The sequence below is a fragment of the Achromobacter sp. ACM03 genome, assembly GCF_014851665.1.
GTDB lineage: Bacteria > Pseudomonadota > Gammaproteobacteria > Burkholderiales > Burkholderiaceae_B > Achromobacter > Achromobacter aegrifaciens.
In genome coordinates, this window is record NZ_JACVAD010000001.1 from 1,243,277 (window position 1) to 1,300,819 (window position 57,543).

General features: G+C 67.3%; 50 protein-coding genes (2 of these 50 only partly in view). 22 read left to right on the forward strand and 28 right to left on the reverse strand.

Translation table 11 applies throughout. From position 1 onward, the window contains the following. Positions 1–2,993, forward strand: the final stretch of a protein-coding gene (locus IB257_RS05665; protein ID WP_192491987.1) for an autotransporter-associated beta strand repeat-containing protein. The gene continues 4,555 nt to the left of window position 1, outside the view; 2,993 of the gene's 7,548 nt are visible here — the last part of the coding sequence; its start codon lies off the left edge, out of view; it ends in the stop codon at positions 2,991–2,993. 84 nt (positions 2,994–3,077) lie between these two features. Here the strand turns inward: IB257_RS05665 and IB257_RS05670 are convergent, their stop codons facing one another. Next, the gene (locus IB257_RS05670; protein WP_192491988.1) at positions 3,078–6,155 is read right to left on the reverse strand and encodes an autotransporter outer membrane beta-barrel domain-containing protein; all 3,078 of its coding nucleotides are present in this window, start codon (positions 6,153–6,155) and stop codon (positions 3,078–3,080) included. Between the two features lie 302 nt (positions 6,156–6,457). Next, positions 6,458–7,054: a short chain dehydrogenase gene (locus IB257_RS05675; RefSeq protein WP_175213537.1), complete on the reverse strand. Its 597-nt coding sequence runs from the start codon at positions 7,052–7,054 to the stop codon at positions 6,458–6,460. Positions 7,055–7,184: 130 nt separating this feature from the next. Between IB257_RS05675 and IB257_RS05680 the strand changes: the two genes are divergently transcribed. After that, a complete protein-coding gene (locus IB257_RS05680; RefSeq protein ID WP_119451399.1) occupies positions 7,185–8,075 on the forward strand; it encodes a LysR family transcriptional regulator in 891 nt (296 codons plus the stop codon). Between the two features lie 43 nt (positions 8,076–8,118). Here the strand turns inward: IB257_RS05680 and gcvA are convergent, their stop codons facing one another. Beyond that, positions 8,119–9,036: a transcriptional regulator GcvA gene (gene gcvA, locus IB257_RS05685; RefSeq protein ID WP_119451398.1), complete on the reverse strand. Its 918-nt coding sequence runs from the start codon at positions 9,034–9,036 to the stop codon at positions 8,119–8,121. Between the two features lie 156 nt (positions 9,037–9,192). On the opposite strand from gcvA, the gene IB257_RS05690 reads away from it, so the two are divergent. Genes IB257_RS05690 through IB257_RS05705 form a run of 4 tightly spaced genes read left to right on the forward strand, consistent with a single transcriptional unit; the run spans position 9,193 to position 13,292 of the window. Continuing rightward, entirely contained in the window at positions 9,193–9,867 is a 675-nt protein-coding gene (locus tag IB257_RS05690) for a cupin domain-containing protein (RefSeq protein WP_192492153.1), read from the forward strand. After that, positions 9,864–10,976: an FAD-dependent oxidoreductase gene (locus IB257_RS05695; protein WP_192491989.1), complete on the forward strand. Its 1,113-nt coding sequence runs from the start codon at positions 9,864–9,866 to the stop codon at positions 10,974–10,976. Before IB257_RS05690 ends, IB257_RS05695 begins: the two co-directional genes overlap by 4 nt. Before the next feature lie 5 nt (positions 10,977–10,981). Beyond that, positions 10,982–12,043 carry an alcohol dehydrogenase catalytic domain-containing protein gene (locus IB257_RS05700; RefSeq protein ID WP_192492154.1) on the forward strand — a complete coding sequence of 354 codons (1,062 nt, stop codon included), beginning with the start codon at positions 10,982–10,984 and terminating at the stop codon, positions 12,041–12,043. 25 nt (positions 12,044–12,068) lie between these two features. Further along, positions 12,069–13,292 (forward strand): MFS transporter, encoded by a 1,224-nt coding sequence (locus tag IB257_RS05705; protein ID WP_192328200.1) that lies wholly within the window; start codon positions 12,069–12,071, stop codon positions 13,290–13,292. A 15-nt stretch (positions 13,293–13,307) separates the two neighbouring features. Here IB257_RS05705 and IB257_RS05710 read toward each other — a convergent pair whose 3' ends face one another. Then, complete coding sequence (locus IB257_RS05710) at positions 13,308–13,769, reverse strand: GNAT family N-acetyltransferase (protein ID WP_125472167.1); 462 nt, start codon at positions 13,767–13,769, stop codon at positions 13,308–13,310. Positions 13,770–13,945: 176 nt separating this feature from the next. Between IB257_RS05710 and IB257_RS05715 the strand changes: the two genes are divergently transcribed. Both IB257_RS05715 and IB257_RS05720 read left to right on the forward strand, forming a co-directional pair. Then, positions 13,946–14,974 (forward strand): MerR family transcriptional regulator, encoded by a 1,029-nt coding sequence (locus IB257_RS05715; protein ID WP_192328204.1) that lies wholly within the window; start codon positions 13,946–13,948, stop codon positions 14,972–14,974. Between the two features lie 90 nt (positions 14,975–15,064). Next, complete coding sequence (locus IB257_RS05720) at positions 15,065–15,751, forward strand: GntR family transcriptional regulator (RefSeq protein WP_054456386.1); 687 nt, start codon at positions 15,065–15,067, stop codon at positions 15,749–15,751. A 14-nt stretch (positions 15,752–15,765) separates the two neighbouring features. Here the strand turns inward: IB257_RS05720 and IB257_RS05725 are convergent, their stop codons facing one another. Then, positions 15,766–16,650 carry a LysR family transcriptional regulator gene (locus IB257_RS05725; RefSeq protein ID WP_192491990.1) on the reverse strand — a complete coding sequence of 295 codons (885 nt, stop codon included), beginning with the start codon at positions 16,648–16,650 and terminating at the stop codon, positions 15,766–15,768. A 154-nt stretch (positions 16,651–16,804) separates the two neighbouring features. Here IB257_RS05725 and IB257_RS05730 point away from each other — a divergent pair, with 154 nt between their 5' ends. Then, positions 16,805–18,316: an MFS transporter gene (locus tag IB257_RS05730; RefSeq protein WP_054456384.1), complete on the forward strand. Its 1,512-nt coding sequence runs from the start codon at positions 16,805–16,807 to the stop codon at positions 18,314–18,316. Between the two features lie 26 nt (positions 18,317–18,342). Here the strand turns inward: IB257_RS05730 and IB257_RS05735 are convergent, their stop codons facing one another. From IB257_RS05735 to IB257_RS05775, 9 genes are all read right to left on the reverse strand, one after another. Further along, positions 18,343–19,626 carry a cystathionine gamma-synthase family protein gene (locus IB257_RS05735; protein WP_192491991.1) on the reverse strand — a complete coding sequence of 428 codons (1,284 nt, stop codon included), beginning with the start codon at positions 19,624–19,626 and terminating at the stop codon, positions 18,343–18,345. A gap of 287 nt (positions 19,627–19,913) precedes the next feature. Continuing rightward, the gene (locus tag IB257_RS05740; protein ID WP_054456382.1) at positions 19,914–20,927 is read right to left on the reverse strand and encodes a PleD family two-component system response regulator; all 1,014 of its coding nucleotides are present in this window, start codon (positions 20,925–20,927) and stop codon (positions 19,914–19,916) included. A gap of 34 nt (positions 20,928–20,961) precedes the next feature. Continuing rightward, a complete protein-coding gene (locus IB257_RS05745; protein ID WP_054456381.1) occupies positions 20,962–21,972 on the reverse strand; it encodes a chemotaxis response regulator protein-glutamate methylesterase in 1,011 nt (336 codons plus the stop codon). Continuing rightward, positions 21,969–24,224 carry a hybrid sensor histidine kinase/response regulator gene (locus tag IB257_RS05750; protein WP_192491992.1) on the reverse strand — a complete coding sequence of 752 codons (2,256 nt, stop codon included), beginning with the start codon at positions 24,222–24,224 and terminating at the stop codon, positions 21,969–21,971. Before IB257_RS05750 ends, IB257_RS05745 begins: the two co-directional genes overlap by 4 nt. After that, on the reverse strand, positions 24,221–24,871 hold the full coding sequence (locus IB257_RS05755) for a chemotaxis protein CheW (protein ID WP_175181489.1): 651 nt from the start codon (positions 24,869–24,871) through the stop codon (positions 24,221–24,223). The genes IB257_RS05750 and IB257_RS05755 overlap by 4 nt, the downstream gene beginning before the upstream one ends. 4 nt (positions 24,872–24,875) lie before the next feature. Continuing rightward, complete coding sequence (locus IB257_RS05760) at positions 24,876–26,159, reverse strand: protein-glutamate O-methyltransferase CheR (RefSeq protein WP_082401157.1); 1,284 nt, start codon at positions 26,157–26,159, stop codon at positions 24,876–24,878. Further along, on the reverse strand, positions 26,156–26,686 hold the full coding sequence (locus IB257_RS05765; RefSeq protein WP_082401156.1) for a chemotaxis protein CheW: 531 nt from the start codon (positions 26,684–26,686) through the stop codon (positions 26,156–26,158). Before IB257_RS05765 ends, IB257_RS05760 begins: the two co-directional genes overlap by 4 nt. Then, on the reverse strand, positions 26,686–28,305 hold the full coding sequence (locus tag IB257_RS05770; RefSeq protein ID WP_054456378.1) for a methyl-accepting chemotaxis protein: 1,620 nt from the start codon (positions 28,303–28,305) through the stop codon (positions 26,686–26,688). Before IB257_RS05770 ends, IB257_RS05765 begins: the two co-directional genes overlap by 1 nt. A 248-nt stretch (positions 28,306–28,553) precedes the next feature. Next, positions 28,554–30,035, reverse strand: a complete 1,482-nt coding sequence (locus IB257_RS05775) for an amidase (protein ID WP_175181301.1) — start codon at positions 30,033–30,035, stop codon at positions 28,554–28,556. A 217-nt stretch (positions 30,036–30,252) separates the two neighbouring features. Between IB257_RS05775 and IB257_RS05780 the strand changes: the two genes are divergently transcribed. Beyond that, complete coding sequence (locus tag IB257_RS05780; protein WP_119451386.1) at positions 30,253–30,660, forward strand: group III truncated hemoglobin; 408 nt, start codon at positions 30,253–30,255, stop codon at positions 30,658–30,660. Here IB257_RS05780 and IB257_RS05785 read toward each other — a convergent pair whose 3' ends face one another. The 7 genes from IB257_RS05785 to IB257_RS05815 all read right to left on the reverse strand — a co-directional run bounded on the left by IB257_RS05785 (position 30,661) and on the right by IB257_RS05815 (position 39,243). Next, positions 30,661–32,931, reverse strand: coding sequence for an ATP-dependent DNA helicase (locus tag IB257_RS05785; protein WP_192491993.1), 2,271 nt, complete (start codon positions 32,929–32,931; stop codon positions 30,661–30,663). Then, positions 32,928–34,571 carry a VRR-NUC domain-containing protein gene (locus tag IB257_RS05790; RefSeq protein ID WP_192491994.1) on the reverse strand — a complete coding sequence of 548 codons (1,644 nt, stop codon included), beginning with the start codon at positions 34,569–34,571 and terminating at the stop codon, positions 32,928–32,930. The genes IB257_RS05785 and IB257_RS05790 overlap by 4 nt, the downstream gene beginning before the upstream one ends. A 69-nt stretch (positions 34,572–34,640) precedes the next feature. Beyond that, positions 34,641–35,153, reverse strand: a complete 513-nt coding sequence (locus tag IB257_RS05795; protein WP_192328230.1) for an ATP-binding protein — start codon at positions 35,151–35,153, stop codon at positions 34,641–34,643. Positions 35,154–35,243: 90 nt separating this feature from the next. Next, on the reverse strand, positions 35,244–35,399 hold the full coding sequence (locus tag IB257_RS05800) for a hypothetical protein (protein ID WP_192491995.1): 156 nt from the start codon (positions 35,397–35,399) through the stop codon (positions 35,244–35,246). A 25-nt stretch (positions 35,400–35,424) separates the two neighbouring features. After that, entirely contained in the window at positions 35,425–36,738 is a 1,314-nt protein-coding gene (locus tag IB257_RS05805) for a cytochrome c (RefSeq protein WP_125473720.1), read from the reverse strand. Positions 36,739–36,750: 12 nt separating this feature from the next. Next, positions 36,751–38,526: a GMC family oxidoreductase gene (locus tag IB257_RS05810; protein ID WP_192491996.1), complete on the reverse strand. Its 1,776-nt coding sequence runs from the start codon at positions 38,524–38,526 to the stop codon at positions 36,751–36,753. A gap of 3 nt (positions 38,527–38,529) precedes the next feature. Then, positions 38,530–39,243 carry a gluconate 2-dehydrogenase subunit 3 family protein gene (locus tag IB257_RS05815; RefSeq protein ID WP_054456371.1) on the reverse strand — a complete coding sequence of 238 codons (714 nt, stop codon included), beginning with the start codon at positions 39,241–39,243 and terminating at the stop codon, positions 38,530–38,532. Positions 39,244–39,522: 279 nt separating this feature from the next. Here IB257_RS05815 and IB257_RS05820 point away from each other — a divergent pair, with 279 nt between their 5' ends. The 4 genes from IB257_RS05820 to IB257_RS05835 all read left to right on the forward strand — a co-directional run bounded on the left by IB257_RS05820 (position 39,523) and on the right by IB257_RS05835 (position 41,996). After that, complete coding sequence (locus tag IB257_RS05820) at positions 39,523–40,089, forward strand: hypothetical protein (protein ID WP_192491997.1); 567 nt, start codon at positions 39,523–39,525, stop codon at positions 40,087–40,089. A gap of 169 nt (positions 40,090–40,258) precedes the next feature. Next, entirely contained in the window at positions 40,259–40,855 is a 597-nt protein-coding gene (locus tag IB257_RS05825; RefSeq protein WP_192491998.1) for a hypothetical protein, read from the forward strand. Next, positions 40,852–41,433, forward strand: a complete 582-nt coding sequence (locus tag IB257_RS05830; RefSeq protein ID WP_175181309.1) for a hypothetical protein — start codon at positions 40,852–40,854, stop codon at positions 41,431–41,433. Before IB257_RS05825 ends, IB257_RS05830 begins: the two co-directional genes overlap by 4 nt. After that, positions 41,430–41,996: a hypothetical protein gene (locus tag IB257_RS05835; RefSeq protein WP_054456364.1), complete on the forward strand. Its 567-nt coding sequence runs from the start codon at positions 41,430–41,432 to the stop codon at positions 41,994–41,996. The genes IB257_RS05830 and IB257_RS05835 overlap by 4 nt, the downstream gene beginning before the upstream one ends. 1 nt (position 41,997) lies before the next feature. On the opposite strand, the gene IB257_RS05840 is transcribed toward IB257_RS05835, so the two are convergent. Next, a complete protein-coding gene (locus IB257_RS05840; RefSeq protein WP_119451379.1) occupies positions 41,998–43,272 on the reverse strand; it encodes a hypothetical protein in 1,275 nt (424 codons plus the stop codon). Between the two features lie 107 nt (positions 43,273–43,379). Between IB257_RS05840 and IB257_RS05845 the strand changes: the two genes are divergently transcribed. Next, on the forward strand, positions 43,380–43,835 hold the full coding sequence (locus IB257_RS05845; RefSeq protein WP_192491999.1) for a GNAT family N-acetyltransferase: 456 nt from the start codon (positions 43,380–43,382) through the stop codon (positions 43,833–43,835). On the opposite strand, the gene IB257_RS05850 is transcribed toward IB257_RS05845, so the two are convergent. Then, a complete protein-coding gene (locus IB257_RS05850) occupies positions 43,828–45,441 on the reverse strand; it encodes an ATP-binding cassette domain-containing protein (protein WP_192492000.1) in 1,614 nt (537 codons plus the stop codon). The genes IB257_RS05845 and IB257_RS05850 overlap by 8 nt on opposite strands. Before the next feature lie 137 nt (positions 45,442–45,578). Further along, positions 45,579–46,469, reverse strand: a complete 891-nt coding sequence (locus IB257_RS05855) for a LysR family transcriptional regulator (protein ID WP_054456360.1) — start codon at positions 46,467–46,469, stop codon at positions 45,579–45,581. Between the two features lie 184 nt (positions 46,470–46,653). Between IB257_RS05855 and IB257_RS05860 the strand changes: the two genes are divergently transcribed. Genes IB257_RS05860 through IB257_RS05890 form a run of 7 tightly spaced genes read left to right on the forward strand, consistent with a single transcriptional unit; the run spans position 46,654 to position 55,079 of the window. Next, positions 46,654–47,598, forward strand: a complete 945-nt coding sequence (locus tag IB257_RS05860; protein ID WP_054456359.1) for an ABC transporter permease — start codon at positions 46,654–46,656, stop codon at positions 47,596–47,598. Positions 47,599–47,604: 6 nt separating this feature from the next. Next, a complete protein-coding gene (locus IB257_RS05865) occupies positions 47,605–48,462 on the forward strand; it encodes an ABC transporter permease (RefSeq protein ID WP_192492001.1) in 858 nt (285 codons plus the stop codon). Between the two features lies 1 nt (position 48,463). Continuing rightward, complete coding sequence (locus IB257_RS05870; protein ID WP_119451375.1) at positions 48,464–50,119, forward strand: ABC transporter ATP-binding protein; 1,656 nt, start codon at positions 48,464–48,466, stop codon at positions 50,117–50,119. Positions 50,120–50,150: 31 nt separating this feature from the next. After that, positions 50,151–51,281, forward strand: coding sequence for a C45 family peptidase (locus IB257_RS05875; protein ID WP_192492002.1), 1,131 nt, complete (start codon positions 50,151–50,153; stop codon positions 51,279–51,281). Between the two features lie 40 nt (positions 51,282–51,321). Next, a complete protein-coding gene (locus tag IB257_RS05880; RefSeq protein WP_192492003.1) occupies positions 51,322–52,875 on the forward strand; it encodes an ABC transporter substrate-binding protein in 1,554 nt (517 codons plus the stop codon). A gap of 10 nt (positions 52,876–52,885) precedes the next feature. Beyond that, positions 52,886–53,926: a CapA family protein gene (locus tag IB257_RS05885; protein WP_192492004.1), complete on the forward strand. Its 1,041-nt coding sequence runs from the start codon at positions 52,886–52,888 to the stop codon at positions 53,924–53,926. Between the two features lie 28 nt (positions 53,927–53,954). Continuing rightward, the gene (locus tag IB257_RS05890; protein ID WP_192352409.1) at positions 53,955–55,079 is read left to right on the forward strand and encodes a C45 family peptidase; all 1,125 of its coding nucleotides are present in this window, start codon (positions 53,955–53,957) and stop codon (positions 55,077–55,079) included. Between the two features lie 134 nt (positions 55,080–55,213). On the opposite strand, the gene IB257_RS05895 is transcribed toward IB257_RS05890, so the two are convergent. The 4 genes from IB257_RS05895 to IB257_RS05905 form a co-directional block, all read right to left on the reverse strand. Next, entirely contained in the window at positions 55,214–55,738 is a 525-nt protein-coding gene (locus IB257_RS05895; RefSeq protein ID WP_192328258.1) for an AlpA family transcriptional regulator, read from the reverse strand. A gap of 4 nt (positions 55,739–55,742) precedes the next feature. Further along, positions 55,743–56,018 carry a hypothetical protein gene (locus IB257_RS31495; RefSeq protein ID WP_082401177.1) on the reverse strand — a complete coding sequence of 92 codons (276 nt, stop codon included), beginning with the start codon at positions 56,016–56,018 and terminating at the stop codon, positions 55,743–55,745. Between the two features lie 255 nt (positions 56,019–56,273). Further along, positions 56,274–56,687: a PaaI family thioesterase gene (locus IB257_RS05900; protein ID WP_054456351.1), complete on the reverse strand. Its 414-nt coding sequence runs from the start codon at positions 56,685–56,687 to the stop codon at positions 56,274–56,276. A 42-nt stretch (positions 56,688–56,729) separates the two neighbouring features. Further along, positions 56,730–57,543, reverse strand: the 3' portion of a protein-coding gene (locus tag IB257_RS05905; protein ID WP_119451366.1) for a multidrug effflux MFS transporter. It continues 401 nt past the right edge of the window; only the last 814 of its 1,215 coding nucleotides appear in the window; the start codon falls outside the window, past its right edge — the gene reads right to left on this strand; its stop codon occupies positions 56,730–56,732.

Genomic DNA, 57,543 nt, shown 5'->3' on the forward strand with positions numbered 1-57,543 from the left:
CGGTGCGCGTCGATCCCGGCGTGACCGCGACCATCAACGCCCCGCTCGTTGGCAGCGGCACGCTGGCCAAGCTCGACGCCGGCACCCTGGTGCTCAACGCGTCCAACGGCTACACCGGCGGCACGGCGCTCAACGGCGGCACGCTGGTGCTGGGCAACGACAAGGCTTTGGGCAACGGCCTGCTGACCGCTGCCAACGGCACCACGCTGGACAGCAACACGGCAGTCACCGTGCGCAACAAGGTCGCGCTGAACGGCGCGCTGACGATCGCCGGTTCCAACGCCATGGACCTGAACGGCACCGTCGGCGGCGCTGGCGGCCTGATCAAGAACGGCGCGGCCAACCTGACCCTCAGCGGCGTCAACAGCTACGTCGGCGGCACCCTCCTGAACGCGGGCGGCCTGATCGTCGGCAACGGCGCCGCGCTCGGTTCCGGCACGCTGACGGTAGGCGGCGCGGCCACGCTGGACAACACTCAGGCGCTGGCGCTGGCGAACAACATTGCCCTGAACGCCGGCCTTGCCGTGCAAGGCAGCCACGACCTGACGCTCGACGGCAACATCTCGGGCACGGGCAGCCTGACCAAGAACGGCGCCAGCACGCTGACGCTCAACGGCACCAACAGCTACACCGGCGGCACCTACGTCAACAGCGGCACGGTAGCGTTGGGCGCGGGCAGCAGCCTCGCCGCCACCGGCATCGTGACCGTCGCCAACGGCGCGACCTTCGACCTGTCGGCAGGCCAAGGCGCCCAAGTGTTCGGCACCCTGGCGGGCGCCGGCAACATCAAGATGGGAACCAACACCCTGCTGGCGGGCGGTTCTGCCGACGGCATCTTCAGCGGCTCGGTCATCGGCACGGGCACCCTGGTCAAGCAGGGCTCGGGCACGCAGACCCTGACCGGCGCCAACAGCTATACCGGCGGCACGCTGGTCGCGGACGGCACGCTGCGCGCGGGTTCCACCACGGCGCTGGTCCAAGGCACCGGCTATCAGGTGCTGTCGGGCGCCACGCTGGACATCAATGGCAACGTGCTCCAAGCCAGCAGCCTGACCGGCGCCGGCACCGTGGCGCTGGGCGCGGGAACCCTGACCGTCAATTCCGCGGCTGGCAGTGCGTCCTACTACTCGGGCATCGTCGTGGGCAGCGGCGGCCTGGTCAAGACCGGCGCCGGCGCGCTGACGCTGACCGGCGGCAGCGCCTTCTCGGGCGGTGTGCAGCTCAAGCAGGGCAGCATCGGCCTGGGCCATTCCCTGGGCCTGGGCACTGGCATGCTGTCCATGGACGACGGCACTGTCATCAACCTGATTGCCAACGGCCTGACCATCGTCAACAACCTGCACATGACGGGCACCAACGACCCGGTCATCGACACCGGCGCCAACACGGCGACCTGGGCCGGTGCCATCACGGGCGGCGGCTTCCTTACCAAGCAAGGTAGCGGCGTCCTGACCCTGACCAGCGCAGGCAACAGCTACACCGGCGCGACCGATGTCGCTCAGGGCACGCTCAAGGCCGGCGCCACCAATACATTCAGCAGCGCCTCGGCCCACACCGTGGCCAGCGGCGCCGTGCTGGACCTGGCGGGCTACAGCCAGACCGTGGCCAGCCTGAACAACAGCGGCGCGGTCAATCTCGGCGGCAGCACGCCGGGCACCGTGCTCAAGGTCACCGGCCCCTACGTCGGCAACAACGGCAAGCTGGGCGTTTCCACCGTGCTGGGCGCGGATGGCAGCGCCACCGACAAGCTGTTGTTGAGCGGCCCCAGCGCCATCGCCAGCGGCAGCACCAGCGTGCAGATCGCCAATGCCGGCGGCCTGGGCGCCCAGACGGGCAGCCAGGGCATCCAGGTCATCTCCACCGAGAACGGCGCCAGCCTGCAACCCGGCAGCTTCACGCTGGCGGGCGGCCATGTCGATGCCGGCGCCTACGAGTACCGTCTGACCCAGACGGCACAGGGCGCCGCGCTGCACTCGACCAACACGCAGGTCAACCCGGGCCCAGGCACCGATCCTGTCACCCCCGCTCCCGCCTACCGTGAAGAAGTGCCGCTGCTGTCCTCGCTGCCCGCGCAACTGCGCCAGGCGGATATGGCAATGCTCGGCGACATGCGCAAGCGCATGGGCGACGACGTCGCTCAAGGCGCCATCGACCAGGACCCGAACCACCGCGCCTGGGCCCGTGTGCTGCGCACGGCTCCGACCATCACGCAGCAAGGCACGGTTAACCCCGAGAGCAGCGGCCACCTGACCGGCTTCCAGGCCGGCGTGGACGTGTACGCCGACCGCAACCTCAAGGCCGGCCTGTACGTGGGCCAGCTGGACGGTGACATGGGCGTGCGCGGCTTCTCCAGCGGCATGGAGCGCAAGTACGCGGGCTACAACAACCTGCGTGGTCGCTACGTGGGCCTGTATGGCACCTGGCAGCACGACTCCGGCCTGTACGCCGACGCCGTGATCCAGGGCGCCGACTACCGCAGCAGCCTGCGCACGGCCGACACCGGCGCCGGCGCCACCACCAAGGGCCACGGCTGGCTGGCCTCGCTGGAAGTGGGCAAGCCCTTCGACCTGGGCAGCAGCTGGCAGTTGGAGCCGCAGGCGCAAATCATCTACCGCAAGCTCAATCTGGACGACACCACGCTGAGCCTGGCCAAGGTGAAGAACGATGCGGACGATGACTGGACCCTGCGTCTGGGCGCCCGCGTCAAGGGCAGCTACAGCATCGGCGGCACCGTGCTGCAGCCCTTCGCCCGCGTCAATCTGTACAAGGCCAGCAATACCACCGACGTGGCAAGCTTCAGCGCCCCGGCCGGCACCACCGACATCCGCGCCAAGGGCGGCTACACGTCGACCGAGTTCGCGGTGGGCGCCATGCTGCAGCTGACCAAGAACACCAGCCTCTACGGCGACATTGGCAAGCTGTGGGCCAACAGCGGCGACAGCCGCGTCAAGACCGGCGCACAGGGCTCTGTCGGGTTGAAGGTGCTCTGGTAAGCCTTATGAGCTGGGCCGGGTAGCCGGCCCCTGGCATGCATGACCAAAGCCCGCAGCGGTCTAGCCGCCGCGGGCTTTTCACATCTACCAGGTGTACTTCACACCTATCCTTGCCGCGTACTGGTGGTAGTCCTGCGCTCCCCATGACCCGGCGACATTGGTCCAGCCCGTCCAGCCCTTGTTGAAGTCGGCATGCACGCCGAGCTTCAACTCATAGCGGTCTTTCGGATAGAGGTCGCCCACCGGCAATTGATTGAACGACACGGAGCTGCCAGTGCTGCTGTGCCACCAGTTCAGCGTCGCGAACGGCTGCGCCTTGCGGCCATTGCCCAGGTCGAAGGTGGTGTGCGTGCGCACGCCCAGGCGCGTGATGGTGCCGTGGGAATCCGCGCTGCCCACGCGGGTGCCGTTGGATTCCGTCAGGCTGTCCGTGTCCGAGCTGACGTAGATGATCTGGGCCTGGGGTTCCAGTATCCAGTCGCCGCGCAGCTTGAAGGCGTAGCCGGTCTCGGCCGACACGGCCCATGCGCGGGAATCGTAGTCCACGCGCGGCAGCTCCTCGCCCGTCACCCGGTTGTTGTACCAACCGTACTGGAACCAGGTATCCACATAGGCGCCGAGCTTACTCTCGTCGTTCTGGAACCAGGTGCCATACACGCCGGCGCTATAGCCTTGCACCCTGCCCTTGGCCTTGTAGGGGTTGCCCTCGGCCCGGGCCGTGCTGTCGGCGCTGCCATAGCCCAGCATCAACCCCAGGTGCAGCCGGTCGGTCTCCGAGAACAGCTTCCATTGCGCCACGTCGCCGCCGCCTTGCAGCAAGAACATGTCGGTGCTGACGTCGAAGTTGCCGTCGCGGCTATGCGAGCCCTCCCACCTGCCCACGGCGCGCAGCCAGAGCGCCCGGCGCTTGCTGTCCTCGGTTTGAAACTGCTGGCCCTCGATGAATTGCGGCTCGCCCAGGCGGTCGTGCATGCTCTGCACGAACATCTGCCCAACCAGTCGCTGATTCGCGAGATAGGCGGCGACTTCAGGACGGTACAGCGGCTCCGGATCGGGAGTGGGCGGCGTTGGCGGCGCCGGTGGGACAGGCGGCACCGGAGGCTCGGGAGGCGGCGGCGGAGGAGGCGGAGGAGGAGGCGGCGGATCCGGCTCCTTCTCGGATCGCAGATACCAGCTCTGATCGGCCGGTGCGCTTGCCGAACCTTGGTACAGCCGATACTCGTAGGGACCGGCCACCACCCGGCCCGAAAGCGCAAATGCGCCCGCTCCGGAGATACCGCCATTGACGACCTCGACCACCTGTATCCCGCTGGCCGTCGTCAAGGCGCCCGGCCCGCCCGTGTTCTTGATGCGCAATTGCGAAGCGCCGCTGGCGCTGCCGCCGTTGATGACCAGCTTGTCCGAGGGCGAGCTGTCGTCGCCCAGATAGGTGTTCAGCGCGATGGTGCCGTCGCCGCTGTAGTTACGCACCGTCAGCGTCTTGTACGCGCCCGCCTGCGGCGGCGTGAAGTCGATCAGGCTGGGATCGTTGACTAGGTTGGTGATGGTCGAGTTGCCGGTCAGCGTCCAGGTCGAATCCACCAAGGTCACGTTCGAGATGCTGCCGGCCTCGGTGACCGCCGCTCCCGTCAAGGTAGAATTGCGCGCCGTCACGTTGGCCGTGGCCGGAGAGCCCGCCTGCGCGCCGGCAACGTTGATGCCGCCCGGATTGCCGGCATCCGGCGCCAGGCTCGGGTCTATGCCATGCAACGTACGGGTCCTGCTTCCAAGCAAGGTTCCAGAGCTGGCGACATGCAGCCAGTTGGTCGCGCCCTGGACCGTGGTGCCGTCGAGCTGGATGTTCGCCGTGCCCCCGTCGACGCCTATGGCAGTCCCGGTCGCGCTCGCGATGCTGCCGCCATTGATGGTCGCAGCTTGCGTGCCCGTGTCGCTGGTCAGCAGGAGACCGATCGAGCGTGCGCCGCTGACGCCGATGGCGCTGCCCGTCGCCGCGACGCTCGACGCGCCCGCCACCACCACGCCATGGGCCTCGGTCCCGGACGTCTGCACCGAGCCGTCATCGAACACCACGCTGCTGGCCGCGCCTTGCGCCAGGATGCCGAAACCGCCCTGCCCGCTGGTCACGACCGTGTTGCGCGCTGCCTGGAAGACGGTCGCCGGCTGCCCGCTGACCGTATACGCATACAGGCCCACCGCGTCCGTGCCGCGGGTCTCGGTCCTCAGGTCGGACAGTTCCGCGCGTGAGCCGTCTATGCCTATCACCCCGTAGGCGTCCGCGCCCTCGGTAAGGATGTTCGCCGTGGAGCCGCCCTGCGGGGCTACCACCAGATGGTTGGTCGGGCTGACGTAGCGGCGCAGGAACATGCCGCTGCTGTCCCGGCCCGTGGTGTGGATGTCGGTGGTGCCCTGCATCACCGCCTCGCCCACGCCCAGCATGTAGAAGCCGTCGGCGGTCTGCCCGGTGGTGCTGACGCGCAGCGTCGAGCCTGGCGCTGACGTGTAGCGGCGTACGACCGAGTCCGGATAGGTCAGGCTGTAGCCCAGTTCAACCCCACGCCCATATGTCCCGCCCGTGGTCTGCACATCCAGAACGCCGCCGGCATCCAGCGTAATGGCGGTGTTGTTGCTCGTCATCACGCCCTTGGGCCAGGGATTGCCGCCGGCCGGCGCGGTCTCGATCTTCAGCGTCGCGCCATTGCCGATCTGAAGCTGGCTCATGGTGCCGAATGGCGTATGGCCCAGATTCACACCCTGAAAGCCGCGTATCGTCACGTTGGAACTCGGCGCCAGCGAGAACGTCGCCTGCGAATTCGTGGTGGACTGCAATCCCAGGCCGGTGGTGGTCACTGTCGTGATGGTGACGTTGGTGCCGGTCTGGAAATTGATGTTGGTCGCCGCGCCATTGGTGGCGAAAACGCCCAGATCGACATTGCCGATGGCGATGTTGCCAGGGCCGAAGTTCAACGTGGCGTTGCCGACCCGAATGGCCGAACTCGATCCCGTACCTGTCACGCTGTCGCCGCCATTCAGGGTGAACGTCGTGCCTGAGGGTACGATGAATGGCGCGTAATTGACGCTCCAGGCGCTGCTGGCGGCCAGCGACATGGCCACGCCCAGCGAGCGGGCGAACAGGGGTATGGAGGGACTTGCGTGGTGTGCCATCTGATTCGTCTCCGTGTAGCCGTCCGGGCGGTGGGCCGGGACGCGCTCAAACCAGACCCCGGAGTGCCGGGGGTAACGACGATAGACTTCGGTACCTACGCCAAACGCCCTAATCCGGGCGTGCAATGCGTGTAAATATTCGCATCAAATTCACGGATAATCACTTTGTTCTGCATAATTCGCAGACAGGTGTGCCATTTTGGCAACGCGCTGAGGGCGCTCCGCGACCAGATCGGAGAGCGCCACATCCAGGCAACAACAGGACGCACAAGGCCGTGCCGGCCTTTGCCCGCCGCGGGAAATCACCACACCCGGAACACCTGCCCCGTCTGCGCGCCTTCCACGCTGCGGCTGTAGGCCAGCGCGACGCGGCTGGCGGGCGCCGATTCAAAGCCCTGGAAGTACGGACCATAGGCATCCAGCGATTCCGTCAGGACCGTGGGGCTGACCGAGTTGATGCGCACGCCGCGCAGCTCCACCGCCGCGCCGCGCACGAAGCCATCGATGGCCGAGTTCACCGCCGACGCGTTGGCGCCGTAGCGGATCGGTTCATCGGTCAGGATGCCGCTGGTGAGCGTGATGGAACCGCCTTCGTTGACGTAATGCTGGCCGATCAGCGCCAGATCCACCTGCCCCAGCAGCTTGTCGTGCAGACCGATCTTGAACTGCTCCGCCGTCATTTCGGCCAGAGGGCCGAAATGCAAGCTGCCCGTGGTGGAGACGATGGCATCCACCTTGCCCACGCGCTCGAACAAGGCGCGGATGCTGCCGCTCTGGGTCACGTCGACCTGATGCTCGCCGCGCGTCTTGCCCACTGCAATGACGTCGTGGCGCTGGCCCAGTTCTTGGGCGACCGCGCGGCCGATGGTGCCGGTGGCGCCGATCAGGATGATTTTCATGGAAACTCCGATTCGTATGTTGTGGGATGCGCCCGCGATATCGCCAGCGCTTGTGCCCATTCTGGCCAAGGGCGCGTCCCGGAAAAATCCTAAAATGGTGGGTTCACTTCACACTCAGGGTGCGTAATCCATGGACCGCCTGCTCAGCATGGAAGTCTTCGTGGCGGTCGTCGAACTGGGCAGCCTGACCGCGGCGGCGGCTCGCCACGAGATGTCGCCCGCCATGGCGGCCAAGCACATCAAGGGCCTGGAGGCGCGGCTGGGCCTGAGGCTCATGAACCGCACCACGCGCCGCCAAAGCCTGACGGAAGCCGGCCAGGCCTATTTCGCGCGCTGCAAGGTGATCCTGTCGGACATCCGCGATGCCGAGCAAGGCGCCGAAGCCATGCGCGCCGCGCCGCGAGGCCATCTGCGCATCACCTCGACCGTGACCTTCGGCTCGTTCGCGCTGGCCCCCGCCATCGCCGACTACCTGTCCGAGTACCCGGACGTCAGCGTGGACCTGACCTTGAGCGACGCCGTCGAGGACGTGGTGGCCTCGCGCTACGACCTGGCGGTGCGCATCGGCGAACCCGCCGATTCCAGCCTGGTCGCGCGCAAGATCGGGCGCTATCAGATGATCATCTGCGCGGCGCCGGCCTATCTGCAACGCCATGGCACGCCCGAAACCGCGAGCGACCTGGCGCGCCATCAATGCCTGGATTTTTCCTACTGGAACCGCCGCACCGGCTGGCGCCTGAACTCGGAGGATGGCGGCGCGGCCTACCCCGCCGGCCGCTTCGTGTCCAACAACGGCCAGGCGCTCAGGCAGGCGGCGCTGGCCGGATTCGGCATCGTGCTGCAGCCGGAACTGTTGCTGGCCGAAGATGTGCGGGCCGGCCGGCTGGTCCCGATCCTGGAGTCCGCCTGGCCCGTGGCCCGGCCGATCACGCTGCTGTATCCCAAGGACCGCAAGGCCTTGCCCAAGCTCACGACCTTCGTGGAATTCATGGTGCAGAGATTCACCCGCGCCGCAAGGTAAGCGCGGCGGGCGTCGCGCAAGGTCCGCCGGGCTCCGAACCCGGCTACCGACAGGCAGCGGCCTCGTCGAACAGCCAGTCTCGGAAGGCGGCCAATCGGGGCAACTCGCGCGCCTGGGGCCGATAAACAACGTAGTAGGCCAACGCGGAGGGAACCGCCAGCTGCGGAAACAGGCGCACCAGGCGGCCGGCAACCAGATCATCATGCGCCATCACGCTGCGGGCCAGCGCCACGCCATGGCCATCGATAGCCGCCTGCAGCACCGCGGCGGAATTGTTGATCTTCATGCCGCGGGCGGTGGATACGCCTTGTACGCCGACTTTCTCCAGCCACATGGCCCAGGTCGGAAATCCCGTCTGCGCGTCCATCGAAAGATCATGGATCAAGGTCTCGCCCGCCAGCTCGGCCGGACGCTTCGCCGCCTTGCGCCGTCGCAGCAGTTCCGGGGAACAGACCGGGTAGACCTCTTCGTCCATCAGCTTTTCCGCCGCCAGGCCGGGCCAGACGCCAGCGCCATAGCGCACGCCGATATCGATCTGCTGGGCCGCGAAATCCACGGGCTTGAGGTTGGTGTCCAGACGCACGTCGGTATCGGGCCAGGCATGCTGGAAGCGCTCGATCCGAGGCAACAGCCACTTGGCGGCGAAAGCCGGACTCACGGCCACGGTGAGCATGCCGCTCAAGGAACCTTCCTTCAAGCGCTCCAGGCCCAGCGCCAGCTTGCCGAGCCCCGCCTGTATCTCCGGCAACGCGCGTTCAGCTGCTGCCGTGGGGACCAGCCGCGCCTTGCCGCTGGCGCCGCGATGGAACAGCGGCGCGCCCAGCCATTGCTCCAGCGCGCGCACGAGCTGGCCCACCGCAGCAGGAGTCACGTGCAGCTCGGCCGCAGCTGCCGAAAAGCTTTGATGGCGCGCACTGGCCTCGAAGGCGCGCAGCGCGTTGAGATGCGCAAGAGACTTCATCTTCATGGCGATAAAGTTTTTCTTTCAATTAAAGGTAGTTTATCTGGTTTGTCCGCGGCTGCCGATTGGCGAAGAATACGCCTTATCAGCAGCCAATTTCAGCATATGGCAGCCAAGGGCCGGACATCACCTTGGAATAGCTTTTCTACCAACATCATGCTTATCAACGCCGATTTCTCACGCAACGCCATCGTGACGCCGGAGCAATACCAATGGGTGCCGTCGCCGCAGCACGGCGTGGAACGCATGATGCTGGACCGCATGGGCGGCGAACAGGCCCGCGCCACCAGCATCGTGCGCTATGCGCCGGACAGCCGCTTTCCGCCGCACGCGCATCCCGGCGGCGAAGAAATACTGGTGTTGTCCGGCACCTTCTCCGACGCCAGCGGCCACTATCCGGCAGGCTGGTATCTGCGCAATCCGCCGGGCTCCGCCCATGCCCCTTCCAGCAGGAGCGGCGCCACCATCCTCGTCAAATTGCGGCAGATGCCTGCGGATGAACAATCCGTCGTACGCATCGACACGCGCGATCCCGCCGCCTGGACGCGCGAGCGCGGCGGCGAAATCTGCCCGCTTTACTCCGCGTCCTATGAGCAGACCTGTCTGCGGCGCCTGCCCGCCCATGCACCGCTGCCGCGGACCGCAGCCGCGCATGCGGAAATACTGGTTCTGGCCGGATCGATTGCCGACGGACAAGCTTCTTATCCGCAAGGCAGCTGGCTGCGGCTTGCCCGTGGCGCGCAAGCCGCACTCGACGCCGCCGCCGAGGGTGCCACCGTCTATCTGAAGACCAACCATCTGCCGGACCCGAACGGCGGGAGCCAGCCATGACGACGTCAGTGGACACCGTCATCATCGGAGGAGGACTCGCGGGCCTGTACGCCTCCCTGCTGCTGCAGCGGCATGGCGCCGGCAGCCATATGCTGCTGGAAGCACGCGACAGGCTGGGCGGCCGCATCCTGGGCGCCGGCTCCTACGATCTGGGCCCCACGTGGTTCTGGCCAGCGATCCAGCCCAGGCTTGGCGCCATCGTCCGCGAGTTCGGCTTGTCTATCATCCCGCAACACGAAGCGGGTTTCATGATGGTCGAGCGTTCAGGAACGCCGGTACGTATGCACGGCTACCCCAGCCATCCGGAGTCCTTCCGGCTAACCACTGGCATGAGCGGCCTGATCGATACCCTGCTCGCACGCCTGGATCCGGCATGCATCAAGCTGGGCCGGACCGTGACCCGGCTGCATGCCACAGGCCGCGCCATCGAGGTGCATGCGCGGGACGGCGAGGGACGAGCCAGCGTCTTTCAGGCCTCGCAGGTGCTGCTGGCCGTCCCTCCGCGCCTGGCGCAATCCCGTATCGCTTTCGACCCTCCGCTGCCGAGCGCGCTGGCAACGCAATGGCGCGGCACGCCGACCTGGATGGCTCCCCATGCCAAGTACCTCGCCGTCTACGGTTCGGCATTCTGGCGCGAGCAAGACATGTCTGGCGCAGCCCGCAGCAGCCGGGGACCTCTGGCCGAGGTCCACGACGCCAGCACCCCGCAAGGTCCTGCCCTGTTCGGATTCGTAGGCATGCCCGCGGCGGCGCGCCGGTCGGCAGGCCAGGACGTGTTGATGGCCCTCAGCCGCGCGCAGCTCGCCCGGTTGTTCGGCCCCCTGGCGCTCAAGCCCGAGCGGGAGTTCTACAAGGACTGGGCGCAAGACTCCGACACCTCGACGGCTGCGGACTGCAGGGATGGCGGCGCACACCCGGCAGCACCCGCCGTTGCAGCCGAGACTGGCGTATGGGCGGGTCGCTTGGCCGGGATAGCCAGCGAATGGTCCGCCGCATTCCCCGGCTATCTGGCTGGCGCCATCGATGCCGCGGACGCGGGCGTGAAGTGGCTGCTGAACTGCGCTGCACCCTCCCCCAATGCGGTCCCGCCTGGAGCCCTCGCCCAATGACACGCCTGCCTTCCACCTATCGCGCCATTCGGACCACCGCGCCCGGCCGGCTCGAATTCGTTGAATTGTCCACGCCCGAACCCGGCCCCGGAGAAGTACTGCTGCGCGTCGAAGCTTGCGGCGTCTGTGGCGCCGACGCGGCCGATATCGACAATCCGGCGCTGCAACGGCCGCGCGTCCCCGGGCATGAAGCCGTCGGCCGCATTTCGGCGCTCGGCGCGGGCGTCGACGCCCGCTGGAAGATCGGCCAACGCGTCGGCGTGGGGCGCCTGGGCGGTCATTGCGGCGCCTGCACGCAATGCCGCCAGGGCCTCTTCAATCTGTGCGCGAATCAACCGGTAGTCGGCGTTACCCGGGATGGCGGTTATGCCGAGATGATGCTGGCCCGGGCGACCGGACTGGTTGCCATACCCGGCGAGCTCGACGCCATGCAAGCCGCCCCGATACTTTGCGCCGGCATCGCCACCTTCAACGCGCTCCGGAAATCCGGAGCGCAGGCCGGCGATCTCGTTGCCGTGCTGGGCATAGGCGGCCTGGGCCACATGGCGTTGCAATACGCCCGCCGCATGGGCTTGAAAGTGGCGGCAATCGGCCGGGGCCTGGACATCGCCGCTGACGCCTTGCGCCTGGGCGCCCATATCTACATCGACAGCAACGAGGAAGACGCCGCGCAACGGCTCCTCGACATGGGCGGCGCACAAGCGCTGATCGCCACCATCACCGACACGCAGGCCGTGTCCGGGGCCATGCGCGGACTGGCTCCGCAAGGCCGCACGATGTTGCTGGGCGTGGGCCGCGACCCGCTGGCGGTGCCGCCCGGCTTTCTGGTGGGCGGCGAGCGCACCGTTGCCGGGTCCATGACCGGCACGCCTTGGGAAACTGAAAAAGCGCTGAATTTCAGCGTACTTGCAGAGGCGCTGCCCATGGTCGAGACTCTACCCCTGGAGCGCGCAGCTGATGCCTTGCTGCGGCTGAAGTCCGGCGATGCGAAGTTCCGCGTGGTCCTGACCATGGACGCCGCGCGAGAACCGCAACGCGCTCGGCAAATCAACACCCATATCAACTAAAAGCACGACTCTCGAGGAGACCCACTTGTCCGCATCAACCCCGGCGCCATCGGCCGCACCCGGCGCTGAACTCACGCCGCAGGCGCAGCGCGGCAACATCGCCCGGCTGACAATCGCCCAGGCGCTGGCAGGCGCCAACGCCGTCGTGGTCTACGCCACCGGCGCCATCGTCGGCGACATGCTGGCGCCGGACAAGGCGCTGGCGACCCTGCCCATTTCCATCTTTGTGGTCGGCATGGCCGCCTGCATCCTTCCTGCTGGTGCCATCGCCAGGCGCCATGGCCGCCGCGCGGCATTTCTTGCCGGCACCGCCTGCGGCGTGCTGGTGGGCCTGCTGGCCGCCGCCGCCATCGTGCTGAGTTCTTTCTGGCTGTTCTGCCTGGGCACGTTCTTCGGCGGCGCGTACGCCGCCGTCGTGCTGTCGTTCCGCTTCGCGGCGGCCGACGGCGTGTCTCCCGCCAGGCGCGCCCGCGCCCTGTCCTTCGTGATGGGCGGCGGCGTGCTGGCCGGCGTGGTCGGCCCGCAGTTGGTCACGTACACGATGTACCTGTGGCCCGTACACATGTTCGCGGCGACCTATCTCATGCAGGCGGCGGTAGCAGCGGTCTCGGCCCTGGTCCTGCTGGGCGTGCACCTGCCCATGCCCAGCGCGGCCGAAGTTGCGGGCGGACGGCCGCTGGGCGTGATCGCGCGCCAGCCGCGCTTCGTCACGGCGGTGGTCTGCGGCGCCGTCTCCTACATGCTGATGAATTTCCTGATGACCGCCGCGCCGCTGGCCATGCATCTTTGCGGCCATTCCCAGGAAAGCGCCAACCTCGGCCTGCAATGGCACGTCATCGCCATGTACGGCCCCAGCTTCTTCACGGGACGCCTCATCACGCGTTTCGGCGCCGGACGCATCGTCACGGCGGGCCTGGCGCTCACCGGCCTGTCCGCGGCCATCGGCCTCACCGGGATCGACGTGGCCCACTTCTGGGTGACCTTGGTCCTGCTGGGCCTGGGCTGGAACTTCGGATTCGTGGGCGCGTCGGCCCTGGTTCTGGAATGCCACCGGCCGGAAGAAAAGACCCGGGTGCAGTCGCTCAATGACTTCATCATCTTCGGCACCATGGCGGTCGGCTCCTTCGCATCGGGCGGCCTGCTGGCGGCCTATGACTGGGCGACGGTGCTGTGGGTTTCGTTCATTCCCCTGGCGATCGCAGCGGTCGCGCTGCTGGCCGGGTCTGCCAAGTCGCGGCAACAGGCCTGAACCCGGCCGTTCGGCTCAACCGAGGTCGCCGGATACCGGCGGCCTCGCGATGAATGCCTGCTTGCCATGCCTGTCAAAACCCGCGGACTCGTAGAATCGAAGGGTCGCTTCGTCCTTTCTACCGGTCATCAACATGACCTTGTAGCAATTCCCGCCCCAGGCGAACGCCAGCGCCTCGTCGAGCACCGCCTTGGCAAGGCCCTGACGCCGGTAAGCGGCATCCGTCACCACGTTCTCGATCACGCCATAGGGCCGACAACCACGCGTCAGATTGGGAATGACGGTAAGCGTGCAGCTTGAAGCGAGCTTGCCGTCGGCATACGCGCCAAAAACCCTGTGCCGAGTGCTTTCCATCAGTTCCTGCCAGACCGCTGCGACCGTTTGCGCGCCCGGCAGGGGATCATCCGCTGGATGCAGATGCCGATACAAATCCAGCAGACTCGACAACTCGGAAGCATCCAGCTCACGGATATTCATTGTTCGTTTCCTCTTCGGGGGACGCCCATTATTCCAGCAACGGCCAAGGCCGCCGCTCAAAATCGCTGGATCCCATCGCCCGACGTGTCAGACTAGCTGCCGCCCGCGGTAACGCTTGACCCTCACGCAACGTCATGTCCCAGAGTTCGTTCCGCGCCATCAACAGGAGGAATGCCGTGCAACTGAAAGTAGGAGAACTGGCCAGGCGAAGCGGGCTGACTGTCCGCACGCTGCACCACTATCACGCGATCGGGCTGCTCACGCCTTCGGCGCGCGCCGACAACGGCTATCGGCTGTATGGCCGCGACGACATCGCCCGGCTGCATCAGATCCAGGCGCTGCGCCGCTTCGGATTGCCGTTGGCCGAGATCGGCGCTTATCTGGACCAGCCCGACACTCCCATGGACGAAATCATCGCGAAGCAGATCGCGATGCTCGACCGCCAGATCCAGCAAGCCTCCCGGCTGCGCGAGCGTCTCGCCCAGCTGCAGGGCCAGTTGGCGCAAGGCAAGGAGCCAGAGCTGGCCGATTGGCTCACCACTCTGGAACTCATGACCATGTACGACAAATACTTTTCCCCCGATGAACTGGCCCGCCTGCCCATGTACCGCAGCAGCCAGAATGGCGACGCCGACTGGCTCGCGCTGGTCAAGGAGGTGCAGGCGCAGATGGATGCCGGCGTCGCGCCCGAAGCGGCGCAGCCGCGCGAACTGGCCTTGCGCTGGATGACCCTGCTGCTGCGCGACACCAATCGCGATCCGCGCCTGCTGGTCAAGCTGAACCGGATGCACGAACGCGAGCCCTCGATGCAGGCGCTCATGGGCATCTCGCCGGCCTTGCGCGATTACGTGCTGCAAGCCTTCTCGGAAAGCAAGCTGCGGATCTACGAGAAGTACCTCACGCCGGACGAGGCGCGCTACATGCGCGAGCATTACGGCGATCGCATTGGCGAATGGCCCGAACTGATGGCCGAGGTGCGCGACGCGCTCGACGCGGGCGTGGCGCCGGACTCGCCCACGGCCCTGGCGTTGGCCCGGCGCTGGCTGGACCTGTTCCGCAGCTATGCCGGCAACGACCCCGCCACCCAGGCGAAATTCCGCCACGCGCTGATGACCGAGCCCGAGCTCACCGCCGGCACCTGGACTGATGACGCCACCCTGTCGTTCATGCGGCAGGCAATGGGCGCGCTGGCGGCGGCGCGCTAGCGCGGGTCCGCCCGGCCATGGGCAGGCCCGCTCCCCGCCGGGCCTGCCCATTTGCTAGACTGACCAGCCCTGTCCCTCGCCTGCCCCAACATGTCCCAGGAAGTCCGCCCCGACCCCAGCGCCGACGATATCGCCAAGGAAATCTCGGCGGCCATCGTCGCGCACAAGCTGCCGCCCGGCACGCGGCTGCGCGAAGAGGCGCTGGCGGGGGTGTATCAGGTCAGCCGGACCAAGATCCGCGCCGCGCTGCTGATGCTGTCCAAGGACAAGCTGATCAACATCGTGCCGGACAAGGGCGCGTTCGTGAGCAAGCCGGACGCGAACGAGGCGCGCGAGGTCTATGCGGTACGGCGCATCCTGGAAGCAGCGCTCGCACGCGAATTCGTGGCGCGGGCAACGGCGGCTGACTACCGCCGCATCGACGCCCATCTGGCCGCGGAGCGCCGCGCGCTGGAAGGCGGCGACGTGCAGGAACGCAACCGGCTGCTCGGACACTTCCACATTCTGCTGGCCGAGACCGTAGGAAATTCCGTGCTGACGGGGATGTTGCGCGAACTCTCGGCCCGCAGCGCCGTCATCACCGTGCTGTATCAAAGCTCGCACGATGCCAGCTGCTCGTCACAGGAGCATCACGCCTTCATCGAGGCCGCCCGCGCCGGCGATGCCGACCGTGCCTGCGCGCTGATGGACGCGCATCTGGAGCATGTGCAGACGGCGCTGGATTTCAAGAACGGCGGCCGCAGCGGCGGCGACCTGGTCAGCGCCCTGCTCAGCTGAAGCCGGCCCCAGCGCTACGGCTGCGCCTGCGTCCCCGCCAGCAGCTGGCCCATGCGCTGCTGCAGCCAGAGTTCCGTCTCGCTCAGGCTGCCGCCCCTCAGCCACAGCGTACGCACGGACAACATGGGCAGGAACAGGTCCGCGCAGCGCACGCTGACGAGCTCGTTGCTGAAACCCTGGTATTCGCCGATGTTCAGCGGCAGGATGGCCCAGCCCACGCCATTGGCGGCCATGGCAGCGATGTTGTAGCTGCTGTCGGCCCGCCAGACCGACGGGCTCAGCATCACCTGGTCGACGCCGTCCATCTGCATGAGCAACTGCCGGTGACGCGCCAGGTCATTGCGCCCGACCTCGGGCAGCGCGGCCAGCGGATGGCCCTGCGCCACGAAGATGCCCTGCGCCACATTGCCCAGATGGCGATGGGCGAAGGCGCTGCCCGGATCGCCGCGATCGAACTGGAAGGCCAGGCTGGCGCGGCCCTGTTCCACATAATCGGCGACCTCCGTCGCGGTGCCGTTGAGCTGGGTCAGCTCCAGCGCCGGATAGCGTTCGGCCAGTTCCTTCAGCAACTGGTCGGCCACCAGATAAGGCAGCCCTTCGTCCAGCGCGACGCCCAGGCGCGCTTCGCGCCCGGCGGCAAACGACAAGGCGCGCTGCTCCAGCGCGCCTGCCTGGCGCAGCAGTTCCTGCGCCTCCTGCAACATGACCTCGCCGGCGGCCGTCAGGGTTGCGTTGCGCCGCGACCGGTCGAACAACTCCACGCCCAGGTCCGCTTCCAGCAAGCCTACCGAGGTACTGATCGCCGACTGCGCCCGGCCCAGGCGTCGCGCCGCCGCCGAGAACGATCCCGATTCCGCAGCGGCGACGAAATGACGTAGCTGATCCAGTGTCCATTGCATGTCGCGACTCCTCGTTATCCATCTATTTTATAGATGGTTTCAAACTTTTTTATGCGACTTGGAAGATGGATAATGGCGCCCTCTGAGACCCGGCCAATCCCGGCCCCGCCCGCGTTCGCGGCGCGGCAGGCGTTTCAGTTTCAGGAGTAGAACCATGCAGCGGACTGAACCGAACGCTGTCGCCACGGCCGCGCCCGGCCGCTGGCTGGTGCTGGCCATCGTGTCCAGCGCCTTGCTGTTGATCGTGGTCGACATGACCGTCCTCTATACCGCCCTGCCCCGGCTCACGCATGAATTGAACGTCAACGCGTCGGAAAAGCTGTGGATCGTGAACATCTACGCGCTGGTCGTGTCCGGCCTGCTGCTGGGCATGGGCACGCTGGGCGACCGCCTCGGCCACAAGCGCCTGTTCATGGCGGGGCTGGTCGTGTTCGGCACGGCGTCCCTGTGCGCCGCCTACTCGCCGGGCGCGGCCACGCTGATCGCGGCGCGCGCGCTGCTGGCCGTGGGCGCCGCCATGATGATGCCTGCCACGCTGTCCATCCTGCGCCTGACCTTCGCCGATGAGCGCGAACGCGCCATCGCCATCGGCGTATGGGCCTCGGTTGCCTCGGGCGGCGCCGCGGTCGGCCCGGTGGTGGGCGGCGTGCTGCTGGAGCATTTCTGGTGGGGTTCCGTGTTCCTCATCAACGTGCCCATCGTGCTGCTGGCGCTGCCGCTCGCCTGGCGCCTGATTCCTGCCAGCCGTCCGGACGCCTCGCGCCCCTGGGACCTGCCGGGCTCGTTGCAGGTGATGGCCGGCCTGATCCTGTGCGCCTACGCGCTGAAGGAACTGGGCAAGACCGACCCGTCCTGGCGCGACGCCGGCCTGGCCTGCGCTGCGGGCGCGGCCATGCTCGCCGTGTTCGTGCGGCGCCAGCGCGCGCGGCCTTATCCGCTGATCGACTTCGCCATCTTCCGCAACCTCAGCTTCAGTTCGGCCGTGGCGGCTGCGCTGTTCGCCGCCGCTGCGCTGCTGGGCATGGAGCTGGTGTTCAGCCAGCGGCTGCAGCTGGTCATGGGCATGTCGCCGCTTGAAGCCGCGCTCTTCATCCTGCCGCTGTCGCTGGCCGCTTTCATCGCGGGTCCGCTGGCGGGCTGGCTGCTGGGCCGCGTCAACAGCGCCACCATGCTGTTCCTGTCGTTGCTGGTGTCGGGGCTGGGCATGACCGGCTACCTGCTGAGCTATGACGCGGCGCTGCTGCCGCAGATGGTCAGCCTGTGCGTACTGGGCGCCGGCATAGGCGCCACCATGACCGCGGCGTCCAGCACCATCATGCAGAGCGCCACCCCGGAGCGCGCCGGCATGGCGGCCTCGATCGAAGAGGTGTCGTACGAGCTGGGCGGCGCGCTGGGCGTCACCCTGATGGGATCGATCCTGTCCGGCGTCTATGCGCACACGCTTGCCGTGCCGGTTGGCCTGCCCCAGTCCGACCTTGCGCGCGACAGCCTGGACCAGGCCCTGATCGTGGCGGACGGACTGTCGTCGGACCTGGGCATGGCCTTGACCCGCCTGGCCAAGACCGCCTTCGACACGGGCTATGCCGCAGTCATCGCCACCGCGGCTCTGATGCTGCTGGTCACGGCGGGGTTCGTGCTATTCAACCGGCGGCGCATGGCAGCCTGAAACAGGCCTGCCATGCCGGCCCCGGCTCAGCAGTTGCGGAAGGCGTGGTCCATGTCGGCGATCAGGTCTTCCTCGTGCTCCAGTCCGATCGACACGCGCACCAGCCCCTCGGACACGCCGGCCGCGTCGCGCTCGGCCGCCGGAACGCCGGAATGCGTGGTGGACGCCGGATGGCAGATCAGCGATTCGGTGCCTCCCAGGCTGACGGCCGACTTGAACAGATGCAGCGCGTTGATGAAGCGGAACGCCTTGGCGCGCCCGCCCTCAAGCACGAAGGCGAAGGTCGAACCCGGCCCGGTGCACTGGCGTTTGTAGACTTCCTGGTAGGCCCGGTCCGCAATCATCTCCGGATGGAAAATCTGCACTTTTTCATGCTGATTGCCGGACAGCCACTGGGCCACCTTGGTCGCCGTGCGCGCGGCCTGCTTCATGCGCAGCACCACGGTCTCCATCGAACGCGTGATCATCCAGCAGGAATGCGGGTCCAGCTGAGAGCCGAACGCGCTGCGGATGGCTCGCACCTTCTTGACCAGCGTCTTGCTGCCGGTGACCGCGCCCGCAACCAGGTCGCTATGGCCGCCCACATACTTGGTCAGCGAATACACGCACAGGTCCACGCCATGCTCGGCCGGTTTCTGGAAGATCGGGCCCAGCAGGGTGTTGTCGCACACCGACACGGGACGATAGCCGTGCCGCGCTTCGAAGGCGTCCAGCTCATTCTTCATGGCCTCGAAATCGATCAAGGCATTGGTCGGATTGGCGGGCGTTTCAACAAAAAACAGACGCACCGGCCCCTGCGCCGCCGCGGCCTCCAGCGCTGTGCGCATGCTCTTGGCCGACAGGCCGTCCTCGACGGCATGCGAACCTATCCCCCACTCCGGGAAAATCTTGGAGATCAGGGTTTCGGTGCCGCCATACAGCGGCACGGATTGCACCAATTGATCGCCGGGCCGCAAGAATGCCAGGAACACGGCGCTGATCGCCGACATGCCGCTGGAGGTCACCGCGGCGTCTTCCGAACCATCCAGCAGCGCCAGGCGGTCCTCGACGATTTCCAGGTTGGGATGGTTGAAGCGGCTGTACACCAGCCCCGCGGACTCGCCCTGGGGCAAGGGTTTGCGGCCCGAAACCAGGTCGAAGAACGCCGCGCCATCCTCGGCCGAGCGGAACGCGAAGGTAGACGTCAGGAACACCGGCGGCTTGACCGCGCCCTCCGACAGGAAGGGGTCGAAGCCGTACGACATCATCTGGGTTTCGGCATGCAGCGGGCGGCCGAAAATGTCCTTCTTGTGGTAGCTGGAGTAACTCATGCTATGCCTCTCTGTCTGGTTTCCGGGTGCCCGGCCGGGCCGTCGGGCTGGCGCTTCACGCATGCGAAAACAATAGCGCCGCCCGCCTCGGGCTGCATGGAAGAATGACAGTAGCCGGCCGCAAGAGTCCTTCCGCTTGCATCGTCCGGCGAGGACAGTGAGAAACAATATTTCCCCTTATGGGGATTTCCTGAAAGGCGCTGCCTGATTACCTCAACTTGGCGCAATCGACAGGAAAATCATGAGACCCGCGGAAGATGGCTGGCGCAACCTGCTGCGGCCGCGCCCTACATCACGCCGGGAACGACGCGGTTGCGGCCCTGCCGCTTGGCTTGATAGAGACCGCGGTCGGCCACCTGGATCAGGTCGGTGCAGGGCTGGTCGCCTTGCGGCACCGCCGTCGCCGTGCCGATGCTGACCGTCAGCCACGGGCCGTCGCCAGTGTCCTTCTGCGGAATCTGCAAGGCTTCCACCGCGCGGCGCAGCTTCTCGGCGGCCAGGCGCGCGCTGCCGGCCGGGGTGCCAGGCAGCACCAGCGCGAACTCCTCGCCGCCAAAGCGCGCCGCCAGGTCGGTGGAGCGATCGCAGCTGGCGAAGATGGTGTTGGCCACCCGCTTGAGCGCCTCGTCGCCAGCGATGTGGCCGTAGGTGTCGTTGTAGGCCTTGAAGTGGTCCACGTCGATCATGAGCATGCTGATTTCGCGGCCGTCGCGGCGCGCACGCTGCCACTCGGCATTGAGGTATTCGTCGAAATAACGGCGGTTGCCCAGGCCCGTCAGTCCGTCGGAATTGGTCAGCCGGCGCAACTCCATATTGCTTTCCAGCAGTTGCTGCTGGCTCTGGCGCAAGGCCTGGTAGGCCTCGTCGCGCTGCACCAGGGCCAGGTAGGAGCGCGAGTGGTAGCGGATGCGCGCCACCAGCTCGATGGAGTCGGGCAGCTTGACCAGATAGTCGTTGGCGCCGGCGGCAAAGGCCGCGCTCTTGATCGCCGGATCTTCCTTGGTGGACAGCACGATGATGGGGATATCGCGCGTCACTGGATGACCACGGTATTCCTGCACCAGGCTCAGTCCATCCACGCCCGGCAGCACCAGGTCCTGCAGGATGACGGTGGGCCGGGTCTGGATCGCCACGGCCAGCGCCTTTTCCGGATCAGAGCAATAGTGGAAGTCGATGTTGCCCTCCGTGGCCAGGGCCCGCCTAATGGCCTCGCCGACCATCACCTGGTCGTCGACGAGCAACACCATGGCCGCATGCGAATGCAGGTTCGCCGAAGCCGAGCTGTCAATGGGAGGTTGCATAGTGAGTCCTTGAATGCTGTCGAGGTCCGCGCGCTCAGGCAAAAGCCTGGATCACGCGAGGAGCGATTTGGTCCAATGGGCGGATTTCCACGGCCGCCTGCATGGCGGCCGCGGCCTTGGGCATGCCGTAGACGGCGCTGCTGGCCTGGTCCTGCGCAATTGTCAGGTAGCCGCGTTCGCGCAGCGCCTTCAGCCCGCGCGCGCCGTCCTGGCCCATGCCCGTCAGCAGCACGCCGACGGCCAGGCCGCGCCAGTGCTGCGCCACGCTATGGAAAAAAACGTCGATGGAAGGCCGGTACAGGCTTTCCTTGGGAGTTTCGGTGTAGCGCAGCGTGCCGTCGGCCAGCATGTGCAGATGGTCGCCGGTGCCGGCCAGCAATATCTGGCCGGGTTCGGGCCATTCGCCCTCGCGCACCAGCCTGACGGGCAGCGGCGCCTGTTCATTGAGCCAGTCCGCCATGCCCGCGGCAAACGAGGCGTCCACGTGCTGTACCAGCACGATGCCCGCGGGGAACTCCGGCGGTATTCCCTTCAGCAGATGCGCCAGCGCCGGCGGACCGCCAGCCGATGCGCCGATGACCAGGAGCCGCTTGGCATCGCCCTGTTGCATGGGCCGGGCCACCGGCGTCAGGGCAGGCCGCTTGCCATAGCGGCCGATCAGCCACCCCACGTTGCGGATCTTGCGCAGCAGCGGCGCAGACGCCGTGCGCATGTCGCCGCTGCCGATTACCGGGGTATCTGCCGCGTCCAGCGCCCCATGGCCCATGGCGTCGAACACGCGCGAGGTATGGCGCGCCACGTCGGCGGTCACCACCACGATCGCGCAGGGTGTTTCGGCCATGATGCGGCGCGTGGCTTCGACGCCGTCCATGATGGGCATGATGAGGTCCATCAGCACCACGTCCGGCCGGTCGCGGGCGCACAGGTCCACGGCCTCCTGGCCGTTGGTCGCGACCCAGGCGAGGTCCAGCCCCGGCTCCAGCGCGATCGCGCGCCGCAGCACTTCCACTGCCATCGGCATGTCGTTGACGATTCCGACTCTCACGTGCGCGCCTTTCCGATCAGGTCTTCCACCGCGTCGAGCAGCGCGTCGTCATGGAAGCTGCCCTTCGCCAGATAATAGTCGGCGCCGGCGTCCAGCCCGCGCCTCCTGTCCTCTTCCCTGTCCTTGTACGACACCACCATCACCGGCAGGCCCTGCAGCTTGGGATCGGCCTTGATGCGCGACACCAGTTCAATGCCGTCCATGCGCGGCATGTCCACGTCGGTCACGACCAGGTCGAACGACTCGCTGCGCAACATGTTCCAGCCGTCCATGCCGTCCACGGCCACGGCCACGTCGAAGCCGCGGTTCAACAGCAGCTTGCGCTCCAGCTCCCGCACCGTAAGCGAGTCGTCCACCACCAGCACGCGCTTGCGCCGCCGCGCCTGTTCGGCCGCGCCCGCGCCGTCCACCCGGCTCAGCTGTCCGCCTTCCACCAGCTTCTGCACCGACACCAGCATGTCTTCCACGTCGAGGATCAGCAGCGGCGTGCCATCGTCCATCAATGCGCCCGCCATCACGTCCTGCACCTTGCCCAGGCGCGGGTCCAGCGGCTGCACCACCAGCGTGCGCTCGCCCACGTAACGGTCCACGGCAACGCCATAAAGCCGGTCGTGGTCGCCCACCAGCACCACGCATACCGCTTCGGAGGCCGGCGCGGCGCCGCCCGTGCGCAGGATCTGGCGCGCGGACACCAGCCCGATCTGCCGGTCCATGAAGCGGAAATGCTGATGCCCTTCGAGCTGTTCGATGTCTTCGGCGCGCACTTGCAGCGCGTGGTTGACGTAGGCCAGCGGGAATGCGTAGATCTCTTCCTGCACCTCGACCAGCAGGCTGCGCACCACCGACAGCGACAAGGGCATCTCCAGCATGAAACGGGTGCCCTGCCCCGTCTGCTGCTGGATGCGCACCGCGCCGCGCAACTGGCGCACCATGGTCTGCACCACGTCCAACCCCACCCCGCGCCCCGAGATCTCCGTGACTTCGCCGCGCGTGCTGAAGCCCGACAGGAACAGGAACTCCAGCAGCTCGGCCTCGGTCAGCCGGGCCGCGGTTTCCGCGCTGGCCAGCTTGCGCTGCACCACTTCCACGCGCAGCCGGTCCAGCGAAATGCCGGCGCCGTCGTCGCTGAGTTCAATCAGCAGCATGCCGGCCGCATGGCGCGCCGACAGCCGGATCCGGCCTTCGGCCGGCTTGCCCGCCGCCAGCCGGTCCTGCGGCATCTCGATGCCGTGGTCCACCGCGTTGCGCAAGAGGTGCATCAGCGGCGCGTCGAGCTTTTCCAGGATGTCGCGATCCACCTGGGTGGACTCGCCTTCGATTTCCAGCCGCACCTGCTTGCCCAGCGCGCGGCCTACGTCGCGGACCATGCGCGCCATGCCTCCCACCCCGTCGCCGAACGGCCGCATGCGGCAGGCCAGCGCGGTGTCGTACAGGCGCTGGGCCAGGTGGCCCATGCGCCAGCCGAATTCGTCGACCTCGCTGGTGCGCTGCGACAGCTCCTGCTGGCATTGCTGGACGATGCGCAGGGCATCGTCCAGCGCGGCTTGCGCCTGCGCGTCCAGCGCCTGGCCCGCCAGGGCCGCGCGCACGCCGTCCAACGCCTGGACCGCGCCCGCCTGCATGCGCTTCAGACGCAGCATGGACGCGCCAAAGGGCGCGATCCAGTGCGACTCCACCAGGGTCTCGCTGGACAGGCCCAGCAATTTGTTGAGGGTGTCAGCCGTCACGCGCAGCACGCGTTCGCCCTCGCCCAATCCCGCGTCCGAACTGCGCCTTTGCACCGCTGCGGCGGGCGGTTCATCCAGGACCGGAATCGGCGGCAGGAAATCCGAGGGCTTGGGGACCGGCGCGGCAGCCTGCGCTGCCGGCAACGCAGGCGCATTGCTCAGGCGCGTCACCAGCTCGTCGATCTCGCTACCCAGCTCCACACCCGGCGTGGCCACGCGCTGCAACAGGTCCGCGCCCATCAGCAGGGCGTCGATGTCCGCGGCCTGCAGCCGCAGCCGGCCTTCGCGCGCCTCAACCAGGCAATCCTCCATGGCGTGCGCGATGCGCACCGCGGGATGCAGATCGACGATGCGGGCCGCGCCCTTGAGGGAATGGGCCGCGCGCATGCAGGCTTCCAGCTGCGGCGCGGACGTGGGGTCGTGCTCCAGGGCCAGCAGGCCCTTGTTCAGCACCTCCACCTGGGTGCGGGTCTCCAGCTGGAACAATTCCAGAAGCGAGGCATCGCGCATCTGATCCGGATTCACGCCAGGCTCCGTTCCAAAGCTTGCATCAGCAAGGTCTCGTCCAACACGCCCACGGCGCGGCCGCCGCAGCGGGCCATGCCGCGCGAGTACTTGAGGCTTGCGCCCTCCACGGTCGCGGGCAGGGGCTCCAGCCCGTCCAGGTCCACGGCGTGCATGCCTTCGACCTCATCCACCGGCACGACCACCGCCCGGCCTGCGCCGCCCAGTATCAGCATGCGCGCCGTGGCGGGCCGCTCGCGCGCGTCCTCCGCTGCCGCCTCCAGGCCCAGCAGACGCGCCAGCGACACGCACACAGTGAGGGAGCCGCGCACATTGGTCACGCCCAGCATCGCCGGATCGCGCCGGTGCGGCAGGCTCAGGATGCTGCGGGTGCCGGCCACTTCGTCCAGCGCCCGGGTCGGCAGCCCCAGCCATTCGCGGTGCACGCGGAACACCAGCAGCGAAGACAGCCTGGCGCGCTCCTGCTGGGCCTCTTCGGCGCCCTGCTCTTCCATTTGCGGCGGCAGACGGTCAAGTATGCGCTTGGCCGCCGCCGCATAGACCGGACAATTGCGGCAATGCACGTGGTCGGCCAATTGCGCGCAACTCTTGTCGCCGCGGATGCCGATGCGGTTCCAGCAGTCGTCCACGTCGGACAGCACGCCCATGATTTCAACCACGTCGCGCCTCCCCGCGAGCCGCGCGCGCCTGCAGGCGGCTGGCCGCTTCGTGATCGCCGTCCGACGCCACCAGCGCGGCCAGATGCAGCAGGGCTTCGCGATGGGTCGGATCGAGATAGAGCGCCTTGCGGTAGGCCGCTTGCGCCTGCCGCGCGTCGCCTGCCGCGTCCTGCAGCAAGCCTTGCAGATACAGGGCCTCGGCGCTGGCGCCGTGGGTGCCTATGTGCGCCTGGCACTGCGCCATGGCGTCCTGCACCCGGCCCTGGTCGGCCAGGGCCGCGATATGGCGCAAGGAGGCCTGCGCGTCGCGCAATCCGGCCGAGGCGACCACGGGCGCCGCGGGTATCGCCGGTATGGGCGCATGCGCCAGGGGCAGGCCGGGCTCCGGCGCCTGGGCCAGCGGCCGCCTGGGCGGCGTCCAGCTGTGCACGATGGGCCGCGCTGCCGCCGGCGCGACAGGCTCGGCCGGCGGGGGCAGCGGCTTGGCCAGGAAGGCGAACGAACGCGCCATGGGCACTGCCGGCAGCCTGCGGCCGGTCAGCAAGGTGGTTTCGGCCGGGCCGACGAAAAGCACGCCATCCTCGCGCGTAAAGCTGCGCAGCACCTGCACGGCGCGGGCCTGCGTTGCCGCGTCGAAATAGATGAGCAGATTGCGGCAGAACACAAAGTCATAGGGCGCCACCCCTGCCAGCAGATCGGGATCGAACAGATTTCCGGCCTGGAACCGCACCTGCGCCGCCACGTGGGCGGCCAGTTGGTGGCCGTCTGCGGTCTCCGAAAAATAGCGGTCGCGGTACCCCAGGTCATCGCCGCGGAATGAATTGCGGCCGTACAGGCCGCGCCGCGCGAATTCGACCATGCGCACGCTGATGTCGAAGGCGTCGATCTGGAAACGTTCGGCGGGCACGCCGGCGTCCAGCAGCGCCATGGCGATGGAGTAAGGCTCCTCGCCGCTGGAACAGGGCACGCTCAACACGCGCAACACACGGCCTTCGGCGCCCGTGGCGTACAGGCGCGCCCGCGCCAGCGCGGCCATGGCCGCCTGCGATTCGGGATAACGGAAAAACCAGGTCTCCGGCACGATGACCGCTTCGATGAGCTGCTGCATCTCGGCAGGCGCCGCCTGCACCTGCCACAGGTAATCCTGCTCATCGGCAATGCCGGCCATGCCCATTCTGCGCCGCACCGCGCGCTCGACGGCGGCCTTGCCGATGGAGCCGCTATCCAGGCCCATGCGCCGCTTGAGCAAGGCGCTGAACTCGTCGATCAGCATCATGGCCGCGCCTCGCGCGCCGCGCCTGCGGCGTCGGCGGGAAACAACAGCGCCCGCACGGGCGCAGGCAGCAGGTCGCGCACGTTGACAGCCTGCACCATGCCGTCGGCATCGCCGAGCACCGCGCCCAGATAGCGCGCCTGCGGATTGTCCAGGCCGCCGGACTGAAACGCTGCGGGATCGTAGTGCACGGTTTCGGTCGCCTGCTCCAGGATCAGCCCCAGCAGATGTTCCGGCCCGTCCGACTGCGCCTGATAGCGCACCAGGGCCAGCCGGGTGCTGGTGACGGCGGCGGCCGCGCCGCCCCCCGCCAGCGCGCTCATGTCGATGACGGGGACAGCCACGCCGCGGCGGTCCATCACGCCGGCCACCCACGCCGGCGCGCCCGGCACCTGCTTGAACGGGCGCAGGCCCAGCACCTCGGCGATGTCTCTTGCGTCCAGCGCATAGCGGTCGCCGCCGATGCGGAACAGCAGGTACAGCCGGCGTCCGGCCGCAGCAGAGGGAGCGCGCTGCGCCATGGCAACCATCACACCTTGAAGCGCGAAACGCCGCTGCGCAGGTCGTTGGCGACCAGCGTCAGTTCTTCGATCGCCAGCGTGGACTGGCGCAGCGATTCCACGGTCTGCTGGGCGGCGTCGCTCAGCTGCTGCAGGGCCTGGTTGATCTGTTCGGCGCCGGTGGCCTGCGCCTGCATGCCTTCGTTGACCATTTGCACGCGCGGCGCCAGCGTCTGCACCTGCTGGATGATCTGCGACAGCTGGTCGCCCACCTGCTGCATGTCGGCCATGCCGCGTCGCACTTCCTCGGAGAACTTGTCCATGCCCATGACGCCGGCAGACACCGACGACTGGATCTCGCGCACCATCTGCTCGATGTCGTAGGTGGCGACGGCGGTCTGGTCCGCCAGCCGGCGGATCTCGGTCGCCACCACCACGAAGCCGCGGCCGTATTCGCCGGCCTTCTCGGCTTCGATCGCCGCGTTCAGCGACAGCAGGTTGGTCTGGTCCGCCACTTTCGTGATCGTAGTAACCACTTGCGTGATGTTGCCGGCCTTCTCGTTCAGGATCGCCAGCTTGGCGTTGACCGAACCCGCCGCCCCGACCACGTTGCGCATGGTGTCTTCCATGCGCGCCAGGCCCACCTGGCCGCTGCCCGCCAGCGCCGCGGTCTGCTCGGCCGCGCCCGAGACTTCGGCCATGGTGCGCACCAGCTCGCGCGAGGTGGCGGAGATTTCGCGCGAGGTCACGCCGATCTCGGTCGTGGTGGCGGCGACTTCGGAGGCCGTCGCCTGCTGCTGCTTGGAAGTGGCCGCGATCTCGGTGACGGAGGTGGCCACCTGCACCGCGGAGCGCTGCGTCTTGCCAACCAGACCGGTCAGCTCGTCCACCATGCCATTGAAGCCGGTTTCGATGGCGTTGAATTCGTCCTTGCGCGCCAGCGTCAGTCGCCGTGTCAGATCGCCGCCGCCGGTGGCCTCCAAGGTCTTGACGATGGCGCGCATGGGGTTGGCGATGGCGCGCATCAGCAGGATGCCGCAGATGATGGCCGCCACGATCGCCAGGCCCAGCGACAGCAGCATGCGCGTTTCGGCGCTGTTCACCGATTGCTTGATGGCGACGGCCGCTTCGTCGGCCTGTTTCTTGTTTTCCTGCACCATCCTGGCGAGGATGTCGCGGCCCTTGTAGAACGCCGGCCGCAGTTCCGCCTTGATCAGCGCCTGCGCCCGCGCCGGGTCCGCGAGCGCGGCAGGCGCAAGAATGTTGGCGCGGATACGTCTGTACTCCTGCAGTTCCTTCTCGAACTCCTCGAACATCTGCCGGTCGTCGGCGCGCGCGATGGTGCGACGGTATTGCTCGATATCGTCCGCCAGCAGCTTATCGGTCTCGGGCAGACCCGCCAGGATGCGGCTGCGTTCCTGGTCCGTCTCCATGTTGAACGCGTCCTGCACCAGCACGAAGCCGGCGAACCAGGAGGCCCGGATCGAAGTGCTGTAGTAGATGCCGGGCACGGCATCATTGTTGATCAGCTCGACTTCCGACTCGATGACCAGCAGGCGCCGGTAATCCATCACCACCATCAACGCCATGATGGCCAGAATCGCCAGGAAGCTGGCCAGGATGCGCTGGCGTAGTGTCAGATTCTTCATGCCGGGAGACCTCTATGCAAAATCAACTCGTCGATTGGACCGAAATATTCTGGAACAGAACCGGGGACACAAGGCTGTCCATTTATTACGGGATGTTGTGAGTTGGTTGACAATTATTGCAAAGGCAAACGCTGACAGCCACGGAAAACGCCGAAATTGCGGGAAATATGGCGCTTTGCGTCGGAAAAAAGCAAAGCCCTCTTACAAGGGCTTGTCTTTTCCCGCAACAATGCGTACCGGACCCGTTTTCAGGCGGCGCCGCTCCAAAGCGCCGCGGGCGGACGGGATTGCACCCAGTCTTGCGCCTGCCCATAGGCGTGCGCAAGCTGCAGCACAGCCAGGTCCGCCTGCGGCGGCCCGATAAGCTGCATGCCCATGGGCAGCCCTGCGGCGTTGAATCCCACCGGCACGCTGATCACCGGGCAGCCCGCCAGCGTCCAGGGCGTGACGGTCTCCATCCAGCGGTGATAAGTGTCCATGGGACGCCCGGCGATCTCCTTGGGCCAGTCCAGCGCCGCGTCGAAGGGGAACACCTGGGCCGACGGCACCGCCAGATAATCCACGTCGTCGAACATGCGCTGCACGGTCTGGTACCAGGCGCTGCGCTCTTCGGTGGCCTGGTAAACCTGCCGCGCCGTCATGCCTTCCAGCCCTTCGACTTCCCAGACCACGGCCGGCTTCACCAGCTTGCGGGTTTCGGGATTGTGGACGAGGGGGTGCAGTTGTCCGCCCACCATCAAGTGGCGGTGAGCCAGCCAGATGCGCCAAAGGCGTTCGCCGGCGAATGGCACCTGGTAGTCGACCGCCTCGCAGCCGGTCTGCGCCAGGCCGGCCAGCGCCTGCTCGCACAGTTCCAGAATGCCCGCCTCCATCGGCAGGTAGCCATTCCAGTCGCCCAGCCAGCCCACGCGCTTGCCCCGCAGGTCGGCGTCCAGGGACTGCGCGAACTGCGCCGGGTCGCCGGTCAGGGACAGCGGCACGCGGCGGTCGGGTCCCGCCATTACGGACAGCAGCATGGCCACGTCGCGCGGTGTACGGCCCATCGGCCCCTCAACCGCCAGCTGCTTGAGGAAAACCTCGGTCGACGGTCCGTAAGGCACGCGGCCAGCGGACGGGCGCATGCCGTAGACGTTGCAGAACGCCGCGGGATTGCGCAGCGAGCCGCCGAAATCGCTGCCGTCCGCCACCGGCAGCATGCGGGCCGCCAGCGCGGCCGCAGCGCCGCCGCTGCTGCCGCCCGCGGTCCGGGACGGATCGTAGGGGTTGCCCGTGACGCCATATACCTGGTTATAGGTGTGCGAGCCCAGGCCGAACTCCGGCACGTTGCTGCGGCCGATGAAGATGGCGCCGGACGCGCGCATGCGCTCGATGATGATGGAGTCGTGCGCCGTGACCTGGTCCTTGTAGACCAGCGAGCCCATGGACGTGACCATGCCGCGCACGGCGGTCAGGTCCTTGGGCGCCTGCGGCATGCCATGCAGCCAGCCCAGCCACTGTCCCGCGGCCAATTGGGCGTCGCGCTCATCGGCCTCGCGCAGCAGTTCGTCGCTGTCGCGCCGGGCGACGATGGCGTTGAGCTTGGGATTGACCCGGTCGATGTGCGCCAGGTAGGCCGCCATGACCTCGCGGCAGGACACCTGACGCTTGCGGATCGCCTCGGACAGCGCGTGCGCGGGCATCGCCACGATGTCGTTCAATGGGACGGCTGCGGCCGGGGCGGCAATGGTCATGCGGGTCTCCTTGCGGCGCGCCTTCGACTCGGGGCGCCTGATCATATGGGGTCACGCTTGCCGGACGCCGGCCGCGCAGGCAGACGATACTACGCAAACCACAGGCGCCGCTCTTGGCGCGCCGGATCCCGCGGCAGGCCGGAAAACTTGCGCCAGATCAAACCGCAGGCTGGCGCACCCGCCCTAAGATCGCCTTCCGCCCCACAAGGAGACGACCTTGACCTCAGACGCAGACATCTGCACCGAAGCCGAAATCCGCGACCTGGTGCACGCCTTCTACGGCAAGGCGCGCGCGGACGCGCAGCTGGGCCCGGTCTTCAACAGTCAGGTGCACGACTGGGACGAGCATCTGGCGACCCTGTCGGATTTCTGGTCCGCCGTGCTGCTGGGCACGCGCCGCTTCACCGGCATGCCCATGCCCAAGCATGCCGCCATGCCGAACCTCAGCGCAGAACTGTTCGAGCGCTGGCTGGCGCTATGGCAGGAGACCACCGACGCCCTGCCCAACCGGGCGCTGGCCGACGCAGCCCAGGAAATGGCCCGGCGCATGGCGCGCAGCCTCTGGTATGGGTACCAGCTCAGCCGCGACCCCAGCCAGCCGCTGACCGAACTGCACCCGGCCTGATCACTCGATCCGCCACCAGCCCGGCAGCAGCCCGCGCACCTTGGCGCGGCGGTAGCGGTCGTCGATCAGGTGCACCGTGCCCACGTCGTGTTCCGTGCGGATGACGCGGCCCGCCGCCTGCACCACCTTCTGCATGCCGGGGTACAGGTAGGTGTAGTCGTAGCCGTTCTCCACGCCATAGCGCAAGTCCATGGCGCGCTTCATGTTCTCGTTCACGGGATTCACCTGCGGCAGCCCCAGCGTGGCGATGAACGCGCCGATCAGCCGCTTGCCGGGCAGGTCCACGCCTTCCGAAAATGCGCCGCCCAGCACCGCGAAACCTACGCCCTGCCCCGTTTCGGTAAAGCGCGCCAGGAACGCCGCGCGGCCCGCCTCGTCCATGCCCGGCGTCTGCAGCCAGATCGGCACCGCGGGATGGCGCTCACGCATCAGGTCCGACACCTGGCGCAGATAGTCGAAACTGCTGAGAAAACCCAGGTAGTTCCCCGGCCGCTCGGCGTATTGCCGCGCAATCAGTTCGACGATGGGCGCCAGCGAACGCTCGCGATCGCGATAGCGCGTGGATACGTTGCCCACCACCCTCACCGCCAGCTGCTCGGCCTGGAATGGCGCGGCCACGTCCAGCCAGGGCGTGGCCGCGGGCAGGCCCAGCGTGTCGCGGTAGAACTGCTGCGGGCTCAGCGTGCCCGAGAACAGCACCGTGGCATGCGCCGCCGCGTAACGCGCCGCGAGGTACGGCGCCGGGATCACGTTGCGCACGCACAGCACGGAGGGCGGCGTCTTGGCGCCGGCCGCGCTGGCGTCCGACAGGGTCACATCGAACAGCGCGTGCGAGCCGAACTGCTCGGCCAGCCGCATGAATTGCAAGGCCTCGAAGTAGAACGCCAGCACGGGATCGTCCTGCGGCAGCGGGTTCTCGGCCATGTGCTCCATGATCGCGCCCACCGCCTTCTGCACCGCGGCCAGCACGCCGGCCGCGACCTCGTCATAGGCCTGGTAGCGCTCCGCCTGCTTCTTGTTGAGCGCGTTCCATGAGCGCTGCAAACCATCCAGGGACTTCTTCAACCCCTTGGGCGCGGCGTAGCGCGCCGCCGCGAGCGAGGCCTGGTCGAGCTCGCCCGTGTACATGCGGCGCGCCCGGTCGACCAGATTGTGGGCCTCGTCCACCAGCACCGCCACCTTCCATTGGTACACCTGCGTCATGGCGTACAACATCGCAGTGGCGTCGTAGTAGTAGTTGTAGTCGCCCACCACCACGTCGCTCCAGCGGATCAGCTCCTGCGACAGGTAGTACGGGCAGACCTGATGTTCGCGCGCGGTGGCCGCCACCGTGGCGGCATCCAGCCGCGCATGCGACAGCGCGGCCTCGCGCGCCTGCGGCAAGCGGTCGTAGAATCCCTGCGCCAGCGGGCAGGACTCGCCGTGGCAGGCCAGGTCCGGGTGGACGCAGGTCTTGTCGCGCGCCTGCAAGTCCAGCACCCGCAAGCCGGGCGCAGCCGGCTGCGCGTTGACCGTGTCCAGCGCCTCAAGCGCCAGGCCGCGGCCCGGACTCTTGGCGGCCAGGAAGAAAATCTTGTCCAGGCCCGCGCCCGGGCTGGCCTTGAGCAGCGGGAAGATCGTCCCCAGCGTCTTGCCTATGCCGGTGGGCGCCTGGGCCATCAGGCAGCCGCCGTCGCGCGCCGTGCGGTACGTGGCCACGGCGAGCTCACGCTGCCCCGCGCGGAACGCGCCGTACGGGAACTTCAGCGCTTCCAACGCCGCATCGCGCGCCTGGCGGTGCGCAAGCTCGGTCGCTGCCCAGGCCAGGAATCTTCCGCATTGCTCGCGGAAGAACGCCTGCAGCGCGGCGGCCTCGTGCGTTTCCACCAGCACCGTCTCTTCCTCGGTGACCACGTTGTAGTACACCAGCGCCACGCGCAGGCTTGCGAGTCCGCGCGCCTGGCACAGCAGATGCCCGTACACCTTGGCCTGCGCCCAATGCACTGCGCGGTGGTTATCGCGCACACTTTCAAGCTGGCCGCGGTAGGTCTTGATCTCTTCGAGCTGATTGGCAACGGGATCGTAGCCATCGGCGCGGCCGCGCACCAGCAGGTTTTCATGCAGGCCGGACAGCGCCAACTCGGTCTCGTAATCCGGCCCCCGGCGCCCCGTCACGGCGGCATGGCCCGCCATGCCCTCCAGACCCGTGGGCGCAGGCGTGAAGCGCAGGTCCAGATCCCCCGCCCGCGCCGTGAATTCGCACAGGGCGCGCACCGCCACGGCGTAGCTCATGCCGCGTCCTCGCGCCAGCTGACGTGGCACACCCGCACCGGCATGCCGTGCGACACGCAATACCGCAACCAGCGGATCTGGTTGTCCTGCAGCTTGTCGCCCGGCCCCTTGACCTCGATCAGCTCATAGCGGCGCTCGGCCGGCCAGAAGCGGATCAGGTCCGGCAAGCCGGAGCGGTTGGTCTTGACGTCGCGCAGCAGGCGTTCGAAGTACAGCTTCAAGTGGGCGGCAGGCAGGCAGTCCAGCGCCTGCGTCAGCAGGTCCTCGGACAGGGAGCCCCAGAAAACAAAGGGCGATTGCAGTCCGGATTTTTCGGCGTAGCGTTGCAGGATCAGGTCGCGGTAGCCCGGCGTGTCCAGCTGCGCCAGGCATTGCGCAAACAGCGCCGCGCGGCGCTCATGGAAATCCGGCGCGTCCAGGTCCGCCGGACCGCGCTGGAACGGATGGAAGAAAGCGCCCGGCAAGGGCGCGAACACCGCGGGCCAGCACAGCAGTCCGAACAGCGAATTGATCAGCGCGTTTTCCACGTAGTGCACGGGTGCGTCGTCCCGATGCAGGTGATCGCGGGTGACGAATTCCACCGAAGTTCGCTCTGCCGGGCGCGCCAGCGTCAGATCGGTGCGCAGCAAGGCGGGAGCCGACTCGCGCGCCGGAGCGCCCTGCCCCGCGCCGCGATACAGCCGCGGCAGCATGCGCGCCAGGCGCTGGCTTTCCTCTTCGCTTTCAGGTTGGGCCTGCGCCTGCAGAGCCAGGGCCAACGCGTCGCCGTGCCGCGCCATGCGTTCATACACGCGGATGCGGCGATGGCGCGCGCCAGGATATGTGCAGGCCTCGTACACGCGCTGCGCGGTGTCCCAGTCCTGCGACCGCTCGCAGGACTGCCCGATGCGCAACAGCACTTTGGCGCGACGCTTTTCGAGCCAGGGGTTGGCGCTGGCGCAGGCCTGCACGGCCTGCATCAGCGCATCGGCATCCGCCCCCTCATCCAGGGCGACGCGGCAGGCGTGCAGCGCCAGATAGCAGTCCACGTCTTCGCGCGTCTGGAAGGCGCGCGACGAGGCATCGAACAGCACGGTCTCGTACTGGAATACGCCCAGGTCGGCCAGCACGAACTCCGACCAGTCCTGGTGCAGATTGCCGAAGAACATCAGGCGGAATCGCTCACAGACATCCGATACGGCCACGCGCCAGACTGGCTCGTCCGCTGCGGGATTCCAGTCCGCATAGGGCCGCGCATCCGCGCACGCGACGCGCACGGCCTCCAGCAGATCGCCCTTGCGCGGGGCGGACTTGGCCGGCACCTGCGCAAACATGCGATTCAGCTCCGGCTTGGTATGCAGGCCGAAGAGTTCATCCAGCGTCATCGGCGCCTGCGCGTCCAGCCAGCCCAATTGCAGCAGCGGCCCGGCGGCGGCCTCGGCCGCGCCGATCTCCTCGTAGGTCAGCCGGCTGGCGCGGAACCATGGCCCGCGCCGCATCAGCATGCGCACCATCAGGGCCTGGGATGCCTGCGGCAAGGCCGGAAATTCCGCCATGAAGCGGCGCTCGGCGTCGTCCAGCAGGTCGGCGTAGCGGTCGCCCACCCACGTCAGCGCGCGCTGGAAGTTGTGCAGATAGTAGTAACGGTAGGCGGGGAACATCGGCCGGGCCGGAAGACTGGATATTTATCCAGCAATCATAGCAGGCGCGCCCGGCCGGCGTCCCTCTCTTCAGGCTTGCCCGTGGCGCACCAGATTGAACCCTTCGTCTTCGTCCGGCTCGACGAAGTACGCCGTGATCATGTCGAACTGTTCGTCCGTGGTGGTGTAAGGGTGCGTGCCCGAGGCATTGCGCGCGCGCAGCCTGGCCTTGCAGACCTCATCGGGCAGATCCAGAAAATGCAGCTGATGGGCGCAGCCGGCCTCTTGCGCCACTTGGCGCAGCCATTCACGGCTGCGCCGCGTGTTGGCCGGGAAGTCCAGCACCACCGACAAGCCCGCCCCGACCAGCGCCGCCACGTGGCTGCCCATGGCATTGCGCAGGCGGCTGGCGCAGCGGGCGTAGTCGGTCAGGTCCACGATTTCTCCGGGATACAGCGCCGCCAGCCAGCTGTCCTCGCTGAGCAGGATGGTGCCGGGCCGCGCGGCCAAGGCTTGCGCCAGCGTGGATTTGCCGGCGCCGATCTTGCCGCACAGAAAGTGCAGCATGGGCGTGGCGGCGGCGGAAGGTTCTGTGGACATCATGAAGTGCTCTCCTGGAAAAAACTGCGGCAGGAGGCGGGCCAACAAAAAACCCGCCTCTGGCGGGTTTATGTAGCGATGTACCGACGCGCGCTAACCCACCATGACCTTGATGGTGGTAATAATCAAATCGAACGGGGTCAGGGATCGGCGCATGTGGTGAAGCTTGCGCCCGGCATCGGCTCTTGTCAAATTCCGCGGAAAAAACAGCGCCGGCAAGCCCTGCAGCTTGCCGGCGCCGTGTTGCATCACGCTGCGCGATGCCGCGGGGACCTCAACGCGCGGGCTGCGGCGCCGCCCCCACGTCCTTGCGCACCTTGGCCACGTCGGCGGCGGTGACGGCCGCCCCCTGGTTGCCCCAGCTGGACCGCACGAACGTCACCACATCGGCGACTTCCTTGTCGGTCATGCGCCAGTCGAAGCCCGGCATCGCGTAGGCAGTGGGCGCCGCCGCGGTGGCCGGCATCTGCGCGCCCTTGAGCACGATGTGGATCAGGGACGCGGGGTCCGCCGAATTCACCGTCGAGCTCAACGCCAGCTGCGGGAAGGTTTCCGCATAGCCCTTGCCGGTACTGCGGTGGCAGGCCGCGCAATTGTTGAGGAAGGCCATGGCGCCGTCGCCCTTGTCCTTGCCCGTGCGCAGCGCCTGCGCCACGGACTCGTTGTAGGCCAGCGGCTTGGTGGCGTCCTTGTTCACCGGCGGCAGGCTCTTCAGATAGGCCGCGATGGCGTTCAGGTCGGCATCGGACAGGTGCTGCGTGCTGTCGCCCACCACCTGCGCCATGCCGCCAAAAGCCGCGGAATGGCCGTTGCGACCGGATTTCAGGAAGGCCACGATGTCCGCCTGGCTCCAACTGCCCAGGCCGTCGGTCGTGTCGCCGCGCAGGTTCTTGGCCAGCCAGCCTTCGACCACGCCGCCGGACAGGAAGGCCGAGCCGTCCGCCTCGGTCAAGGCCTTTTCCTGCAAGGCGACGCCGCGCGGCGTGTGGCAGGTGCTGCAATGGCCCAGGCCTTCGACCAGGTACTGGCCGCGCAGGAGCGCGGCGCGGTCGGCGCCCTGGGTGTCCGCGGTCACGGGGGCCGTGGCCACGTCGGGCGCAAACATCCAGCGCCACACGCCCAGCGGCCAGCGCATCGACAAGGGCCAGATGATGTCCGTATCCTTGTTCTCCTGCTTGACCGGCTCCACGCCGTGCATGAAGTAGGCGTACAGGGCCTTCACGTCCTCGGGCGTGACCTTGGCATAGGCGGTGTACGGCATCGCCGGATACAGCGAGTGCCCGTCCTTGGCCACGCCATGGCGCACGGCCCGGTCGAAGTCCTCGTAGGAATAGCCGCCGATGCCGGTGTCCTTGTCGGGCGTGATGTTGGTGGAATAGATCATGCCCAGCGGCGAATCGATGCCCAGGCCGCCTGCAAACGGCTTGCCGTCCTTGGCCGTGTGGCAGGCGATGCAGTCGCCGGCGCGCGACAGGTACTCGCCCTGCTTGATCATCTGGGCGTCGGCGGCGGCCGGCGTGCCGTCCGCGGCGAACGCGGCGCTGGCCACCAGGGCGGAGATGGCCGCAACAATGGTCTGCTTAATCATTGTGCCGTCTCCTTAAGCCTGGACCAGCGGGCCGGGGTTCTTCAGATACAGGTCGCGGATCGCTTGCGCCGACCAATAGGCCAGCGCCCCGACCAGGCCGGTGGGGTTGTAGCCCATGTTCTGCGGGAACACGCAGGCGCCCATCACGAACAGGTTGGGCACGTCCCAGCTCTGCAGGTACTTGTTGACCACGCTTTCCTTGGGGTTGGTGCCCATGATGGCGCCGCCCGTGTTGTGCGTGCTCTGGTAGACCCGCGTGTCGTAGCGCGCGCCCTTCTTGCGCACTCCCACGGCGTACTTTTCGGGCTTCATGGCCTTGGCCACTTCTTCCATGCGCTTGCCCATGTAGCCCAGCATGTCGAACTCGTTGTCGTGCCAATCGAAGGTCATGCGCAGCAGCGGCTGGCCAAAGCTGTCCTTGTAGGTCGGGTCCAGCGACAGATAGGCGTCGCGGTACGACATCACCGAACCGGAAATGCCTATGGACATGTGGCGCTGGTAGGCGTCCTGTACGCCGGCCTTCCAGCCCGTGCCCCAGCTGGGCGTGCCCGGCATGGTGGGCGTCTGCTTGATGGGACGGCCGCCGTAGCGCACGTGGCGGATGCTGGCGCCGCCCAGGAAGCCCAGCGGGCCGTGGTCGAACTGGTCGCCGTTCAGGTCGTCCATGCCCACGCCGCCCGCGCCCGTGCCCACGAAGGGATTGAGCTGGGTGCCCTTGGGCAGCAGCACGCTGACCGCGCCGTTCATCTGGTACGCATAGTTCTTGCCGACCACGCCTTCATTGGTCTTGGGATCGTAGGGCTTGCCGATGCCGGACAGCAGCAGCAGGCGCACGTTGTGCATCTGGTAGGCCGACAGGATCACCAGGTCCGCCGACTGCTCCACTTCGCGGCCTTGCGCATCGATGTAGGTCACGCCCACGGCCCTCTTGCCGCTCGAGTCCAGGTTGACCTTGATCACGTGCGAGTGCGTGCGCAGCTCGAAGTTGGGCTTCTTCAGCAGCACCGGCAGGATGGTGGTCTGCGGCGAGGCCTTCGAGTACATGTAGCAGCCGTAGTTCTCGCAGAAACCGCAGAAATTACAGGGGCCGAGACGCACGCCATAAGGGTTGGTGTACGGACCCGAAGCATTGGCCGCGGGCGCCGGATAGGGGTGGAAACCGACCTCGCGCGCCGCCTTGTCGAACAACTGGGCGCCGTAGGTGGTGGTCAGGGGCGGCAGCGGAAATTCCTTGCTGCGCTTGCCTTCCAGCGGATTGCCGCCTTCGACGATCTGGCCGTTCAGGTTGCCGGCCTTGCCGGAGGTGCCGCATACGTACTCGAACTTCGTGAAGTACGGCTCCAGCTCGTCGTAGGTCACGCCGAAATCCTGGATGGTCATGCCTTCAGGGATGAAGTTCTTGCCGTAGCGCGTTTCATACCGGGTGCGCAGCTCCAGTTCTTCGGGCAGCACACGGTAGTGCATGCCATTCCAGTGGAAGCCCGCGCCGCCCACGCCCGTGCCCAGCAGGAACGAGCCGTTCTGGCGGTACGGCACGGCCACGTCGTCCACGCCATGGCGGATGGTCACGGTTTCCTTGGACAGGTCCTGGAACAGCTTGCCGCGCACGGAGTACGCCAGCTCATCCGCAACCTTGGGATACTCGGCGTCCTTGGGCGTGTCCTGCATCGCGCCGCGCTCCAGCGCCAGTACATGCAAGCCGGCCTCGGTCAGCTCCTGGCCGAGGATCGCCCCGGTCCAGCCGAACCCGACCAGCACCGCATCGACTTTGTCTTTCTTGATCGCCATGGCTTAACCCTTCTCCCCAGAGATCGACACGGGGCCGTAGGGATACTTCGCGTTGGGCTGGTCGGCCCAGTCCATGAAGTCCGCGCGCGCGCCCGGGAAACCCACCATCTTCCAACCCACCATGTTCTTGTTGCCGCCATACATCGGATCGGCGAAGAAGCCTTCCTTGGTGTTGGAAAGCAGGAAGCTGAAGAACGTCGTGGCAGGCACGGTTTCGAACTTGATCTTGCCGCCCTGCAGGTCCTTCAGGATCTGCTCCTGCAGCGGCTTGTCCAGTTCGGCGTAGGCCTTGCCGTGCGTCTTCACGCACCAGGCGTCACAGGCCTCGATGCCGTGGCGATAGACCTCGCGGGGATTCTGGTTCAGCTGGTAGCCCAGTTCCGGCACCTGGTCGGTGTGGAACGGACCTTGCATGTACCAGAGCTTGCCGTGGCCGAACGGGGTTTCCATCTGGCGGTCGATGAACTCCGGCACGCCGGCCTCGATGGCGCCGGGACCGTACTGGTCTGCGGGAATCAGATGATCCACCGCGGCCACGATGAAGGCCCATTCGGCCTTGGTGAAATAGGTGGGTTCGTAGGGCTTGGCCGCGCGCGCTGCGGCGCTATCCGGCTCGTTGGTACAGCCGGTGGTCATTGCGCCCACCGCCAGCGTCGACGCCGGCACAATGGCCAACGCCTGCAGGAACCGCCTGCGCGGCTTTGCGTCTTCTGTCATAGACATCTCCGTGAATACTCCAAGTTGTCCTAGCTACCGAACATGAACCTGGGAACACGAACCGCCGAGCTAGTGACAACACGCTCTTCGCTTGCAGAAAATCGACCCGATCCCCACGACATGGAGCTTGGGAAAGGGTGCGCACATTATGCGCTTTTTAGGCCATCTGATACGCTCAGATGACCATATCAGATCGATTTTCTTGACATGAAAATAAGTTTTGCATTAAGGACAAAGTAAGTGCCTTTGCACTAGACCCGCATGACAACGGACCCACGCATGAACGAAAAAACCAAGACCTGGCGCAGCACCACGACGACGCGCAGCTGGAGCGCCGCGAAGGACCTCACGCCTGAACAGCGCGCCAACATCGAAGATCTGCTGGACGGCGGAATGGACGGCGCCACGGTCAACGAGACCTGGAGCTATGCCGGCATTGAAAACGGCGAGTCCTTCAAGGTCGAGATCAAGAATGGCGCGGTCACGGTCAATGGCCGCAAATACGACAGCCTGGACGAAGTGCCGCGCGCCGAACGCGAACGCATCGAGGCATTGCGCGCCGGCCAGGGCGATGGCGGCCTGTGGGACATGCTGCGCAATGCCGGCGTGGACGTGGAAAATCTCGCGCCGGGATTGAAGCCGCAGGGCGCGAAGCCGGAGTTCGTGATCGAGACCGATGAGCCGACGCCGACCCGCGCCCCGACGGCAGCCGTCCAATCGGACCCGAACGCGGGCCTCCCTCCGGGCGCCGTGCCGGCCAAGGGCGGCGGCCTGCGCAGGACGCTGCTGATCGGCGTCGCGATCGGCCTGGGCTGGTGGGTGGCGCGGGCGCTGAACCTGTTCTGAAGCGCCCGGGACTGCGCAACGCGCCCGGCGAATTGTTTCAAAACTTGGCCGGCGCACGCAGCATTGCCGCCCCCGACATGCATGGAAACATAAGGACAAAACCCGCCAGGAGCGACACGCCTACGATCTGGGATTCCCGATGCGCGCGGCCTGCGCGCCTGGAGTCCGGATGCGCGTACTGCACTCGCTCAGAGCCCGTGTCGCAGCCAGCCTGGCAGGCATAGGCTCTCTGGTCGCCGCGGCCAGCGTGGCGATTTACGGCGCCTACGGCAAGCTCAACCGTGCGTCCGAACCCGTGTATGGCTCCGATATCTCGATCCAGACCGGCCAGTGGCAGGTGGTGCCGCGCCGGGCCTGGACCGCCTCCACGCCCAAGGTCTATGGCGTGCCGCTCAAGCCCGGCGCCACGGCGCTGGTGGTCGAGGCCGACCTCACCAACCGCACCGCCGAATCGAGCGCCGACTATCTCGGACTGCTGCGCTGGAATGCGCCGTTGGGTTCGGCTGCCGGCAAGCCCATGGTGGTCGGCCTGCGCGACTCCCAGCAAATGCCTTATCTGCAGCCCGGCCTGCCCGAGCGCATGGCCTTCGTCTGGATGCTGCCCCCCGCGGCCGCGGTTCCCATGCGCACCGCGCTCGCGGTGCAGAGCAAGATCTACAAGCCCGTCGACAACCTGTATGGCGCGCCGGGCTGGTTCAATCCCGCGAACGTGGGCCGGATCGAGTTGCCGATAGCCCCGGGCGGCGCGCCGGAGTCGGCCCCATGAGCGCGCGGCTGGGCACCCTGCTGCTGGTGCTGGCCGCCGCGCTGGCCCTGTACGCCATGCAGCGCACCACGCCCCGCTACATGGCGCTAACCGGCCCCATAACGGCAAGCGGCGCCATGGGACAGACGGTGAGCGCCAGGCTGTTCGACGTCACTGTGGAGCGCGTGCAGTTCGCGCAGCAGCTGAACTACAAGAGCCTGAGCGCCACGCAGACGCGCACGACGGGCGGCGTCTGGGCCATCGTCTGGCTGCGCTTGGCGGCACGGGACACGTCGGCCACGGTCGGCGAAGCCGCCTGGCTCGGACCCGGCGGCCTGGCCTACCGCCACACGGACCGCCTTGCCCTCGCGCGCAACCAGCCGCCCCACGCCTTGGAACCCGGCCTGCCGCGCACCGTGCGGCTGGTGTTCGAGATCCGGCCGGATCAGGCGCGCGGCGCCACGCTGCTGCTGTCCGCGCGCTATGACCCGCGCCTGGATTCGCAGGTGCGCATTACGCTGGACGACGTCCCGCTGGACGCCTCCGGCCGGCCCATCGCCGCCGCCAACCATGATCTGGAACAGGAGGCCGCCCCATGAACGATGCGGCCGCGAGCGAACGCCGCTGGCGCCGCCGCAGCCTGTGGCTGCTTCCTGTGCTGCTCGCGCTGACGCTGTACTGGAGCGGTCGCGACAGCGTGGCCCGCTGGCTCGCAGGCCGTGAATTGCAGCCGCGCGAAATCGCGGCGGGCGCGCAGGCGCCGCTGGGCGGCGCGCAATGGCAGCTGCGGCAATTCGCGGTACTGGAACCACCTGCCGGCAGGGGTTGGCAGCCCGGCTCGCGCGCCGCGCTGGCTGCTTTCTCCGTGCAGGTGCAATCCGCCGATCTGCCCACGCGCTGGCGCGGCTGCCGTATTGCGCTGCACGACGCGCAGGGACGCACCTGGCTGCCCGCCATCGCCCCGGCGCTGCGCCTGCCGCGCGGCACCGCACGCGGTTGCGTGGCCGCGGCCCACAGCGGCGCCGCACCCGGCGCCAGCGTCGAAATCATGGAAGCCTTCATGGTGCCCGCCGACGCAGCCGCGCCCTGGTCTATCACCGTGTCCATCGACGCCGAACGGCCCGCCTACCTGCGCTTCGCGCCGCCGGAGCCTGCCGGCTGACTCACGCTGCTGGCGCGGGCGCCGCGCTGCGCATCTTCCAGGGTGCGTAAGCGCATTCCAGCACGGCCGCAAGAAAGCAGATGCGCACGGGTTCGATCAGCAGACCCGTGGAAGAATCGCGGAAGGGGCTGCCGAACAGCAGCGAAACGCCATGCGCCAGCACCTGCCAGGTATCCAGGTCGTGCGGACCGATCAGGCGCGCCGCGCCGTACCACAGCCACGCGGCGCCCCAGTCGATCAGGCGGTAGCCCACGATGAGCGTAACCAGCAGCAGCGCGCTGCTGTGAAAGGCCAGCCGCACGCCGCTGGCCAGCGGCAGATAGCGCTTGCGGTAGCCGGCCACGAAATGCTCGACGAAATCGCGCAGAAAGCGCGGCACGGCGCGGTAGCGATCGCCCAGCCGTTGCAGCCGTTCATAGCGCCTGAGATCGGCATCGTCGCGCACGTCATAGCCATAGACCAGTGCGGCCATCACCAGCCATATCACCGGCAACAAGGCATAGAAGAACAGGCTGAGCAGCGCGGCGCCCAGGCCGCGCCCCTGCGCCTCCACGGGCGTCATGCCCGCCGCCCAGGCATTCGTGACGGGCGTCAGCATGTTCATCAGGGACTGCAACAACGCCTCCAGGCCGCGCCGGTCGGCCAGCCACTGCCACGCCTGGTCCTTCCAGCGGCTGATGACGTACAAGCCGATCAGCACCCAGTTGGTTTCGCACAGCACCACCAGCCATTGCCAGCGACCCTTGCCCGTGCGGTCGCGCGCCGTCACCGCCGCCTTGCGCACCAGCCAGGAAATCGCCACCGACACCAGCAGCCAGCGGGAATCCAGCGCGTCCAGCACATTGCCGTGCTCGCCCAGCGGATCCAGCCCATAAGCAAGACGCGAGTATTGCCGCACGATGTCGCCCAGGAAACCCCAGGCGGCGTAGTAGGCGAAGAACGGCAACAAGGCCACGGTCAGCGCCCGCCCCAGACGTCCGTTGCTGCCGCCGGCCTCCGCCTGTCCGGCGCGCGCCGCTTCCTGTGCGCTTTGCAAGGCTGGCAGACCCGGTAGCAGCACCAGGAACATGGCGACAGTGGTGACCAGCTGAGCCAGGGCCACCAGCGTAAGCACGGCCAGGCCGGCCAGATGGTTGGCGAAGCCGGTCTGCGCCGCCACCCACAGCAGCACATCGCGGGCCAGCGTGCCTGCCAGCACCAGCGCCATCAATTGCGGCCAGAACCGCAGCCACAGCCGGCCGGTGAGCGCCCATGGCGCGAGTACGGACTCGAGCATGCCTACACCCTGCAGTGCGCGGATTGAAGCGGACGATGTTAATGCCGCCCGGACGCGCGGAGTGTTACCGCTCGCCACGATTGCGCACAGGGTGTCAATATACGGATATGAGCACATTGACATTCCGCCCCGCTACCGCCGACGACGTCCCCGCCTGCCTGACGATCCGCGGCCAGACGAGAGAGAACGCATTTTCCGTGGAGGAACTGCACGCATTGGGCATCACCGAGGACAGCTGGGCCGCTGGCGTGCGCTCAGGCGACCTGCCCGGCTTCGTCGCCTGCGCGCACGGCCGGGTGACAGGCTACTGCTTCGGCGACCGCGAGACCGGCGAAATCGTGGTGCTGGCGCTGCTGCCCGAAAGCGAGAACCAAGGCGCGGGCAAGACGCTGCTGCAACTGGTGGTCCGCCATCTGGCCAGCCTGGGACACGAACGCCTGTTCCTGGCATGCGCCAGCGAACCCGCCGTGCGCTCCCATGGCTTCTACCGCCACTTGGGGTGGACGCCCACCGGGGAGCGCGACGAGGCCGGCGACGACATCCTGGAACTGTTGATCAGATAGTTTCCAGGCGCCAGCCTTCCCTGCCCGCAACCAGCCGGTGCGTCAGGTCCAGACGCTCCATGAACGCGTCGTCATGGGACACCACGACCAAGGCGCCCCGGTAGGCGCGCAGCATCGCCTCCAATGCCTGCATCGAAGGCAGATCCAGGTGATTGCTGGGTTCATCCAGCAACAGCAATTGCGCGGGCGGGTCGGCGTACAGCGCGCAGGCCAGCGCGGCCTTCAGGCGCTCTCCCCCGCTGAGCTCGCCGCTGGGCGCCGCGATCTTGCGCGCGTCCAGCCCCAGTTGGGCCAGGCGCGTGCGCAAGTCGGCTTGCGTCGCGCTGCGATTGGCCGCCTGCAACTGCTCCAGCACCGGCCGCTGCGGCGCCAGCATGGCCAATCCCTGGTCCAGATACACGGCCTTTGCCGCGACCCGGCAGGTTCCGCCCGGTGCCTGCAGCTGTCCCGCCAGCACCTTGAGCAAGGTCGACTTGCCGCAACCATTCGGACCGACCACGCCCACCCGTTGCTGCCCGCCCAGCGTAAGGTCGATGCGGCGCGTGGCGGCCGGAACAAACGGCAGCTCCACTGCATCCAGTTCGGCGACGCGCCGCTGCGCCGGCATCGCGGCGGGCGGCGCATGCAGCACGATGGCGTCCTGGTCGTCGACCTGCGCGGCCGCCTCGCGCACGCGCAAGGCAAGCCGCTCGCTGGCCGCCGCATGCTGGTGGCGCAGCTTGCCCGCGGAAGTTTCACTGCGCGCCTTCTGCCGGCCCAGCAGGATCTTGGCCTGATTGGCGTCGCGTGCCTGACGGTTGCCGCGCGCCTGGCGGCGTTCCTGGCGTTCGTGCTGTACACGCAGGGCCTGTTCCTCGCGTTGGCGTTCATGCTTGCGCTGCTCCAGCAGCGACAGCGCATTGCTCCGTTCCTCTTCCTTGCGCTGCGCGTAAAAGCTGTAGCCGCCCCCATACCCGCGCAGTCCTAGCGTCGACAATTCCACGATGCGCTGCATCGCCTCCAGCAATTGCCGGTCGTGGCTGATCACCAGCAAACCGCGCGGCCAGCGTTGCAGCTGCTCGGCCAGGGCCTGCCGGTTCGGCCTGTCCAGATGGTTGGTGGGTTCGTCCAGGATCAGGAAGTCGGCGTCCGACAGCAACGCGCCGATCAAGGCGACACGCATGGCCTCGCCGCCGCTGAGCGCGGCGGCCGGCGTCGCCGCATCCAGATGGCCCAGGCCGCAGCGTTCCAGCTCCTGCTGCAACGCGAGGCGCGCACCCCAGCGCTCGCCCACGATGTCGAAGTCCTCGGCGGCGGCGCTGCCCGCTTCGATGCGCTCCAGCGCAGCCAACGTGGCCTGCATGCCCGCCAGGCCGCCCACGGTTTCCGCCACGCCGGGCGCCGCCTGCTGGGCCAGGTAATGCACGCTGCCCGAGCGCAGGCAGCGGCCGCGGGCCGGCGGCAGCTGCCCGGCAAGAATGCGGGCCAGCACGCTCTTGCCCACGCCATTGCGGCCCACCAGCCCGGTAGGCCGCAGGTCGAACTGTTCGTCGAGACCGGAGAATAGCGTTCTGCCGTCCGGCAGAACATAAGACACGCCTTCCAGCGCGATATAGGGATTCGTCATGTGCAATTCCAAGGATGCCAAGAACTCCCCCTGCTCTTTGGGGGTGGGTGGAGACTGGCCGTCGCGTAGACGGCGGCATCAGTGGCGCATGGCGAATGACTCCTGGTGAGGTGATGAATACCGCATTGTAATGGGGATCACCGCCTGACCTGGGCATCCTGCTCGATCGTGGCTAGCAGAACGCGCCTGAGGGCGCTGGTCAGATGGCTGCGCGCCTCGTTCTCGAACAGCCCGACGGTGCGCTGCGCGGAGGGATCATCGAAGTAAGCCACGCGCAGCCGCGGATCTTCCTCCCAATGCGCCGCGCGCGTCAGCGGAACAATGGTCACGCCGACATCCTGGTGCACCAGTTCAACCATGGTCCGCAGCGAATTGATTTCCAGGTACTCGCCAAACTTCAGGTGATTCCTGCGGACGAAGGCATCGATCAGCGCCCCCGTGTGCGTGTCGCGCGAAGGCCGCAGGAAGAGCCGCCGCGCCATCAGGCTGGCCACGTCCGCCTTGCCCGCCGCCTGACGGTTGGCGATGAACACAAAGGGTTCTGTGTAGAGCGGCGTCCATTGCGTGCCCGAAGGCAGCTTGTGGGCGTTCTTGACCGCCAGCGCCGCGTCCAGCTCCCCTGCCCGCACGCGCAGCGACAGGTCGCCGGAAAAACTGATCACCGGCTGCACGTTCAGCTTGGGATGCGAGTCCCGCAGGGTCAGTACGGCGCGCGCAAGGAACGCCATGGACGTGCCCACCGACCCCACATCGATGGAACCCACCAGCTCGTCGCCGGCCGGGCCGTCGCGCAGGTCGTCGTACACCGCCAGCAGTTGCTCCGCGCGCGGCAACAGCCGGTGTCCGCCTTCGCTCAGCGACACGATCTTGCCGCTGCGGTCGAACAGGGTGACGCCCAGGTCGTCTTCCAGCGCGCGCATCTGCAGGCTGACCGCGGCCGGCGTCAGCGACACCCGTTCCGACGCCGCGGCGAAAGACCCGCTGCGCGCCACGGCGACGAAGGTGCGGAAGAAGCGGATCGAGCTCATCGGGTGGGCGCCATATCGGTAAGAAGAACTTTATATATCACAAAGTAATTTTAGTTTTACTTCTTTATGACAGGACGTCAAAGTTACGTCGTCCCGCAGCCGAGCCGGCATAGCGGCCCCGTCAACCGTATCGTCACCATCGCGCTGCCGCGGCAGGCGCCGGGACGTGAGCTACGAGCCCCCTATGCTTCGCTTCGCACTCTCGCGCATCGGAATGGCCATACCGACACTGCTGATCGTGTCCGTCGCCGTTTTCGTGCTGATCCGCATGATCCCGGGCGATCCGGCCCAACTGCTGCTGGGCGACCTTGCCGACCCCGCCAGCCTGGAAGAACTGCGCCAGCGCATGGGCCTGGACCTATCCTGGCCCGCGCAATTCGCCTTGTGGTTCGGCGACCTGCTGCAGGGCGACCTGGGGAAATCCATTACCACCGGCCAGGCCGTGCTGTCCCTGGTCTGGGACCGCTTCCTGGTCAGCGCCCCCATCGTGCTGGCCGCCGTGGCGGCCGCCGCCCTGGTCGCGGTGCCGGCCGGCATCATCGCCGCCTGGCGCCAGAATCGTGCCACCGATATCGCGCTGGTCGGCATGGCCACGCTGCTGGTTTCCATCCCCACCTTCTGGCTGGGCCTGCTGCTGTTGCTGCTGCTGGGACTGAAGCTGGAATGGCTGCCGGTCGTGGGCTACGTGTCGGTGTCGGAGGACGCGGTCGCCGGCCTGCTGTACCTGGCCATGCCCATCCTGACGCTGTTCCTGCACGAGATCGGCGTGCTGATGCGCATGGCGCGCGCCAGCGCCCTGGAGGTCCTGCGCCTGGATTACGTAACCCATGCCCGCGCCAAGGGCCTGAGCGAGCGCGCGGTGCTGACCCATCACGTATTCAAGAATTCCTTCGGCCCCACCTGGACCCTGATCGGCCTGGTGCTCGGCAATCTGCTGGGCGGCATCGCGGTGGTCGAGACCGTGTTCACCATACCCGGCCTGGGCCGCCTGCTGGTCGATTCCATCTTCGCCCGCGACTACCCGGTGATCCAGGGTTGCCTGCTGTTCGTCGCGGTCATCTACGTGCTGGTCAACCTGTTCGTCGACCTGCTCTATCCCGCCTTCGATCCCCGCGTTGGAGCGGAGTAAACCGCCATGCAACTGACTACAGCCATCAATCCCGTGAAACCGCGGCGCCGCCGCCTGCCCACCAATGCGGCCATCGGCGGGGTCATCATCGCCATCGTCGTGGGCGCCGCCCTCATCGGCGCCGTCTGGACCCCGCGCGACCCGCTGGGCATCAGCTTCGCGTCCCGGCTCAAGCCGCCAGGCGCCCAGTTCTGGCTGGGCACCGATGAATTCGGCCGCGACGTGCTCAGCCGCCTGATGGTGGGCGCCTCGACCAGCGTCTGGATCAGCCTCTTGACCGTTTCGTTCTCCATCGTGCTGGGCACCGCCATCGGCGTGCTGACCGGCTTCGTGCGCGGCTGGACCGACCGCATCATCATGGCCTTCAACAACGCCCTGCTGGCCTTTCCCGGCCTGCTGCTGGCGCTGGGCCTGCTGGCGGTGGTAGGCGCCAACAAGTACGGCATCATCCTGGCGCTGGGGCTGGCCTATACGCCTTCGGTGACGCGGATCGTGCGCGGCACGGTGCTGTCGCTGCGCGAGAAGGAATTCATCGAATCCTCGCGCGTGCTGGGCAATTCCGAGCTCTACACAATGTTCCGCCACGTGCTGCCCAACTGCGTCGCGCCGCTGACGGTTCTGGCGACTTCCATGTTCGGCTGGGTCATCCTGGCCGAAAGCGCCCTGTCCTTCCTGGGGCTGGGCGTGCCGCCTCCCGCGCCGACCTGGGGCAACATGCTGGCCTCGGCCCGTCCGTTCATGGCGCAGGCGACGTATCTCAGCATCTTCCCCGGCATCTGCATTTCGCTCACGCTGCTGGGCATCAACCTGCTGGGCGACGCCGTGCGCGACCGCCTGGATCCGCGCATGCGTACGGGTGAATGACATGACGACCAAGCATATGGACGCCGGCGCGACGCTGGCAGAGGTGAACGGCCTGACGCTGACCGTGGGCGCGGGCGGCCGGGAAATCGTCAAGCGGGTCAGCTTCTCCATCAAGCCCGGGGAACTGGTCGGCATCGTCGGCGAATCGGGCAGCGGCAAGACCCAGGCAGCGCGCGCCTTGCTGGGCCTGACGCCGCCGCCGCTGGTGCGCGCGGCGGGCTCGATCACGTTCGAAGGCAAGTCGCTGACCGACGCCCGCCCCGCCACCCTGCGCAAGCTGCGCGGAGCACGCATCGGCATGGTCTTCCAGGAGCCGATGACCTCGCTCAATCCTTCCATGAAGATCGGCCGCCAGCTCGACGAAGGGCTGGCGCTGCACCGCAAGGACCTGTCCGCCGCCGCCCGCAAGCAGCGGATACTGGAGATGCTGGCGCGCGTCGGCCTGCGCGACCCCGCGGCTGCGCTGGACGCCTGGCCCCATGAATTCTCCGGCGGCATGCGCCAGCGCATGATGCTGGCCGCCGTCATGCTGCTGGAACCCGCCCTGCTGGTGGCCGACGAACCCACCACGGCATTGGACGCCGTGGTGCAGCGCGACGTGCTGGAACTGATGCTGGAGCTGACCCGCGCCCGCAATACGGCCGTGCTGATGATCAGCCACGACCTGCCCATGGTCGCCAAGTACACCGAGCGCATGATCGTGATGCGCCACGGCGAGATCGTGGAAACAGGCACCACCCAGCAGATCCTGGACCGTCCCGCGCATCCGTACACGCGGCAATTGCTGGCGGCCATGCCCATGCGCGGCCCCGCCCGTCCCGTTCCGACCGAGGCGCCCATCGTCGACGTGCGCCAGCTGCTGGTGGACTACGCCGGCCGCCAGCGGCTGTTCGGCCGCACCCAGGCCAAGCGCGCCCTGCACGGCATCGACCTGCAGATCCGGCCGCGCGAGGTGGTGGCGGTGGTGGGCGGATCGGGTTCCGGCAAGACCACGCTGGGCCGGGCCATCGCGGGGCTGCTGGCCCCCACGGACGGCGGCATCTACTTCCGCGGCAAGCCCATTGCGCAGACGGGCGCCGCCTGGAACGACTACCGCCTCAACTGCCAGATGGTGTTCCAGGATCCCTATTCCTCCTTGAATCCGCGCATGACGGTCGGCGAGCTCACGGCCGAAGGCTTGCGCCAGGTGGACGGCATGACGGCGGCGCAGAAGGCCGAACGCGTCCAGACCGTGCTGACCGAGGTCGGGCTGGGCCCGGAGTACGCCAGGCGCTACCCGCATGAATTGTCCGGCGGCCAGCGCCAGCGCGTGGCGATAGCCCGCGCCATCGTACGGCGCCCCGCCTTCGTGATCGCCGACGAGCCGGTCTCGGCGCTGGACGTGACCGTGCGTGCGCAGGTGCTCAAGCTGTTTGCCGAATTGCAGCAACGCCACGGCTTTTCCTGTCTGTTCATCAGCCACGACCTGGGCGTGGTCGAGCAGGTGGCCGACCGCGTGGTCGTGATGCAGGACGGCCAGATCGTCGAACAGGGCCTGCGCGACCAGATCTTCGACGCGCCCCAGCATCCCTACACGCGCAAGCTGCTGTCGGCCATTCCGGCCCTGGAGGCCAACGACAGCGGCGGCGTACGCCTGAAATGGCGGTTCGACCAATGACGCCCGCAGCCCCGCAGGCATAGGAACAGACATGGAAGCGCAAGCCTACTTTCCGCTGGTCGAGGTAGCCGGCACGCCTTACCAGCGCGGACTGCAGCACGGACGCCTGGCCGCCGCGCGCGTGCGGCGCAGCGCCGGGATCTACGCCCGTGCGCTGCAAGAGCTGCGGTACTCGCCCGCGGACCTGCGCCGGCTCATCGCGAACTTCTCGCGCGCCGTCGAGGATTTCGAGCCTGCCTACCTGGACGAGATGCGCGGCATCGCCGAGGGCGCCGGCGTTTCCTTCGAAGACGTGCTGATGATCAACGCCCGCACCGAGATCGTGGCCCAGGCCCGGCGCGCGCAGCTTGCCGGTTCTGCCGCGGTGGCAAGCGACGAATGCACCGGCGCTGCCATCCTGCCTGCCCGCAGCGCCAACGGCAGCTTCCTGCAAGGCCAGAACTGGGACAACCGCCAGGACTGCGCCGACACCATCATCATCCTGCGCGTGCTGCGCGACGACGGCCCCGACGTGCTTACCTTCGTTGAAGCCGGCGGCCTGGCGCGCTATGGCATGAACTCGGCCGGGTTGACCCTGAACGGCAACGGCATGTCCTCCAGCCGCGACTACCAGCAGGACGGCGTACCCCTGCCGCTGGTGCGCCGCAAGGCCCTGGAACAAGAGCACTACGCGCTGGCCCTGCAGATCGTCACCGGCACGCCTAAAGCGTGTTCGTGCAACCTGATCCTGGGCACGCAACTGGGCCTGGCACTGAGCCTGGAATGCGCGCCCGACGAGACCTTCCTGGTCTATCCCGAGGACGGCCTGCTGGTCCACGCCAACCATTGGACCAGCCTAGTGGCGCTGGGCAAGCTGAAAGAGACGGGCATCGCCAGCTCGCCGGAAAGCCTCTACCGCGACCAGCGCGTGCGCCAGCGCCTGTCCGCCGCGGGCAACAAGCTCGGCGTGCAGGACCTGAAGGCCGCCTTCGCCGATACCCACGCCACTCCCTTTTCCGTCTGCCGGCCGGGGCGCGTCAGCGCCCAGGGCTATGCATCCTGCACCACCGCGACGCTGATCATGGAACCCGCGGCTGGCGTGCTGGAGGTCGCGCGCATGCCCTGGCAGGGCGCCACCTACGCCCGCTATACGGTGGAACGCGGATCCTCCCCTTCCTTCTGAACGTCTTCCGGCTGCAAACCGCTCACAACAAGGACCCATCATGAAACGACCTCTGTATGCGTACACTGCCCTGGCCGCCCTCCTGACGGCCGCCGCGCCGGCCCTGAGCGCCACCGTGCTGCGCGCCCACCAGGACGCGGACATCCGCAGCAGCGATCCTGGCGTCAACCGCGACGCCAATACCGATGGGGTGATCCTGCACGTGGTTGAAGGACTGGTCGGCTACAACGCGAAGGGCCAGCCCGCCCCCTTGCTGGCCGAGAAGATCGACGTATCCGAAGACGGCAAGACCTACACCTTCCACCTGCGCCAGGGCGTGACCTTCCACAACGGCGCGCCCCTGACCGCGGACGATGTGGTCTGGAGCTGGAACCGCTACATGGATCCCAAGACGGGCTGGCGCTGCCTGACCGACTTCGATGGTCGCATCGGCCTGAAAGTGGAAAGCGCCGCCGCCACCGATCCCGCCACCGTCGTGTTCAAGCTGGACCGGGCCGCGCCGCTGTTTCTCGATTCGCTGGCGCGCAGCGATTGCGGCATGACGGCCATAACCCATCGCGACTCCGTCAAGCCCGACGGCACCTGGGACAAGCCCATCGGCACCGGCCCCTTCCGCTTCGCGGAGTGGCGCCGCCGCGAATACGTGAGCCTGACGCGCTTCGAGAACTACGCCAACCGGCCGGGCAAGCCCGACGGCTATGTGGGTTCCAAGCGCCCGCTGGTCGACGAAGTGCGCTTTGTCGTGATCTCCGACCCGGCGACGGCCAAGACCGCCCTGGCCAGCGGGGCTATCGACGTGATGTCCAAGGTGCCGTATTCCGAGGTCGCTGAATTGGCGCAGAACAAGGCCATCAGCACCAATGTCTCGCCCCAGTTGGCGCCTTCCACGCTGACGATCCAGACGCGCGACAAGCTGCTGTCCAATCCCTATCTGCGCCAGGCCATCGCCGCGGCGCTGAACTACAAGGAACTGGTGGCCGGCGTGACCTACGGCCTGACCGAGCCCAACAACTCGCTCGTCCCCGTAGCTTCGCCCTACTATGGCGAAGCCGAAAAGCAGGGCTACGTCTACGACCTGGCGCGCGCCAAGGCGCTGCTCGCCAAGGCCGGCTACAAGGGCGAGAAAATCGTCATTTCGACCAACAAGCGCAATCTGCCGAACTACGACGCGGCCGTGATCACACAGGCAATGCTGCTGCAGGCCGGCATCAACGCCGACATCGAGGTGCTGGAATGGGGCGCCCAGCAGGACAAGTGGCAGAAAGGCAATTACCAGATGATGTCGTTCTCGTACTCCAGCCGCATGGACCCCGCCCTGAACTTCGAGGCCGTCACCGGCGACAAGAGTTCCCAGCCGCGCAAGCTGTGGGACGACCCCGCTGCCCGCGCGCTGCTGGAAAAGGCCACCAACGCCACGGCGCCCGCCGAACGGCAGGCCTTGCTGGATCAACTGCACCGGCTGATGCTGGAGCAGGTCCCCATCATCCCCTTGTTCAATACCTTGAGCACGGGCGCATACCGCAAGAACGTCCAGGGCTTCGAATCGTCGATCTTCGGCGCGCCGCTGCTCTGGGAAGTCTCGAAGGCCGACTAGGAACGCCACCATGAATCAAACCCTGTATCTGCTGGGCGACATCAACCTCAAGGGTGTGGATGACGCCAGCGGCCTGTTCGACCGCGTCAGCCAGCCGCTGCGGCAAGCGGACCTGGTGTTCGCCAACCTGGAATGCTGCCTGTACGACCTGCCCGAGCACGCCCAGGAGCGGCGCGGCTTCTATACCTCCCCCCGGCACGCGCAGGTCCTGCGCGACGCCGGCCTGCAGGCGGTGGGCAACGCCAACAATGTCAACATCGGCCATGAAGCGGTGCTGTCCTCGCTGGCGGCCTTGCGGAACGCTTCCCTGTCCAGCGTGGGCGCCGGTGCGAACGCCAGTGCCGCCCGCGCTCCGCTGATCGAGGTACGCGACGGCGTGCGCTACGGCTTCCTGCAGCGCACCGCCGTGTACTGGCCGGACAACCACGAAGCCACCGCGCATCATGCCGGCGTCGCCATCATCCGCGGCCATACCGCCTACCGGCCGCGGCTGGAAATGCAGGCGGCGCGCACGCGCCCCGGCGTGCCGCCCGAAGTGCTGACCTGGGCCGATCCGGAGTCGCTCGCGCAATTCCGGGCCGACGTGGCGGCGCTGCGGGAACAGGCGGACGTCGTGATCGCCTCGCTGCACTGGGGCTACCGGCGCGAAGTGCTGCAGTACCAGCGCGAGTACGCGCATGCGGCCGTCGAGGCCGGCGCCGACATCGTGCTGGGACATGGCCCCCACATGATCCTGCCGATCGAACTGCATCGCGGCAGGCCCATTCTTTACGGCAGCGGCAATTTCTCCTTCCAGGTCGCCCACCAGGCGGACGCGCATACGGAGTGGACCGGCATGACGGTTCGCGTCGACATCCGCGACAAGCGCCCCGCCGCCATGCAGTTCCGTTTCGTGCAGCGCAACGACGCCAACCAGACCGTATTCCTGCCCGCGTCCGACGTGGCCCAAGAACGCGACCTGCTGATCCGCTCGTCCGCCGCGCTGGGCGCGGACCTGCACGCCGACGGCGATGCCCTGCTGCTGGACCTGACCGGCCACACCGCCTCCTGAACATCCGTCTCCCCCATTTGATGCTCCCATGAAATACGCCCCGTTTCCCCTAGTCTCGATCTCCGGCGCCCCCTTTGAACGCGGCGTGCAGTACGGCCGCGCCGTGCCCGAACGCATTGCCCGCAGCGCGCGGCACTATCGCGGCGAACTCGACAAGATCGGCACTTCCATGGCCGCCCAGGCTGCCCTGATCAAGGAGTTCGCAGACCAGATCCAGAAGTTCGACCCCGCGCATACCGAAGAAATGCGCGGCATCGCGCAAGGCGCGGGCTGCGCCTTCGACGACGTAGCCCTGATCAACGCCCGTACCGAAGTCATCGCCAAAGCGCGGCTGCTGGCCAAGATGGGCAACCTGGACCCCGCCGAGGGCGAATGCACCGCCGCCCTGGTCATGCCCGGGCGCAGCGCGACAGGCACGCTGATCCATGCGCACAACTGGGACTGGGAACCCGACGCCTGCGACAGCACCATCGTGCTGCGCGCCACCCTGGAAAGCGGCATCACCTTCCTGACGCTGGTGGAGGCCGGCGGCCTGGCGCGGCACGGCTTCAACTCGGCCGGCATCGGCCTGACCGGCAACTATCTCAGCAGCGACCGCGACTACACGCAGTCCGGCGTGCCGCTGAGCAGCGTGCGGCGCGCTGTGCTCTGCCAGCAGCACGTCGCCATCGCCATGCAGCTGATCGCCGCCACGCCCAAGGCCTGCTCCAGCAACATGATCGTCAGCCAGAACGGCTGGGTGATCGACTTCGAATGCGCGCCCGACGAGAGCTTCACCTTGCTGCCGCAGGACGGCCTCTTGACCCATTCCAACCATTTCATGAGCGAAGTCGCGCTGGGCAAGCTGCGCGAAGCGGGCCTGAAGAATGCCGTGGACACCTATTACCGGGCCTGGCGCGTGCGCCAGTTGCTGGACGCCTGCGGCCCCCGGATCACGGTGCCAGACGTGCGGCGCGCCCTGGCGGACGACTGGGCCACGCCCTATTCCGTCTGCCGCCCGCCGCGCGGCACGCTGACTGGAGGCCGCTCGGCCACCGTCGCCACCCTGGTGCTGGACACCGCAGGACTCACAATGGATATCGCCGCCATGCCGTCGTTCGGGCAGTTCTTCACCCGCTATGGCCTGGAGGGCGAGGCCTATCCGATCGACTGAACGGGTTGGGCCATGAGCGCATGTTTTTCATGCGCATCGCCGGCGCGAAGGAATATTGCCGGGGCCCGCCTTGCAAATCCTGGACGAGATCGGGACGCTGGCGCGGGCAAGCGCTCTCAAAATGCGCAGGACCGTCATCCCACCAGCGCTTCCAGTTCCTTGGAGGCGGAACGCGAAACGCGCTGCCCTTCCTTTGCCGCATTGACCTGCAAGGCCACGCGCGCCACGTCCATGACTTGTTCGACCTGCGGATAGCCGCCCTTGGCCTGCAACCAGGCCAGCACGTCCGCCAGGTGCCAAATCGAGGTACTGCCCTCATGGACCGGCAGCGGAAAGCTGTCTGGATACGCCAGCATCAGTTTGCGCATGTTCTGGCGCGAGACGCCGACGATCTCGGCCACATCAGTCAGGCCCACCAGATCGGGTGCGGCCTCGATCAGCTTGGCGGTTGGAACCGCGCGCCTGACGTCTGCCAGCGCCGAGCGCACGGCGGATTCCGCGCTTTCAGCCTCGCGGGTGAACTCCAGCGCGATGCGTCCCGGCAGCCCGGTGCCGACCAGGGCATCGTCGCAACCGGCCGCACCCAGGCGTTCGACCAATGCATCCATGTCATGGTCGCCGTCGGCAAGCTGGTACTTCAAGGTGAAGGTGTATTCCATCGCACTACTCCCATGCGCCGCCGTCAGCCCTAGGCAAGTGGCGGTGCGCAGTACAGTTATTTACGACGCGCAGCAAGGCGCGCGCATGATTGCCGGGGTTCTTCGGGGTGCTCCAGATGCTGGTGATGCAGAATTCGCCGCAGCGGCAGTCCGCCAGATTGCTGGGGCAATAGATCCGCCCCCATGCGTGGCTACCGCCAACTTCCACACGCCAGCCGCATTCTTCGGCATGGTGCAGTGCTGCCTCGACCTCTTTTTTGGGATGGGACGGACGAGCCATCATTGGTATCCAGTATGAAGACATAAGAATAGGTTGTCAATAGACAACCAAGCCACAGCTTCAGGGGATGCCAACAGCGTCGGGCGTCGTGAACGAACGGCGTTCTTTGCGCCATGGCCGCCGGTCCTGAAAGCCGACATTGCAGCTTATCGAGGGCGCTCGCGGGAACCAAGGCGGAATCCGTCTGAGAAACGGACGAAAAGGCTGGAATGGCTTGCGGGTTCTACCATCGCGGCCCATCACCGGGCCGCGCGCTCACCAAAGGATGATCTGCGAACAACGGAACAGCGACAGCTTGCGGCCGCTTGCGTCGACCACGGTCGCCGACCAGACCTGGGTCGTGCGCCCCATGTGCTCCGCCACCGCCTCTACGGTCAGCACGCCTTCCCGAGCGGTGCCCAGGAAGTTCGATTTCAGCTCCAGCGTAGTGAAGCCCTTGGCCCCTTCGGGCAGATGCGCCAGGGTGGCGTAACCGGCGCAGGTATCGGCCAGCATCACCTGCGAGGCTGCGTGCAGATAACCGTTGGGCGCCATCATCCACGGCGCCACCGTCATTTCCATGGACATGCGCCCTTCCTCGATTGACAGCGGCCGCACGCCGAAGGTGTCAGGCAACGTGCCGCGTTGCCGTTCGAAGAGACTTTCTATGGTTTCGGGTGAGCGCAGCATTGCGTTTGTCCTTTGTACAGGTTGTCGAGAATCAGGAAAGTACTACCGCTGGCGCTTGCCCGCCATCAACGCAGCGCACGCAAGCACAGAAGCGCCAGCCAACACCCCGCCCAATATCAGCGTGGGGCTGCCGCCCGCCAGGCTGGCCAACGCCGTCATGCCACCCGCGCAAGCCATCTGCAGGCCGCCCAGCAGCGCGGACGCCAGCCCGGCCTGCCGGCTGAAGGGTCCCAGCGCCAGCGCAGTGCCCAGCGGATTGACCAGTCCCATGCCGAACAGATACAGCGCCACGGCGGCCGTGAACTGCGACAGGCCGCTATCTTCGCCGCCCGCCAGCAAGGTCAGCGCGCCCGCCAGCGCCACCGCACAGCCGGATCGTGCCACCCTGGCCGCGCCAAAGCGGTGAGCCAGGCGCGGCGCCAGCATGCCGGCGGCGAACACCACAAACACCGTGCTGGCGAAGAACAATCCCAACTGCAGCGCGCTCAGACCGAGGCGCCCCATGAGCATGGCTGGCGTGGCAGCAAAAATGGCATACAGGCCGCCGATGACCACGCTCACGGCAGACGCCGGACCGATGAACCGGACATCCCGCGCCAAGTCCGCATAGCCGCGCAGCACGGCAGCGGGCGTCGCCGCAGCGCGCCGGTCGGCCGGATGCGTCTCCCCCACCGTCGCCACATAGGCCAGCGCCAGAACAAGCCCCAGCACCGCGACCAGCGCAAAGCTCGCGCGCCAGCCCGGCCCGTACTCCATCGCGCTGCCCAGCAGCGGCGAAAAGCCCGGCGCGGCAGCCATGGCCACCATGGTCAAGGCCAGGGTGCGCGACAGCGCTTCGCCTTCGAACAGGTCGCGC

Coding starts and splice junctions, on each gene's coding strand:
- IB257_RS05670 (WP_192491988.1), bottom strand. CDS start 6,155: ATGGCACACCACGCAAGTCCCTCCATACCCCTGTTCGCCCGCTCGCTG.
- IB257_RS05675 (WP_175213537.1), bottom strand. CDS start 7,054: ATGAAAATCATCCTGATCGGCGCCACCGGCACCATCGGCCGCGCGGTC.
- IB257_RS05680 (WP_119451399.1), top strand. CDS start 7,185: ATGGACCGCCTGCTCAGCATGGAAGTCTTCGTGGCGGTCGTCGAACTG.
- gcvA (WP_119451398.1), bottom strand. CDS start 9,036: ATGAAGTCTCTTGCGCATCTCAACGCGCTGCGCGCCTTCGAGGCCAGT.
- IB257_RS05690 (WP_192492153.1), top strand. CDS start 9,193: ATGCTTATCAACGCCGATTTCTCACGCAACGCCATCGTGACGCCGGAG.
- IB257_RS05695 (WP_192491989.1), top strand. CDS start 9,864: ATGACGACGTCAGTGGACACCGTCATCATCGGAGGAGGACTCGCGGGC.
- IB257_RS05710 (WP_125472167.1), bottom strand. CDS start 13,769: ATGAATATCCGTGAGCTGGATGCTTCCGAGTTGTCGAGTCTGCTGGAT.
- IB257_RS05720 (WP_054456386.1), top strand. CDS start 15,065: ATGTCCCAGGAAGTCCGCCCCGACCCCAGCGCCGACGATATCGCCAAG.
- IB257_RS05725 (WP_192491990.1), bottom strand. CDS start 16,650: ATGCAATGGACACTGGATCAGCTACGTCATTTCGTCGCCGCTGCGGAA.
- IB257_RS05730 (WP_054456384.1), top strand. CDS start 16,805: ATGCAGCGGACTGAACCGAACGCTGTCGCCACGGCCGCGCCCGGCCGC.
- IB257_RS05735 (WP_192491991.1), bottom strand. CDS start 19,626: ATGAGTTACTCCAGCTACCACAAGAAGGACATTTTCGGCCGCCCGCTG.
- IB257_RS05740 (WP_054456382.1), bottom strand. CDS start 20,927: ATGCAACCTCCCATTGACAGCTCGGCTTCGGCGAACCTGCATTCGCAT.
- IB257_RS05755 (WP_175181489.1), bottom strand. CDS start 24,871: ATGGGCGTGCTGTCCGACGTGGACGACTGCTGGAACCGCATCGGCATC.
- IB257_RS05760 (WP_082401157.1), bottom strand. CDS start 26,159: ATGATGCTGATCGACGAGTTCAGCGCCTTGCTCAAGCGGCGCATGGGC.
- IB257_RS05765 (WP_082401156.1), bottom strand. CDS start 26,686: ATGGTTGCCATGGCGCAGCGCGCTCCCTCTGCTGCGGCCGGACGCCGG.
- IB257_RS05770 (WP_054456378.1), bottom strand. CDS start 28,305: ATGAAGAATCTGACACTACGCCAGCGCATCCTGGCCAGCTTCCTGGCG.
- IB257_RS05775 (WP_175181301.1), bottom strand. CDS start 30,035: ATGACCATTGCCGCCCCGGCCGCAGCCGTCCCATTGAACGACATCGTG.
- IB257_RS05785 (WP_192491993.1), bottom strand. CDS start 32,931: ATGAGCTACGCCGTGGCGGTGCGCGCCCTGTGCGAATTCACGGCGCGG.
- IB257_RS05790 (WP_192491994.1), bottom strand. CDS start 34,571: ATGTTCCCCGCCTACCGTTACTACTATCTGCACAACTTCCAGCGCGCG.
- IB257_RS05795 (WP_192328230.1), bottom strand. CDS start 35,153: ATGATGTCCACAGAACCTTCCGCCGCCGCCACGCCCATGCTGCACTTT.
- IB257_RS05800 (WP_192491995.1), bottom strand. CDS start 35,399: ATGCAACACGGCGCCGGCAAGCTGCAGGGCTTGCCGGCGCTGTTTTTT.
- IB257_RS05805 (WP_125473720.1), bottom strand. CDS start 36,738: ATGATTAAGCAGACCATTGTTGCGGCCATCTCCGCCCTGGTGGCCAGC.
- IB257_RS05810 (WP_192491996.1), bottom strand. CDS start 38,526: ATGGCGATCAAGAAAGACAAAGTCGATGCGGTGCTGGTCGGGTTCGGC.
- IB257_RS05815 (WP_054456371.1), bottom strand. CDS start 39,243: ATGACAGAAGACGCAAAGCCGCGCAGGCGGTTCCTGCAGGCGTTGGCC.
- IB257_RS05820 (WP_192491997.1), top strand. CDS start 39,523: ATGAACGAAAAAACCAAGACCTGGCGCAGCACCACGACGACGCGCAGC.
- IB257_RS05825 (WP_192491998.1), top strand. CDS start 40,259: ATGCGCGTACTGCACTCGCTCAGAGCCCGTGTCGCAGCCAGCCTGGCA.
- IB257_RS05830 (WP_175181309.1), top strand. CDS start 40,852: ATGAGCGCGCGGCTGGGCACCCTGCTGCTGGTGCTGGCCGCCGCGCTG.
- IB257_RS05835 (WP_054456364.1), top strand. CDS start 41,430: ATGAACGATGCGGCCGCGAGCGAACGCCGCTGGCGCCGCCGCAGCCTG.
- IB257_RS05840 (WP_119451379.1), bottom strand. CDS start 43,272: ATGCTCGAGTCCGTACTCGCGCCATGGGCGCTCACCGGCCGGCTGTGG.
- IB257_RS05845 (WP_192491999.1), top strand. CDS start 43,380: ATGAGCACATTGACATTCCGCCCCGCTACCGCCGACGACGTCCCCGCC.
- IB257_RS05850 (WP_192492000.1), bottom strand. CDS start 45,441: ATGACGAATCCCTATATCGCGCTGGAAGGCGTGTCTTATGTTCTGCCG.
- IB257_RS05855 (WP_054456360.1), bottom strand. CDS start 46,469: ATGAGCTCGATCCGCTTCTTCCGCACCTTCGTCGCCGTGGCGCGCAGC.
- IB257_RS05860 (WP_054456359.1), top strand. CDS start 46,654: ATGCTTCGCTTCGCACTCTCGCGCATCGGAATGGCCATACCGACACTG.
- IB257_RS05865 (WP_192492001.1), top strand. CDS start 47,605: ATGCAACTGACTACAGCCATCAATCCCGTGAAACCGCGGCGCCGCCGC.
- IB257_RS05870 (WP_119451375.1), top strand. CDS start 48,464: ATGACGACCAAGCATATGGACGCCGGCGCGACGCTGGCAGAGGTGAAC.
- IB257_RS05875 (WP_192492002.1), top strand. CDS start 50,151: ATGGAAGCGCAAGCCTACTTTCCGCTGGTCGAGGTAGCCGGCACGCCT.
- IB257_RS05880 (WP_192492003.1), top strand. CDS start 51,322: ATGAAACGACCTCTGTATGCGTACACTGCCCTGGCCGCCCTCCTGACG.
- IB257_RS05885 (WP_192492004.1), top strand. CDS start 52,886: ATGAATCAAACCCTGTATCTGCTGGGCGACATCAACCTCAAGGGTGTG.
- IB257_RS05890 (WP_192352409.1), top strand. CDS start 53,955: ATGAAATACGCCCCGTTTCCCCTAGTCTCGATCTCCGGCGCCCCCTTT.
- IB257_RS05895 (WP_192328258.1), bottom strand. CDS start 55,738: ATGGAATACACCTTCACCTTGAAGTACCAGCTTGCCGACGGCGACCAT.
- IB257_RS31495 (WP_082401177.1), bottom strand. CDS start 56,018: ATGGCTCGTCCGTCCCATCCCAAAAAAGAGGTCGAGGCAGCACTGCAC.
- IB257_RS05900 (WP_054456351.1), bottom strand. CDS start 56,687: ATGCTGCGCTCACCCGAAACCATAGAAAGTCTCTTCGAACGGCAACGC.